Annotated in this window: 41 protein-coding genes and 1 pseudogene (2 of these 42 only partly in view); 6 read left to right on the top strand and 36 right to left on the bottom strand. The window is 44.2% G+C overall.

Annotation, left to right across the window (positions count from 1 at the left end; genetic code table 11):
* The 19 genes from pcrA to rfbA all read right to left on the bottom strand — a co-directional run.
* Positions 1–1480, bottom strand: the 5' portion of a protein-coding gene (gene pcrA / locus J2X75_RS24210) for a DNA helicase PcrA (protein WP_310340939.1). 875 nt of this gene lie to the left of the window's left edge; the window shows 1480 of its 2355 coding nt (coding positions 1–1480); the start codon lies at positions 1478–1480; its stop codon lies off the left edge, out of view.
* Positions 1481–1862: 382 nt separating this feature from the next.
* Positions 1863–2558 carry a heptaprenylglyceryl phosphate synthase gene (gene pcrB, locus J2X75_RS24205; protein WP_310340937.1) on the bottom strand — a complete coding sequence of 232 codons (696 nt, stop codon included), beginning with the start codon at positions 2556–2558 and terminating at the stop codon, positions 1863–1865.
* Between the two features lie 177 nt (positions 2559–2735).
* The gene (locus tag J2X75_RS24200; RefSeq protein WP_310340934.1) at positions 2736–3611 is read right to left on the bottom strand and encodes a phosphatidylinositol-specific phospholipase C/glycerophosphodiester phosphodiesterase family protein; all 876 of its coding nucleotides are present in this window, start codon (positions 3609–3611) and stop codon (positions 2736–2738) included.
* 125 nt (positions 3612–3736) lie between these two features.
* A complete protein-coding gene (locus tag J2X75_RS24195) occupies positions 3737–5137 on the bottom strand; it encodes an undecaprenyl-phosphate glucose phosphotransferase (RefSeq protein ID WP_310340933.1) in 1401 nt (466 codons plus the stop codon).
* A complete protein-coding gene (locus tag J2X75_RS24190; protein ID WP_310340930.1) occupies positions 5134–6123 on the bottom strand; it encodes a glycosyltransferase family 2 protein in 990 nt (329 codons plus the stop codon). The genes J2X75_RS24195 and J2X75_RS24190 overlap by 4 nt, the downstream gene beginning before the upstream one ends.
* A gap of 102 nt (positions 6124–6225) precedes the next feature.
* Positions 6226–7164, bottom strand: coding sequence for a glycosyltransferase family 2 protein (locus J2X75_RS24185; protein ID WP_310340928.1), 939 nt, complete (start codon positions 7162–7164; stop codon positions 6226–6228).
* A gap of 88 nt (positions 7165–7252) precedes the next feature.
* Positions 7253–8122, bottom strand: a complete 870-nt coding sequence (gene rfbD, locus J2X75_RS24180) for a dTDP-4-dehydrorhamnose reductase (protein WP_310340926.1) — start codon at positions 8120–8122, stop codon at positions 7253–7255.
* Positions 8122–9144: a dTDP-glucose 4,6-dehydratase gene (rfbB, locus tag J2X75_RS24175; protein WP_310340924.1), complete on the bottom strand. Its 1023-nt coding sequence runs from the start codon at positions 9142–9144 to the stop codon at positions 8122–8124. Before rfbB (J2X75_RS24175) ends, rfbD (J2X75_RS24180) begins: the two co-directional genes overlap by 1 nt.
* A 615-nt stretch (positions 9145–9759) precedes the next feature.
* Positions 9760–9996: a helix-turn-helix domain-containing protein gene (locus J2X75_RS30395; protein WP_397384203.1), complete on the bottom strand. Its 237-nt coding sequence runs from the start codon at positions 9994–9996 to the stop codon at positions 9760–9762.
* Positions 9997–10193: 197 nt separating this feature from the next.
* Positions 10194–11744: an alginate O-acetyltransferase AlgX-related protein gene (locus J2X75_RS24170; RefSeq protein WP_310340922.1), complete on the bottom strand. Its 1551-nt coding sequence runs from the start codon at positions 11742–11744 to the stop codon at positions 10194–10196.
* A 12-nt stretch (positions 11745–11756) separates the two neighbouring features.
* Positions 11757–13175, bottom strand: coding sequence for an MBOAT family O-acyltransferase (locus J2X75_RS24165; RefSeq protein ID WP_310340959.1), 1419 nt, complete (start codon positions 13173–13175; stop codon positions 11757–11759).
* A gap of 161 nt (positions 13176–13336) precedes the next feature.
* Positions 13337–15229 carry a rhamnan synthesis F family protein gene (locus J2X75_RS24160; protein ID WP_310340920.1) on the bottom strand — a complete coding sequence of 631 codons (1893 nt, stop codon included), beginning with the start codon at positions 15227–15229 and terminating at the stop codon, positions 13337–13339.
* A 364-nt stretch (positions 15230–15593) separates the two neighbouring features.
* Entirely contained in the window at positions 15594–16463 is an 870-nt protein-coding gene (locus J2X75_RS24155) for an NAD-dependent epimerase/dehydratase family protein (RefSeq protein WP_310340918.1), read from the bottom strand.
* Positions 16453–17220, bottom strand: coding sequence for an ABC transporter ATP-binding protein (locus J2X75_RS24150; protein WP_310340916.1), 768 nt, complete (start codon positions 17218–17220; stop codon positions 16453–16455). The genes J2X75_RS24155 and J2X75_RS24150 overlap by 11 nt, the downstream gene beginning before the upstream one ends.
* A gap of 22 nt (positions 17221–17242) precedes the next feature.
* Entirely contained in the window at positions 17243–18016 is a 774-nt protein-coding gene (locus tag J2X75_RS24145) for an ABC transporter permease (protein WP_310340915.1), read from the bottom strand.
* 26 nt (positions 18017–18042) lie between these two features.
* A complete protein-coding gene (rfbD, locus tag J2X75_RS24140) occupies positions 18043–18900 on the bottom strand; it encodes a dTDP-4-dehydrorhamnose reductase (RefSeq protein ID WP_310340914.1) in 858 nt (285 codons plus the stop codon).
* Between the two features lie 11 nt (positions 18901–18911).
* Entirely contained in the window at positions 18912–19979 is a 1068-nt protein-coding gene (rfbB, locus tag J2X75_RS24135) for a dTDP-glucose 4,6-dehydratase (RefSeq protein ID WP_310340912.1), read from the bottom strand.
* A gap of 41 nt (positions 19980–20020) precedes the next feature.
* On the bottom strand, positions 20021–20578 hold the full coding sequence (rfbC, locus tag J2X75_RS24130) for a dTDP-4-dehydrorhamnose 3,5-epimerase (RefSeq protein WP_310340910.1): 558 nt from the start codon (positions 20576–20578) through the stop codon (positions 20021–20023).
* A 29-nt stretch (positions 20579–20607) separates the two neighbouring features.
* Positions 20608–21480 carry a glucose-1-phosphate thymidylyltransferase RfbA gene (gene rfbA / locus J2X75_RS24125; protein WP_310340908.1) on the bottom strand — a complete coding sequence of 291 codons (873 nt, stop codon included), beginning with the start codon at positions 21478–21480 and terminating at the stop codon, positions 20608–20610.
* A 205-nt stretch (positions 21481–21685) separates the two neighbouring features.
* Between rfbA and J2X75_RS24120 the strand changes: the two genes are divergently transcribed.
* On the top strand, positions 21686–24151 hold the full coding sequence (locus J2X75_RS24120; protein WP_310340906.1) for an O-antigen ligase family protein: 2466 nt from the start codon (positions 21686–21688) through the stop codon (positions 24149–24151).
* 96 nt (positions 24152–24247) lie between these two features.
* On the opposite strand, the gene galU is transcribed toward J2X75_RS24120, so the two are convergent.
* From galU to uvrB, 8 genes are all read right to left on the bottom strand, one after another.
* Positions 24248–25126, bottom strand: a complete 879-nt coding sequence (galU, locus tag J2X75_RS24115; RefSeq protein ID WP_310340904.1) for a UTP--glucose-1-phosphate uridylyltransferase GalU — start codon at positions 25124–25126, stop codon at positions 24248–24250.
* Between the two features lie 75 nt (positions 25127–25201).
* Complete coding sequence (locus J2X75_RS24110) at positions 25202–28852, bottom strand: DEAD/DEAH box helicase (protein ID WP_310340902.1); 3651 nt, start codon at positions 28850–28852, stop codon at positions 25202–25204.
* A gap of 72 nt (positions 28853–28924) precedes the next feature.
* Entirely contained in the window at positions 28925–31438 is a 2514-nt protein-coding gene (locus J2X75_RS24105; RefSeq protein WP_017692029.1) for a U32 family peptidase, read from the bottom strand.
* 327 nt (positions 31439–31765) lie between these two features.
* A complete protein-coding gene (locus J2X75_RS24100; RefSeq protein WP_310340900.1) occupies positions 31766–33661 on the bottom strand; it encodes a stalk domain-containing protein in 1896 nt (631 codons plus the stop codon).
* Between the two features lie 43 nt (positions 33662–33704).
* Entirely contained in the window at positions 33705–34874 is a 1170-nt protein-coding gene (locus J2X75_RS24095; RefSeq protein ID WP_310340899.1) for a S1C family serine protease, read from the bottom strand.
* A 277-nt stretch (positions 34875–35151) separates the two neighbouring features.
* Positions 35152–35364 carry a hypothetical protein gene (locus J2X75_RS24090; RefSeq protein ID WP_017692026.1) on the bottom strand — a complete coding sequence of 71 codons (213 nt, stop codon included), beginning with the start codon at positions 35362–35364 and terminating at the stop codon, positions 35152–35154.
* Positions 35365–35702: 338 nt separating this feature from the next.
* Positions 35703–38561 carry an excinuclease ABC subunit UvrA gene (gene uvrA / locus J2X75_RS24085; protein ID WP_091036448.1) on the bottom strand — a complete coding sequence of 953 codons (2859 nt, stop codon included), beginning with the start codon at positions 38559–38561 and terminating at the stop codon, positions 35703–35705.
* Between the two features lie 738 nt (positions 38562–39299).
* Positions 39300–41291, bottom strand: coding sequence for an excinuclease ABC subunit UvrB (gene uvrB / locus J2X75_RS24080; protein WP_091013102.1), 1992 nt, complete (start codon positions 41289–41291; stop codon positions 39300–39302).
* Positions 41292–41460: 169 nt separating this feature from the next.
* On the opposite strand from uvrB, the gene J2X75_RS24075 reads away from it, so the two are divergent.
* Together J2X75_RS24075 and J2X75_RS24070 are read left to right on the top strand one after the other, a co-directional pair.
* The gene (locus J2X75_RS24075; protein ID WP_310340896.1) at positions 41461–42258 is read left to right on the top strand and encodes a flagellar motor protein; all 798 of its coding nucleotides are present in this window, start codon (positions 41461–41463) and stop codon (positions 42256–42258) included.
* Positions 42242–43054: a flagellar motor protein MotB gene (locus J2X75_RS24070; protein ID WP_310340894.1), complete on the top strand. Its 813-nt coding sequence runs from the start codon at positions 42242–42244 to the stop codon at positions 43052–43054. The genes J2X75_RS24075 and J2X75_RS24070 overlap by 17 nt, the downstream gene beginning before the upstream one ends.
* A 100-nt stretch (positions 43055–43154) precedes the next feature.
* On the opposite strand, the gene J2X75_RS24065 is transcribed toward J2X75_RS24070, so the two are convergent.
* The 3 genes from J2X75_RS24065 to J2X75_RS24055 are packed head-to-tail and all read right to left on the bottom strand — an operon-like array spanning position 43155 to position 46470.
* On the bottom strand, positions 43155–44333 hold the full coding sequence (locus tag J2X75_RS24065; protein WP_310340892.1) for an ABC transporter permease: 1179 nt from the start codon (positions 44331–44333) through the stop codon (positions 43155–43157).
* A complete protein-coding gene (locus J2X75_RS24060; RefSeq protein ID WP_310340890.1) occupies positions 44326–45522 on the bottom strand; it encodes an ABC transporter permease in 1197 nt (398 codons plus the stop codon). Before J2X75_RS24060 ends, J2X75_RS24065 begins: the two co-directional genes overlap by 8 nt.
* Positions 45523–45534: 12 nt before the next feature.
* Positions 45535–46470 carry an ABC transporter ATP-binding protein gene (locus J2X75_RS24055; protein WP_310340886.1) on the bottom strand — a complete coding sequence of 312 codons (936 nt, stop codon included), beginning with the start codon at positions 46468–46470 and terminating at the stop codon, positions 45535–45537.
* 211 nt (positions 46471–46681) lie between these two features.
* On the opposite strand from J2X75_RS24055, the gene J2X75_RS24050 reads away from it, so the two are divergent.
* A complete protein-coding gene (locus tag J2X75_RS24050) occupies positions 46682–47893 on the top strand; it encodes a sensor histidine kinase (RefSeq protein ID WP_310340884.1) in 1212 nt (403 codons plus the stop codon).
* Positions 47894–47914: 21 nt separating this feature from the next.
* Entirely contained in the window at positions 47915–48604 is a 690-nt protein-coding gene (locus J2X75_RS24045) for a response regulator transcription factor (RefSeq protein WP_192135088.1), read from the top strand.
* A 91-nt stretch (positions 48605–48695) separates the two neighbouring features.
* On the opposite strand, the gene J2X75_RS24040 is transcribed toward J2X75_RS24045, so the two are convergent.
* From J2X75_RS24040 to ftsE, 5 genes are all read right to left on the bottom strand, one after another.
* On the bottom strand, positions 48696–50024 hold the full coding sequence (locus tag J2X75_RS24040; protein ID WP_310340880.1) for a PDZ domain-containing protein: 1329 nt from the start codon (positions 50022–50024) through the stop codon (positions 48696–48698).
* A 64-nt stretch (positions 50025–50088) separates the two neighbouring features.
* Complete coding sequence (locus J2X75_RS24035) at positions 50089–51561, bottom strand: S41 family peptidase (RefSeq protein WP_074096593.1); 1473 nt, start codon at positions 51559–51561, stop codon at positions 50089–50091.
* Between the two features lie 135 nt (positions 51562–51696).
* Positions 51697–52977, bottom strand: a complete 1281-nt coding sequence (locus J2X75_RS24030; RefSeq protein ID WP_310340875.1) for a murein hydrolase activator EnvC family protein — start codon at positions 52975–52977, stop codon at positions 51697–51699.
* A 187-nt stretch (positions 52978–53164) separates the two neighbouring features.
* Positions 53165–54082 (bottom strand): permease-like cell division protein FtsX, encoded by a 918-nt coding sequence (gene ftsX, locus J2X75_RS24025; RefSeq protein WP_091013078.1) that lies wholly within the window; start codon positions 54080–54082, stop codon positions 53165–53167.
* Entirely contained in the window at positions 54072–54758 is a 687-nt protein-coding gene (ftsE, locus tag J2X75_RS24020; RefSeq protein ID WP_024631580.1) for a cell division ATP-binding protein FtsE, read from the bottom strand. Before ftsE ends, ftsX begins: the two co-directional genes overlap by 11 nt.
* A 254-nt stretch (positions 54759–55012) precedes the next feature.
* Here ftsE and J2X75_RS24015 point away from each other — a divergent pair, with 254 nt between their 5' ends.
* Positions 55013–56446 carry a VanW family protein gene (locus J2X75_RS24015; protein ID WP_310340866.1) on the top strand — a complete coding sequence of 478 codons (1434 nt, stop codon included), beginning with the start codon at positions 55013–55015 and terminating at the stop codon, positions 56444–56446.
* Positions 56447–56678: 232 nt separating this feature from the next.
* On the opposite strand, the pseudogene J2X75_RS24010 reads toward J2X75_RS24015, so the two are convergent.
* Positions 56679–57671, bottom strand: a pseudogene (locus J2X75_RS24010) (MDR family MFS transporter) (it continues 563 nt past the right edge of the window).

The raw sequence follows: 57671 nt of genomic DNA, 5'->3' as shown, positions 1-57671 counted from the left end.
ATTGGCTCATCTCAAGGATCTTCTCGGTCAGTTCAGTTACAGACAGATATTCTACCATCTGATGCAGAGCAGCGATCATGTCATAGAACTCCACCAGCGCATTACGCGTACGACCAGCAAAACCAAGATCATCCACGACCTGAAGTACTCGGAAAATGGAAATTCCACGCTCTCCTGCTGCAGCCGCCAGCTTCGCTACTGTTGTATCCCCGATGCTACGCTTCGGTACATTAATGATCCGGGTAAGACTGATATCATCGTCCGGGTTAGATAACAGGCGCAGATATGCCAGAATGTCCTTGATCTCTTTACGATCATAGAACTTGATGCCGCCGACAATCTGATACGGAATATCAGACTTGATCAGAATTTCCTCTATAACCCGGGACTGGGCATTGGTACGGTATAAAATCGCATGGTTCTGATAGGATTTGCCGTTCTTCACATTTTTACTAATCTCGGAGGTAACAAAATACCCCTCATCATGCTCGGAATCCGCACGGTACACCTTGATCTTCGAACCACCCTCTTTGTCCGTCCACAGTTTCTTCGGTTTACGCCCTGTATTCAGGCCGATCACTTCATTCGCTGCATTCAAGATATTGGAAGTAGAACGATAGTTCTGTTCCAGCAAAATCGTATTTGCTTCAGGGTAATCTTTCTCAAAGTTCAGGATATTACTGATATCTGCCCCGCGCCAGCGATAGATCGACTGGTCACTATCCCCTACAACGCAGATGCGGTGGTGGCTGTCAGCGAGCATGCGGCACAGCATGTACTGCGCACGGTTCGTATCCTGATACTCGTCCACGTGAATATACTGGAATTTCTTTTGATAAAAGTCGAGGACTTCAGGCACTTCCTTGAACAGTTGAATAGTCTGCATAATGAGATCGTCGAAATCAAGTGAGTTGTTGGCTCTTAAGCGTTTCTGGTACATCTTATATATCTTCGCTACAATACCCTCGAAATAATCTCCTGCCTGCTTCTCATATTGCTCCGGACTAATCAGTTCATTCTTGGCCGTGCTCATCATCGATTGAACTGCTTTGGGTTCGAATTTCTTCGTGTCGATATTCTGGTCTTTCATACAGCTACGAATTACAGATAATTGGTCCGATGAGTCCAAAATACTGAAGTTGGAAGTAAAACCGATACGTTCAATATCACGGCGCAAAATACGCACACACATGGAGTGGAATGTGGATACCCAAATGTCGCGGCCCTGGGAGCCACCTACGAGTTGGGAAACCCGGTCTTGCATCTCACGAGCGGCTTTGTTCGTAAAGGTAATCGCTAAAATGCCCCACGGGGGCGCCTTCCGTGTTGCAATGAGGTAGGCAATCCGGTGTGTCAGCACCCGGGTCTTGCCGGAGCCCGCTCCGGCCATAATCAGCAGCGGGCCATCCGTCGCCTCGACGGCTTGCCGTTGAGGGGTGTTAAGCCGTGCAACGGCATCATGTATATTTACAGGTTGCATGCATGCATGCTCCTTTCATTAGTTGGTCTATAAAGCAAAATTAATAGGTTACACTCGCCACTCCGATGACAGAATAATCTTCCGATCGCCGTTATTCCCAGATTTTTTAATTTACTTTTTCAAAGGTGAAAATCCGGTAATAAATGCGAGCACTTCGTTTCTCCAGCTTATTTCTGTCCTCTACGTTATCGTGTAAAAATTAGTTTAGCTTAAATTTAAGGGCAGTAAAAATACAAGAGAGAACACTTTTTTTCAGATTGCTTCTGCACTCTCCGTTTTTGTGTAAACATAGTACCTGTAATCGAATCACTTAATTAGTAAGGGCAAAGTTCTATTTTAACAGATCATAAGGGGAAAATGGGGGATTGGTAAACTAAACCGATTAAATGGTTCCTTTCACGGCCAACACCGTCTCAAGTGCTTTGTTCAGATCACTGTACACAATGTTACCTACCACGACGGTATCTGCCACCTTGGCAGCTTGCATGGCTTTCTCCGGATCATCAATTCCGCCGCCGTAGATGAGGTGTGCCCGCTCCAATTGTCTGTGTGTCTCACCAACAAGTTCCATATCTCCGAACGTTCCGCTGTACTCCATGTATACGATTGGAAGATTGAGCAGACGCTCCGCTGCCTGCGCATATGCCACCGCAGCTCCTGTCGTCAGATCCGTATCTGCACCAGTCAACTGCGCTACCGTAGAGTTTGCATTAAGCACAATATAACCCTCGGCAATCAGCAGATCCCAAGGGATAAGATAACCGTAACGCTCTATGGCCTGCTGGTGGTGCCCAATCATCCATTTGCTGTCCGTTGCATTCAGGACCATCGGGATCAGATATCCGTCAAATCCGGGAACAACGGCCTCCAGATCGGATACTTCAAGCACACAGGGCAATTCATAACGACGCACACGGGACATCAGGTCTACCGTGTTATCATAAGTAATTCCTGAAGATCCACCGACGATAATTGCATCGGTCCCCGACATGCAGACCAGATCGAGTTCTTCGTCTGTAATCTCCCGGTCCGGGTCAAGCTTAAATACATGTCTCCACTGCTTAATCATGTCTATCAACGAACATTCCTCCAGAGGTTCTTCTGCATCCTAGAAAGCTTGTAAACTAAGTCTAAGTCAGCAGCCAGTGAGTGTCAATGTTCGTATAAAAAGGGGAACAGAAAATCACAGACATTTCCCGGTCCTGGTAGGGAAAAGCCTGTGATTTGGATTTTTTAATAATTATAATTACGACTTTTACGGTTTCCAGGCAAACCGTGTATTCATCTCATCCAGTTCCTGCTCCGTCAGCACGTCCGAGTACACCCCGTGTACGCCCCACTTCTCATAGTTAGCCACCTGTTCAGTGTCATTGATGGTATGCACGTAGGTAACTGAGCCTGCACTATTCAGCTTGGCGACGAAATTCTGGTTTACTTTATATTCCGGCATAGTCACGGCATCAATATCATTTTTTTGCACAAAATCAACAACCTGATCTTCTGTATCCTGTGTGGCATATAACGTATAGATAATGGAAGGGAATGCATAGACTTCTTTCACCGTTTCAAGCATGGGTTCGTTATAGATCTGTACAACCACGCGATCGAGCACGGAGGGATCATGTTCTTTGGCAGCATCCACGAGGGATCTTAACACCTGCTGTATATCTTCATCCTTCTGTTCCTTAGTGTCGGTTACGATATACATATCCGGGTATTTAGACAGTACATCTATAATGCCATCGGCATCCATGGGTTGGTACATACCCAAAATAGGCGTATTCATAAACTCATCATGTGTCAGCGCCCCGGCCTGTTTATCCTCCGAAAGTTCTTCGTCTTGTCCTAGCATTTTGCTCATATTTGCGGTCCACTCATGTCTGGCTACGGCTTTGCGATCTGATGTCAGCATAAAGTCGATCTCAAATACACGTGTACCTTTCTCGTAATTGGCAATCATCGCTTCATAGGCGTTAGTATATGGCTGATCCCGAATGCTGCCCATCGCATGGGCAATTAATCTATAGGCGGTAAATCCGTCCCGTTGTTCCTCACTCTCGCTTTCATAGGCGAAAAAGAGTGTGCCCACGGTAACGATCAGTAGTATTAACACGGCGGCAATGCGTTTCATATAGCATTCACATCCTCAGTACCTTTTTGTTAGCTAACTACCCGAATTGATGAGTTGTAAAACAAAATAGCCGCCCGGAGGCGGCTGTTAAATGGTGGGTGCAGGATTTAAATGAATTGTGAATCTCAATAAGCATTTTTAAGGCCTTTGCGAATAGTTTCCCATATAATTTTAATATCGAATAATAAAGACCAGTTTTCAATGTAAAAGATATCTTGTTCAATTCGATCCTCAATTGAGGTATCTCCTCGTAGTCCTTTGCTCTGTGCTAATCCTGTTATTCCCGGTCGGACGTGGTGTTTGATCATATATTTAGGAATTTCATCCCGGAATTGATTCACGTAGTATGGACGTTCTGGCCTTGGGCCAACTACACTCATATGACCAAGCAAAACGTTGAAAAATTGAGGTAACTCATCTAGGCTTGTGCGTCGAATAAAAGTGCCAAAAGCAGTTCGTCGCGGATCATTCTTGGTGGACCACCCTGTGTCCATTGTGCCCTCAGGAATGACTCTCATCGAGCGGAATTTGAACATCATGAAGTTGCGTCGGTTAAGTCCTACTCGCTCTTGTTTGAAGATGACGGGCCCAGAAGAACTAAGTCGTACTCCTACCGCGACAACGAGCATTACCGGAGAAGTTAAGAGGATCGCAGTGAGAGAGAAAAGAATATCGAAAGTTCTCTTCATCAGACGATTAAAAGCAATGTCGAGCGGAATGTCGCGAACGTTAATCATCGGCATACCTGCAAAATTATCAAAATACGGCCGTGCTGGCAAGTAATCAAAGAAATCAGGAATAATTAGTGTCCGAACCCCTGCCTTCTCACACACATTGATAATATGCGAATACTTATCGTGAGCATCCAGAGGTAATGCCAGAATGACTTCATCAATAAGATGCGTAGATAAGAATTCTTCCAATTCGTCGATTCTTCCAAGAATGGGTTTGTATCTTTTCTTTTCACTCTGATCCCAGTGACGATAATCATCCAGGAATCCAGTCACTTCATATCCAAGTTCAGGATAATTTCTAAGGTTGTCATAGAAACGCTTACCCAGTGATCCAGCACCAAGGATGAGCACAAACTGACGGTTGAAGCCTTTTTTGCGCAAGCGTTTCAGTTGCACCTTCACTATATAACGATAAAACAGTGTGAATGATGCATTGCCAATCATATACATGGCGAGATATGCACGAGAGATGTTTACTTCCTTGAAAAAGAACATCAGGCTCAGCAGCATGAAGAAGGCTATGCCATGAGATTGGAGGATTCTCCAAAGTTCGTCTACAAATCGTTTTTTTCGCTTGGCTATATACAGAGAGGAGATCAGTCCTGTGATGATAGCAAGAGCTGCGTAAACCAAGCTCCACATCATATATTTCTCTATAGGTAGTGGATTTTGGTTCGTTAACAGGTCACTCTCAAATTTCAGCCACCAGGCCAACAAAAATGAAAGCTGGATTACGCCAAAATCAGCCGCAATATACAATTGGGTTAGAAATCGTTGATTACGCCGAATCATGGGTTCACCTCGGAAGACGCTTCATTCTCCGCTCTCATGCGGGCTGCAGTCTGCCCTTGACGGGAAGGAGGAGACAACTTGCTGCGTAGTAAAGATAGCGTAAACTTGAGTGAAATCCCCATCCACACAGCTGTATTCATGAGTAGATTGTAATTCTTCGCGTAGTGTTTGCGGTGGAACACCCACATCGCTCTATGAAACTCATACGTTATTTTCAAAGGTTTACGACGAGCACTGCCACCCTTGTAGTGCACAATATATGTACGCGGATAATAAAAAATGCCCCATCCCGCTTCTTTGATGCGGTAACACCAATCAATATCTTCTCCATACATAAAGAACGTCTCATCCAACCCGCCCACCTGGTCAATTGTCTCTCGACGTACAAGCATGAATGCACCGACTAGACAGTCTACGGGATATTCATCATCAGGACTAAGATGTCCCAGTTGGTATTGATTGAATTTAGGCCGATCCGGGAAAAGACGAGAAATACCGAATGCATAATAAAATGAAGCCGATGGTGTAGGAAATCCACGCTTGCATGCTTTGTCCAGCGAGCCATCCGGCAGAATGACTTTGCAGCCTGAAGCCCCCATCTCCGGGTGGCAGTCCATGAATCCGACCATAGTTTGCAGCGTATCTGGCTGAACGACCGTGTCCGAATTGAGTAGCAGGATATATCGTCCATTTGCTACTTTCATTCCCTGATTGTTGGCAACGGCAAAGCCTGTGTTATCCTTGTTAGCTATCAAATGCACTTGAGGATACACCTTTCTGATCGCTTGCACAGAATCATCATGCGAGGCGTTGTCCACGACGATGACCTCGTAGCTGTATGAGGTATTGAAGGCATAGACAGAGTCCAGACAGTCCAGTGTAAGTTGACGGGTGTTGTAGTTGACGATGATGATGCTGGCGTCAAGGCCATTCGTATTATCATTTTTTGATCTCCCTTGTGAGGAAGCATCAGTTGTTCGGACCATTTTGTAAAACTCCTGACTTTAATGCTGTGTTTAACTATTGAAAGTATAACATAATATGGCCAAAAAGATCGAAGCAAGTATATCTCGGATTGCTTCATTCAACTAAACTTTCTTTAGAACATATATGAGTTTGAGAACAAGATTATCAAGATAGTTATGACGGTAAAAAGGCATTTTGAAAGCATAAATGGCGCGTTGAATCCATAAACGTTCCAATTGTTTTATGAATAGCTGTATATCCGAATGTTGCTCAGCAGTTAATTGTTCTCCATACAATTGAAGGAACAGCGAAGCTTGTTTACTTAATATAAAATGATTCTTACCATTTGCAAAGCGATGCCACCTATTTTTCCATTTCACTAACCAATCCTCGGTGCTTCCACCTAGGACGTTCCCCTGATGTTGTCGATACAAAATCGTTGGCTCTTCATCAAAGACCACTTCTCCAAATGCACTGACAAAAAGGTAGATCCACCAATCATGCATTATAACCTGCGATTGATCAGAGGGAATAGTCGCCGTAACCCGCTCAAATGTGATTGAATTTATGACCATTGTACAACCAACACAACAATTTTCGACCAGAGCGTTATAAACGCTTAACGGGTTTGGAGGCAGTTTTGGCCAAACATTCAGATTATTTAAATATTGATCTACCATTTGTGTAGAAGAACAATACATAAGTGGTAAGTCCGATTGCCTTAATTGTAACTCAGCCACAGCTCTACTAAGCTTGTCTGCCTTCCACACATCATCCTGATCACAAAAAGCGTAAAAGTCGTATACAGGCTCTGTTTGGCGCATAAGTTCAAAAAAACTTCCAATCACGCCCATATTTTCCCCTTCAATTACACGAATTTTATCAGGAAATGACATCGCATACTCGCTGACCTTTTGAACAGTTCTGTCAGAAGAACCATCATCCCTGATGTTAATCCAGACTTCTACACCACTTTGTGCCAAAAGACTTTCAATCTGTTCATCAATATACTTTGCTCCGTTATATGTAGAAAGCATGATACACACTTTAGATTTCTTCACGTTTCACCTCTAAGTTAAATTTCCTCCATTATATACGAAAACTCTCGTCCACATTGTAGTAGAGCGAGAGTTTTATATAATACCATGATTATTTCCTTCTTGATGATGCTCTAACAAAGTCACGCAGCCCCTCACGCCATGGGCGTAGATCTGTGAATCCGTTGGTTCTAATGGACATATGATCCATCACCGAATTCCGCGGTCGTGGAGCCGTTCTGGGAAACTGTTCGGTTGTACAAGGCTCCAATTTTGCTTGGATAGGCAACCCTCCAAGGGTTTGTGCTTCCTCAAAAATGGCCTGAGTAAATTCATACCAAGTACAAGTACCGCTGTTAGAAGCATGATATACCCCATACATTTCTGTTACCATAAGCTCTAGAAGGAACCCTGCCAAATCTGACGTATACGTAGGCGAACCTTTTTGGTCATTTACTACCTGTAACTTTGGTTTTTCCTGTCCCAGCTTCAGCATCGTTTTCACAAAATTATTTCCATAAAGACCGTATACCCAAGAAGTCCGCACAATAAACCATCTGCTTGACAATGACTGTACCAACAATTCTCCGGCACGTTTAGACTTACCGTATACACTTTGCGGATTCATTTCATCGTATTCCTGATAGGGAATAACTGAGTTACCATCAAAAACATAGTCTGTACTTATATAAATAAGCTTGGCACCGATTTTTTCTGTAGCGACAGCAACGTTGCGTGTACCCACCGCGTTCACCTTATATGCGCCATCAATATTCGTTTCTGCTGCATCTACGGCGGTATAAGCCGCGCAATGAATGACTACTTCAGGAAGATATGAAGAAATGGCGACATTACATTCTTCTTGACTCGTAATATCCATCTGCTCTCGATCACTAGCAATTACAGAATGTCCTTCCTTTTTTAAAAGAAGAGCCACATCCCGTCCAAGTTGTCCGTTTGCTCCCGTAACCAAAACCTTCATTACTTCACATCTCCCAATCGAGATCCATATTGCTTTGCATAGTACTCCTGATATACTCCAGACTGAATGCGGGTCCACCATTCCTTGTTATCTAGGTACCATTGAATGGTCTCTTGGATCCCAGTCTCAAACGTATGCTTTGGCTTCCAGCCGAGTTCAGACATTGTTTTTGTCGGATCGATGCCATATCTACGATCATGTCCAGGACGATCTTGTACATATTTGATTAGAGACTCCGATTTACCTAACTGCTCCAAAATCGTTTTGACGATGTGAATGTTGGTTCGCTCGTTGTTACCACCAATATTGTAAACTTCGCCGTTACGACCCTGATGAATTACCAGATCGATTGCACTACAATGGTCCTCAACATAGAGCCAATCTCTTATATTCAGGCCATCTCCATATACAGGCAATGACTCTTCCGCAAGAGCACAGGAAATCATCAAAGGGATCAATTTTTCGGGAAACTGATAAGGGCCATAATTGTTGGAACAGCGCGTGATATTCATCGGCAGACCATAGGTTTCATGATACGCACGCACCAGCAGATCTCCCCCCGCTTTGGATGCGGAATAAGGGCTGTTAGGCTGCAATGGAGTGTCTTCCTTGAATAGCCCCTTTGGGCCAAGAGAGCCATATACCTCATCGGTCGATACTTGAATGAACTTAGTAATATTATGTTTTTTAGCAGCTTCCAGCAATACTTGGGTACCGTTCACGTTAGTCCGAACGAACACATCTGGTTCCTGGATGCTTCGATCCACATGAGTCTCTGCCGCAAAGTTAACGACAACGTCCACATCTTGAGCAACGAGGCTATCCATTTCCGCGGCATTAGTAATATCTGCTTTAACAAAAATATGCCGTTTATTCCCTTCAAGCGACTTCAAGTTTTCCAAATTACCCGCATACGTCAGTGCATCCACATTAATGATTTCGTAAAGAGGATGCTGCTGAAGCATGTATATCACAAAATTGCTTCCAATAAAACCGGCCCCGCCGGTAACGAGTAGTTTCATGTTATCCCTATCCTTTAGTCATAATTGATCTTTTTTGTTTCTTTTAAAGGCAGGCGTACAATCTACAAAAACAAAACAATTTCATACAATTCAATCATTTTAAAAATGTATTAGTCCATAATGTACTCCTATCGTGCACAGATGAAATATCCGTTACATTTGATTGATTTAATCTCCTCCTTTTTTCTGCATCAATACATTCATACTGTATATGTATATGCTGGCTATAGATTATGTGATCTTCATTGATCTATTTATTGATGTGTTTAAGTTACAACAGGACCAGTGAACCTCTCTAAACGACTTGAATGTTGTACTATCTTCCGATGGCTTTAATGCCAAGTAAGGTAACACACTCACCTATCAAAAATATTTCTATATCTGAAGATGTATTTAAGATGACAGATTGTCAAATCAAGTGTGACAGTTCCTCTGTGAAAGATTCATAAGCAGTTCTAACCAAAACATTTTAGTGGCCTGTGATTCAACCGAAGAACCTATAATACGCCTCGAATTAAGCGCCCCACGTAGATCCAGGGATAGATAGTTTTGAAGGAAACTGTACTCCAGCCTTCGCAGAAACGTTCAGTGCTTTGTTCCGAAGACCACGTTGCCTTAAGCTTTTCCTCCAGTGAAGCTGCCAAGGCATCTGATCTGATCAATGGCCTGGAGAGACGAAACCTTACGATGCTCCTCATAAGCATTTTTATTTTGATCTGCCTGATAGGGAGGGGATGCGGGAAGGCGATCTAACTCACGACAAATCGCCGACGCGTGCCTACCCCGTTCTCTGGCAATGGGTCTCGCGCTCTGACCTTGTCTGTGGAGGATTTCGAGCGTGCTGCGTTCCATTATGCTAAGATGTCTGTATCACATGATGGATTCTGCTTGTGTGAACGGTTTTGTAGTGGATTCATTCTATACAGATCTGGCCATGGGCTCTTTTTTATTTATTTCCAATAGGTGTTACACTTCTTATAACAATCCGTCAAATAAAAAAAGAACAAACCTTCGATAGGAATGTTCTACGTGAGTCGTACTATAAGGAATTATTTCGGACTTATTTTATATTCATTAGTAACATATTTGTAGGTTTTATCTTTAGAAATAATCTCAAAATTAAACTTACCAGCACTAAGCAACTCCTTAGTACTAATATCAAATGTAAAGCCAGAATTAATCAAGTTATTATTTTGGAAATAGTTTGAAACGCTCTCTCTAACCGTTCCGTAATTTCCAGAGTAATACTTATTGCCTACTTTCAAATAAATATTATTTGCTGTTGTACCAGCTTGCGGATCTAGTGCCCAGCCGATAAGGTGAGCTATCGGTTCATCTGAATTTATACTAACTATATTTTCTACATTAGCAACCTCATTGTTAATTGAATCAAGCCACATCAAATCCTTGCTAGGCTTCTTTGTTACAGGTAATGTCCTAAAATCCTTAGCAGAGTCAAAGTAACCTTCATTATAATTTATATTTTTTACATAATCGTCCAGAGCCGGTTCTAAAAACTCAAGAATAAATACATCAGGTTGAAAAGCGCTAATATAGTTTTTTATTTGATCCATATTATTCCAGTGTATAAATGTCAACTCCGAAAAGCTCTCTGAAAGAAAGGGTAACATAGACATATATATATAGCTATCTCCAAGGATCAATGCTTTTGGCAAATCGTTGTCAGAATTATTTACATACCTAAACACATTGTTATTTTTGCTAAAGTCCATGGAAGATACTGTTTTTGTATCTTCTGTAGCACTATATTCTTTTTTGTAATTATAAATATAGTCTGTTTCATTAAAAGGAATGGCACCGTATAACATGGATTCTCTATTAGTCATCTCAATATCAAAATCTTTTTCTTTTAAAATTTTCACATCGGGATAATATGCTTTCACATGATTCATTAATTCAGTGTAACCTATGAAAGAACCTTTACTATTCCAATGAGTTAAATCATAATTTTGAGAATAAACAACTCCGTTTTCTTTTCCTTTAACAAGGGCACTTTTTGGATTAAATATATCTATATTAAGTTCTCTCCTAAGAATCTCAATTACTTTGTCTGTTCGTGGTGGATTGTTTGTTTTCACAATTGAATCGGGCATATATTCAGGATAAATTGTTTCTTTGTTTGGGTTAATCATAGTAATAAAAGGTATATTCTCTTCGTTTAAATAACCTTTAAGTTGCGAAAATCTAATTTTATATAACTCAGAATCGGTTTGAGTTAATAAATCTAAGTTTTGATAAGCTTTGACCATATTGGGATACATAAGGTAAAGCCAATTATTTTTTCCCAATATTACATTATCACGAGTGATTTCACCAAACATATTATACTGGATTTTGGTATTAGCAATAACTAACTTATCTCTTAGACCGAGATTATCACTGAACCAGTTCTCAAATTGAGAAATAAATTGAGTATTCAGTCCACCATTTAACGTAAAGCTAGGAAAACTTGCCAGAACTCTATTTTCCGAGCTTGATATCTCCCCCCCTGTTTTATTAACTGCCAGCAAGGGAATAGAAATTATAATAATAAAAGCAATCAATAAGCATACATTAATAAATCTATAACGTTGTTTCATCAAGTTAACTCCTTAAAATCGGAAGTAGATAAACGGATTATAAGTTGAGGTGGCAAGGAACATCATGCATACTACAAGAACAATGATCGCGTACGCATTTTGAAAAAATAAGCTAAAACCACTGTGTTCATCGTAATCACCAATTTTATTTCTGAAGTACTTGGTAATCGGAATTGTACAAATACATGCAAGACCTAACATAGTTAAAACCATAGGATTAACGTAATACCATAAAGTAAATCCTATTTGATCTGATTTATCTATTCCGAACATAATTTTAAGATAGTTGGATGCATATTCTAAATTAGGTGACCGGAACAAAACCCAACCAATTATCACCACAATCATCGAATACACCCAAAGAAAAACACTCGGAAGCTTCATCTTAAACCTTGATTTCTTAAAAAGCCTCTCAATTATAATAAACATCCCGTGCCATAATCCCCAAACAACAAAATTCCAAGCGGCTCCATGCCATAAACCAGTAACCAAAAATACAATAAGTAAATTCAGATAGACATTCCCTTTTCTGTTTCCACCTAAAGGAATGTATAGATAATCTCTAAACCAAGAAGATAGAGAAATGTGCCATCTTCTCCAAAATTCCGTTATGCTTCTTGAGACATAAGGGAAGTCAAAGTTCTCTTTGAACTTAAATCCAAACATTCGTGCAAGACCAATTGCCATGTCCGAATAACCTGAAAAGTCATAGTAAATTTGAAACGTATAACATATCGCCCCTAGCCACGCAATACTTAATGAATTTTGATCCGCTGGAAGCATAAATATGTTGTCGGCAACTTGCCCCAACGTATTTGCGATAATAACTTTTTTTCCCAAACCCAAAATAAATCTTCTGACACCATATGCAAAACTGTCTACTGTACTTTCTCTCTTTTCAATTTGCTGATGAACATCTACATATCTGACAATAGGTCCAGCAATTAACTGTGGAAAAAAAGATTTAAATAAAGCAAAATTTAAAAGGTTTTTTTGCACAGGCGTTCTATTGAAATAAATATCAATAATGTAGGATAGACCTTGAAAGGTAAAGAAGGAAATACCAATTGGCAGTATAATCTCTTTCAAAGAAATGTTGGTTCCCGCTGCCCAATTGACACTGGAAATAAAAAAGTCAAAATACTTGAAATAAAATAAGAGGGCACAGTTTGCTGAAATACCTAACAACATCAAAATCTTACTTAGAGTTTTGTGGTCATAATTCCGAGCCCAAGATATAATGTATCCGAAGCCGTAATTAATTAAAATGGATAAAATAATTACAAAAACAAATTTGGGTTCTCCCCATGCGTAAAAGAGCAAACTACTCACAAGAAGAAATAAATTTCTGTACTCGATCCTAATAAGATAGTAACCTAAGAGTACAAGAGGTAAAAAACAAAACAAAAAAATGTTTGAACTAAATACCATCAATAGTTTCCTCTCTTACCAAGTAATCGTTCAATTCTTTCTAACAGCTTAACGGCTACCTGAGGTAATTCACTCTTCAATTCATTTAAACAACCTACATGCAAATACACGCTGGCGTCTATTCTTCTACCGGTTCAACTGTAATATTGAATACCCGATTTTCACTTTCTAATTTTCCAATATACTTTTTTCAATAAGTTAAAAGCAAATTTAGGAAGTACACGTTTGAGAATACCTTTCATCTTCTGCTTAATTAAAAATTTTAAGCTTCTACTCCAAATAGTATGAACCAATTGAACATGACTATAATGATGTCCTACTGTTCCGAATAGACTTAGGTTAAGCTCTCTTAACATAAAATGTGAATTTGTTAGCTCTAATCGAGCAAACGAATCTGACATTACCCAACTTGGATAATAACCTTCATGTTGAGCTACGAATCCATATAATCTCTCTATAGCATGCAGAATTGTACCATCATTATCGTTTGGTTCTTCCGGAAAATCTTCATAATTCCAATCAATTGATAATAAAGTTTTCAATGCATCCGGCCTGAACCAAAACATTGTTCCTAAAGGTGAAATAGGCTCCTTGTGATTGTCTATATTAACATTAATTTTTAATCTTTCCGCTAATTCTTTTGTGTTTTCAAAGTTTGCTCCCCATTCTGTTCCCAATACACCATAAAACGCTGCATGATTAGGTGGTGGTGGTGTTAATAACCCTAATCTAGGATTCTCCCTAAATTGTTGTAATATATTGTAAACATAATCACTAGATCCTAATATATTCTCAAAACATTTATAAGAAAAAGACTCTCCTATAGTATATGGCTCAAACTGCTTTGTCTTTTTATCATGGGCAAAACAAACATAATCGTAGTTAAAAATAATATCTTTTGCACCAACCAATAAAGAACTCACATCTCTTCCTCTATTTTCAATTAAAATAGCTTTAACTTTTCTAACCTTAAGTTCAGCAAATTTGTGTTCTATTAATTCTTTAGTTTTTTCTGAACTGGTAGTTATATAAACATCGGCTTCTGGAGGCATTGATTTAGCATATTCAAAGCACTTTTCAATCAAATCCTCATAATATACATGCATAACTAATGCAATTTTTTCATCCTCTAAAATATTATTATTCTTACTGAAGTTATCAGGTAGCACAACGTTTAGATGCATACGATTTTTTATGTCTGCCATATTTTCGACCCGAAGTAAATTTTCCCATATCAGATCCAAGTCGTAAGACAAGTTTTTTTGAATGAAATTGTACAATTCAACTGCAGGCTCACCCGTTGTAGATGTCATAAATTCATTATATTCGCCGAAGAAACATTTTCTCTTTATAACAGGACATCTTCTGTTTTTAACTAATTCTAAAGGCATTAACATTAGTGGGTAGTATGTATGTTTTTTTAAATCACTAGTATCAACATAAACTTCCCATTTATATCCAAATTCACTAAAACTCTTTGTAAATATGGCCTCGTGAAACCCTACTGCTTCCCCATAAGAGTTAACATTCGGCATCTTATCCCAGTAGTTTTGAAATTCGAAACTTCTGAGCATTTCATTCCTAACACATATAAAGCTAGATTGTATATGCTCAGGAATATAACCATATTTGATAGTGCCAAAGGGATCAAAGTCATATCCGTGATGAGTAGTAATCCCCCAAAAGTCTAAGTCTCTTAAATTCATCTCATCAAACATTTCTTTAAATGGATACAAGGGTCCATACATTGTGAAGTTAACCAATACTAATTCATCATAGTTACATATTTTATCCCATCCAAAGTATTCCATACCCTCTTTATATGCCCAGACGTCGAATCCTTTATTTTCTCGCACAATTACTTTATCTGTTATGCTTGAGAGTTTCATTCTACCCTCAGGAGTTAACTTCCCATTGCAAATCACAAGTAAATCATCTAAATTTTTCATCAGATCTTGTAGGAAGTAAATGTTATAATCATCCACCACTCCATCTTTATCGTAGAAAAAATAAATTCCTAACCTTTTAATCTGTAGTAAATTAGTAAATTTCATGTTAAATTAATTCCCCTAATACTTATATTTTCTTGTATCTTCTAACAATAAAATGAGACTCAAAGGTTATACACTCAGTGTTGGAACCCTAATGAGCGGGAAGAACACCTAAAATCGGGTTAAGTTATTTCTTTAAAATTTTTAGTGGGTGGGCAGCTCCTGACGAAATTCAACATTTAGTTCCCACAAAAAAACTAAACCTAAACCTCTTAAACACTTCAAACCTACCTATACTAAGAATTTGCAACCTAATTCATGAGAAAACATGTAGATATTAGTTGCTTAGGATTATTGGAAGGGAGTTATAAACGGACAAAATTACCCAAGTTAAAGATTTACCCTGAATTCACATTACTCGACTAATTTATAAAGTTAAAGAAGATCTGCTGTTATATTCATTAACTATCTTGTTGATTTTTTTATTACTTCCCCATATAGCTGGGGAATCATAAGGCCGATTAGGAAAAGCACCATAATTCAATCCGATGTTAAAGTTGTTGATTTTTATAAATTCCTCAACTTTATCCCTCAAAGAAATCGGTTCCCCGGAACAACAATTTATAATCCCTGTCACATCATCTTGCAGTGCCGAAAGAGCAATCTGATGTGCCAATCTATCGACGGTAATAAAGTCATATTTATTTTCACCAGTAGTAAAAGGGAACATTTCTTTCCCTTCATTTTCAGCCTGCATTAATTTTGCGAAAATAGATTTATTTCTATTATCATCTCCATAAATATAAAATGCCCTTAACCATTGAAAAACAACGTCTTTACCACTCAGAAAAACTTCAAGTGATTGGCGCAAGGCATTTTTAGCTACACCATACATGGAGTACGGATTGGCGGGGGTATATTCGTCAACTTCCCCTTCATGATAACCAATCTCATGCATCGTTCCCATCACCACCAGATGTTTAAGGCCACCGTCAATTAAGTTCTGAAGAAAGTTAATATGAGAATATAAATGTTTCATATGAGTAGGGGAGTTATGGATAAATCCATCCCTCCAAGCCAGATGAATTACAACGTCTGGTTCTTCTAAATCCTTAAATATATTTTTGTTCTCCTCAAAAATATCCATTTCAAATATACGTGCTCTCGAATCAATATTCGATACATTCCGAGCTAGTGCTGATACATTAATACCCATATCCAAAAGTTCTTTTACAACATAGCTACCTACATATCCCCCTGCACCAGTTACAAGAATTGTTTTGACATCATGGTTCATTGGTGTCACTCCCTAAATGATAAACATTATCCGCATATAAATTGCACACTTGCTCTGCACTACCTATAGCCATTATATTTCCTTTGTTAAGCCACACGGCATTATCACAAACTTTTCGTACCTGCTCAATTGAATGAGACACCAATATCAGAGTTGCACCATTACTTGTCATCTCACTCATCCTTTTTTCACACTTTTCTTGAAAGGATTGATCACCTACACTTAGAATTTCATCCACAATTAGTATCTCAGGAGTTACCAATGTTGCAATTGAAAATCCCAATCTTGCAACCATCCCTGACGAAAAATTTTTCAGTGGCACATCCACAAAATCATTTATCTCGGCAAAATCAATAATCTCCTCAAATTTACTCATCATAAATTTTTTAGAGTATCCTAGTACCGCCCCGTTTAAATAAACATTTTCTTTTGCTGTTAGCTCCATATCAAAGCCAGTTCCTAATTCAATTAATGGAGCTATAGTTCCATTAACTATAACTTTGCCTTTAGTAGGTGAATAGATTCCAGAAATAATTTTTAATAAAGTACTTTTCCCTGAACCGTTGCCACCCACGATTGCAAAAGAATCTCCTTTAGTGATATCAAATGATACATCATTCAACGCGCAAAAATTATTGTATTCTGTTGTTTTTTTTTTGAGCAGATTTATAATGTACTCCTTAAAACTTGTTGTTTGCTCTCTTTCAAGATTGAAATTCATAGAAACTTTTTCAATTTTCACTGCAATTTCAGACATTTCTCTCATTCTCCTATTACCATTAGATATGCATTACAAACTTCCGTTGATTTTTATAGAAAATCACTAATCCAATAACTAAAGCGCTAAATGAGAAAATAATACACATGAAATGAGTATGAAAACTAGGGAATCTGTTGTAAAGGATAATATCTCGAAAAGCTTCAACATAATAATACATAGGATTTGCATAAATAATAGATTTAACATAATCTGGAACTACCGAAACTGGGTAAAAAATAGGCGTTAAGTACGTCCAGGCAGATAACAAAACAGTGTACAAATGCAAAACATCCCTAAAATAAACAGCCATAACAGATAATATCAGTCCTATACCCAAAGAAAATATAAATACATAGATCAAAGGTATCGGGAATAACAAGAACATAAAAGTAACTTTAACTTTTGTAACTAGAATCACGATTAAAATAGCCAAAAGCGAAAATAACAAAGTAATAAATGAAGAAACAACTCTAGATACTGGGAAAATATACTTAGGAACATAGACTTTTTTTATTAATCCACCCGATCCAATGATTGAATTCATTGAATTTGTAGTTGCTTCAGAGAAAAAACCAAATATAATCTGTCCAGACAGCAGGTATATAGGAAAATTTGGTATATCGAATTTAAATAAATTTGAAAACACGGCAGACAAAACTACCATCATTAACAAGGGATTTAACAAACTCCACAAATATCCTAAAAATGAACGTCGATATTTAATTTTCAAGTCTCTTATTACAAATTCCCATAAGAGACCTTTGTAGCGCCAAAAATTTTTAAAGTACGTCATATTCTATCTTTCCCTATAATTCAATTTTATAAGTAGCCCTTAGTTTTTAGTTCCTTAAGATAGCGATTAAGCGCGTCTTGCCAAGTAGGTAATCTTGAAAATCCCGACTCATCGAGACGAGTTTTGGATAGACGGGAATTTCGAGGTCTAGTAGCTAATGTTGGAAAATCACTTGCATGAATAGGATCAACTTTCGTAGCATAACCAGCCCCATTAAATATTGCTTCAGCCAACTCTGCCCAACTACAGTATCCTTCATTTGTCACATGGTAAACACCGTACTTATCAGTCTTTATCATCTCTATAACTAAAGAGGCTAAATCCTTTGTATACGTAGGGGAACCAAACTGATCCTTAACTACATTTACAACTGATTTCGATTGACCAAGCCGTAACATTGTTTTCACAAAATTGTTCCCATTTAAGCCATAGGACCAAGAAGTTCTTATTATATAATATTTTTCCAATATATCCAGAACTTCTCTCTCTCCAGCTAATTTTGTACGACCATATACAGATAAAGGTTCTGTGGCACTCTCCACTTCATGAGGTTTGTCACCCTCACCAGAGAAAACATAATCTGTGCTAAAATAAACCATTTTGGCATCAATTTCACGACAAGCGTCTGCAATATTTGCAGTCGCTTCTGCATTGATTAATCGACAAAAGTCTTCTTTTTCCTCTGCAAGATCTACATTTGTGTAAGCAGCACAATGAATAACTATATCAGGGCGGAGCTTCACAATATAGTCTTTAACCTTAACGAACTCTGTAAGATCAAGTCTTGATTTGTCTACACCATAGATGTCCGTATGCTCACTCTGTAAAGAATTAAAAATATCGTAACCAAGTTGTCCGCCGATACCAGTAACCAAGACTTTCATTACCAATTCTCCTAATTGTCTATTATTAATTTCGAAGGATATATCTGATAGTCTTTAGTTACAATATTTTTCAACCAGTCTGAATTTTCAAGATACCACTTAATGGTTGTTCTAATACCTTCATCAAACATTACTGTCGGTTCCCAGCCTATTTCGCGCTTTATCTTCTCAGCATCAATTGCATATCTTTTATCATGACCAAGACGATCTTCAACATATTTAATTAAAGATTTAGGTTTTCCTAGTTCCTCCAGAATAATATTAACTATTTCGATATTATTCTTTTCATTATGTCCCCCAACATTATAGACTTCCCCGTCTTTACCATTATGAAGAACCATATCAATAGCGCTACAATGATCTTCTACATAAAGCCAATCTCGCACATTCAATCCATCTCCATAAACCGGAAGATCATTTTCACTAAGAGCATTGGATATTATTAAAGGAATAAGTTTCTCGGGGAATTGAAAAGGACCATAATTATTTGAACAACGTGTAATATTTGTCTTCAATCCGTATGTCTCATGATAAGCTCTCACAAAAAAATCTGCTGAAGCCTTACTGGCTGAGTATGGGCTGTTTGGAGACAACGGAGTATCTTCGGTGAAATATCCTGTTTCGCCCAAGCTTCCATAAACCTCATCAGTAGATACTTGGAGATATTTATGATTATGCTTATATTTCGAATTTTCTGAAAGCCAATATCTTTTACATGAATCTAATAAAACCTGAGTTCCTTCAATATTAGTTTTCAAAAAAACCTGAGGATTTTCGATACTTCTATCTACGTGTGATTCTGCTGCAAAATTAACTACATAAGAAGGATCATAGGTTTGAAAAAGGGTGTCGATTAATTTCTCATCTGTTATATCGCCTTTAACAAAGATATGATTAGGATGACATTCAACACTTTTCAAATTTTCCAAATTCCCCGCATACGTTAGGCAATCCACGTTAATAATCTTATAACCGGGATATTTATTCAACATATAAATTACAAAGTTACTACCAATAAAACCTGCTCCCCCAGTTACCAAAATCACTTTACTATACTCAACTGTAGAACCATTTTCCAATTTTTCTTCCTCCTTAAAATTGCTTCCAAAATATTCGGTTACTAAAAATCCAGTTTTTGGTCTCTAAGTGATTTTAAACTTTTATCTTTCTCAGACAACAATAATTCAGTAACTCCTTGCAATGGCCACTCTACCCCTATTTCCGGATCGTTCCACATGATCCCACCATCGAATTCAGGATGGTAAAGATTCGTGCACTTATAAACAAACTCAGCTTCATCTGACAGAACCAAAAATCCATGGGCAAAACCTTCAGGGATGTAGAATTGTTTTTTATTTTCACCTGAAAGCATCACACCGTACCATTGTTTATATGTTGGGGATTTTTTCCTCAAGTCTACAGCAACATCAAAAACCTCTCCAGATAATACTCGAACAAGCTTTCCTTGAGGAAGCATAGTTTGAAAGTGGAGCCCTCTCAAAACACCTTTTTTTGATTTGGAGTGATTATCTTGTACAAAGGTCATGCTAAGGCCGCCTTCTTTAAACTCGTGCTCATTATATGTTTCCATAAAATAGCCCCTATGATCTCCATAAACTTTAGGTTCAATAATCACCAAATCTTGAATAGGTGTTTCGATAAAATTAAAATTGCCCACCGAAATCACTTCCTTAATTATAAATATTTTTAATATAAACCTTCTGCAACATGCATGAGGTATTGCCCATAATCTGTTTTTAAAAGTGGTTGAGCCAACATTATTAATTCTTCTTTATTAATGTAGCCCATCTTGTAAGATATTTCTTCAATACATGCTATATATAATCCTTGACGTTTTTGCATGGCTTCAACATAATTGCTTGCTTCTAACATTCCATCATGTGTACCAGTATCCATCCATGCCATGCCTCTGCCTAATAACTTGACATTCAACGCTCCTCTTTGGAGATATACATTGTTCACTTCCGTTATTTCAAGTTCTCCACGTTCAGAAGGCTTAATGCTCTTAGCTATTTCAATTACACTGTTATCATAAAAATATAAACCAGGTACTGCAAAATTAGATTTTGGATACTTTGGCTTTTCCTCAATTGAAAGAACTTTTCCATCATTGTTATGTTCAATCACTCCGTAAGATTCAGGGTTTTTCACAAAATATCCAAAAATAACTGCTCCGTCTTTAACTTTGGCTGCTTCCATTAAGATTCTTCCAAAACTTTGTCCGAAAAAAATATTGTCTCCAAGTATGAGTGCAATCGAATCGTCCCCAATAAAAGATTCTCCGATGATAAACGCTTCTGCTAGCCCATTCGGCTTATCTTGAACTGCATAAGTTAAACTCAAACCTAAAAAGGAGCCATCTCCGAATAGTTCTTCAAATACTTTCACATCTCTAGGGGTTGATATGATTAATATCTCTTTTATACCTGCTAACATTAAAACAGATAGCGGATAATAAATCATCGGTTTATCATATACCGGTATGATTTGTTTAGAAATGGCCTTGGTAATAGGATAAAGTCTTGTTCCAGACCCCCCTGCTAAAATAATACCTTTCATTGTTTCTCCTTTCAGTGTCTAAATTATTTCTCTCTCAGAGATTTATACTAAATGGTCCATTAGTTGGAGCTAACGAAGACCATAGGGAAGATATTCGTTTTAGAAATATGATATTTCTCAACAAATATTTTGCAAGTAAAATAGTACATTCTAGTCAGTATATGCTAAAATATTGTCGTATCTATAAACAAAGGAGACTCAAACCTTGTCGAATCCAGTATACGGGAAACAAAGGAAGACGTCGAGCGAAGTCAGAACTAGCTCAACTTCGCCTCTACTATGGACCCTCACCATAGGACTTATCTTATTTCTACTCTGGTCCTCTTTCCAAGTTGCATTATTTAACGGACAATTGCTCCAATTTGAAGGACCCATTTACTGGGCAGTTACCATTACAGCCCTCCTATTCATTATTTGGGTTGCTGTTTACTTCAAACAGATTAAGTTAGAGACTCACCAAGACTGGCTAAAGATCGTGGTTATATTACTGCCACTTACCTACGTTCTATCACTTTTAAGTGCAGTTTCTGATTATTTGTCAGTCAACATGATCCTCATTCAATGTATTTATGCCATGATCTTTGTGATGACTATGTACCTGCTCAAAAACAACAAAATCAATCATATCATACAATCTTCCTTAATAGGAATTGCATATGTAATTGTCGGATTTGGTTTGTTAAACTGGCTTGGGGCCTCCAATTTGGCAGGTAAGCTAGTTGGATGGTTCTCTTCAGGTGTTGTTAACGGGATATATAATCAAACGATTTGGAACGACGCCAATGGTCCACGACTTGCTTCGGTGTTTCAATACCCTAATACATACGCAGCATTCCTGATGGCATTTTTATTTATTGCTATTTTCAGCATGATCCGCTCCAAAAAAGTGTACACACAGCTACTGCATGGATTCATGCTTGTACCTATCTTGCTGTCCCTGTTACTTACACTGTCGCGGACAGGACTTGTAATGATGCCAATTGTGTTCGTTATTATCCTATTGTTGCTTAAACCAGCAAAACAAATCTTATGGTTCATGTATCTTGCCATTTCGGGAATAGGAACAATAGCGATCTTGAATCCGGTCAATACTGCTGGACTTGAATTGCAACAAAAGTTCAATGCTGGACTTGCAGCAAAAGGTTGGATCTACCTGATTGCAGCATCCATAGTTGTCGCAATCATCATCTGGGCTATTCAACGTTGGTTCGCTCCCAAGCTGGAAACAAAGCTTCAACCCTGGGGTCAACGCAAAGGTGCAAGCCTCTGGATCCCGCTTGGTTCCGCGCTGCTCGCCATTATAGCAGCAGTGCTGCTGTTAGCTACCAGTGTTCGCAACATTTTGCCTGATAGCATCAGTACGCGTCTGGAAAACATCAACTTCCAGCAACACAGTGTTCTGGAAAGACTCACTTTCTACAAAGATGCAGCCAAGGTCATTGCAGATTACCCACTGATCGGTGCTGGTGGTGGGGCTTGGACTGCGCTATACGAGAAGTATCAGAACAATCCATATGTTAGCGCACAGGCGCATAACTTCTTCATGCAGTACTTAGTTGAAGTCGGAATTATTGGATTTATCATTTTCATGTCATTTATTCTGTATATCTTCTATAAATATGTTCGCAGCTACTGGCGAAGAGACGAAAACGAAAGAGAGTCACATTTTGTATTTTTCATTTTGTCCATGACTATTCTGGTATTGAGTCTTCTCGATTTCAATATGAGTTACGTCTTCATCGGCATGCTGGTGTTTATCGGGTTTGGAGGCATGGCTGCAGCGATTGACCCACGGCCAGTTCAGCGTTTCAAAGTAAGCTCATCTGCCGCCCGTGGAATCTATATCTCAATTGCCGGAGTATCGATCATTGTACTGTTGATTGTATCCGTGCGCTTTTTGCAAGCAAATCATTATGCGTATGCAGCGAAGGAAGTTGCAGAAATCAGCCAATCTTTTGAGGAAATCAAAGCTCCACTGGATAAGGACCTTGCCATTCGCAGTGCACATTCTGATTCCCTGCTGACGCTTTCTTCTCTATACCAACAAGGTTTTCAACAAACACAAGATGATCAGTTCTACAATGCTGGCGTAGATCTGCTTCGAAAAGGGCTAAAGGCAGAACCATACAACAAAGGTATGGTTAAACAGTTGATCCAACTCTATGAACTTAAAGGTGATAATGAACAAGCCTATACTCTTCAAAAAGAATATGCCAACAACTATATCTGGGATATGGAGTGGTATGAAAAGCTAATTAGCCGTTCGTTCGATCTAGGATATCAGGCACTCGGACAAGGTGATACAGCTAAGAAGGAATCTTACTTCACTTCAGGTCTGGAAGCCTTTCAGCATGTTGTTGATGGAGTAGAGCATCTAAAGACCCTCCCTGAAGGACAACTTCAAGGACAGCCGTTCGAGCTGACTCCAACAATGATTCTGAACGCGGGGAAAATAAAATATATGTTAAATGATTCAGCTGGAGCTGCTACTATTCTTAAGGGTGGGATTGCAGACGATCTTAACGATGCTACCAACCGTGAAATTGCTCGTTGGTACCTTGCGGCCCTAACTAAAGATGGGCAACAAGATCAAGCTATATATGATAAGCTTATCGCTGTCGCACCAAACGAAGCAGACGAGATTAAACAGATAGCAGAACTGAATTTCTAATAAAATGCACTACTAGTCCTCTATAACTCCATACAAAAAAGGTTTGCCCTCTTCAAAGGGCAAACCTTTTTTGTGATCTTATTCATTAGAAATAAATTAGTTAGACGCCACTATCTTCTTCAGGTACGCCAACAAATCCTCCCGCAAATCCGGGCGCTGCAATGCGTAGTGAATCGACGTTTCAATAAAGCCCAACTTCTCACCAACATCATGACGCAGTCCATCAAAATGATATGCGATAATCTGCCGCTGTTCATTCAATCGGGACAAGGCATCCGTGAGCTGAATTTCGCCCCCAACGCCAGCAGATTGCTGACCTAGTATTTCGAAAATATCCGGTGTAAGAATGTAACGCCCCATAATAGCCAGGTTGGAGGGAGAGTCTTCGGTCTTTGGTTTCTCAATTAAACGACGTGCACGAAAGACGCGATCATCCGTAGGGGTCAGCAACTCTCCGTCCACAATTCCGTAGCGGGATACCTCGCTCCAATCAACTGGCTGTACACCAACAATCGGAGATTGCAGTTCATCATAGACATCGATCATCTGCTTCAGGCAGGGATGTTCCGCTTCTACAATATCGTCCCCTAACAGGACGGCAAAAGGCTCGTTGCCGATAAACTTGCGGGCACACCAGATGGCGTGACCAAGTCCCTTCGGTTCCTTTTGACGGATATAATGGATATCTGCCATCTCGGAGGGTTTGCGTACTTCGTTAAGCAAGTCCCACTTCTGTTTGTCCGCCAGATTCTGCTCCAGCTCAAAAGAATAATCGAAGTGATCTTCAATGGCCCGCTTCCCTTTACCTGTCACAATAATGATATCTTCAATGCCTGAAGCTACGGCTTCTTCAATAATGTACTGGATCGTTGGCTTGTCCACGATGGGCAGCATTTCCTTAGGCATCGCCTTGGTGGCAGGCAAAAACCGGGTACCCAGCCCTGCAGCTGGAATAATCGCTTTGCGAATACGCATACGAACCCACTCCTTTTGCTAGAAACATATTTTCATATATTTAATGATTCTTATTGCTACGATGCTTGGACTCCATTATACCATCAACAATTCGCGGATATCCTGTTCGGATAAGGTCGTCGACCCGCCATCTCCCGGTTCGATCACTTCGGCAATCAAATCCTTCTTCCGCTGCTGGAGTTCCAAAATCTTCTCTTCGATCGTACCTTCGGTAACTAAGCGGATGACTTGCACCACTTGTTTCTGTCCCATACGATGGGCACGGCCAATCGCCTGTTCTTCCACCGCGGGATTCCACCATAGATCATATAATATAACGGTATCTGCCCCCGTTAAATTTAGTCCGGTCCCGCCAGCTTTCAGGGAGATTAAGAACAGTTCAGCTTCACCTTCGTTAAATCTGTGGCACATCTCGACCCGGCTCTGTGCAGGGGTCTGACCATCGAGGTAAAACAGGTTTCTTCCCTTTGCCGCAAGGGTCTGACGAATCAGGTTCAACATGCTCGCAAATTGGGAGAAGATGAGAATTCGTTTGCCTGCAGCCAAACAATCCTCGACCGTTTCAAGCAACTGTTCCATTTTCCCGGAATCGCCTTGATATCCTTCGACAAAGAGGGCCGGATGACAACACAACTGACGCAAACGGGTGATGCCAGCCAGAATTTTGATACGGTTCTTCTGGAATCCGTTATCCTCCATGTCCTTCGATGCTTCATCCTGAAGCTGGGAAAGGTATGCGGCGTACAGTTTCTTCTGTTCAACCGTAAGCTCTGACCGCTGTACCGTTTCAATTCGATCAGGCAATTCTTCCAGCACATCCTTCTTCAGGCGGCGCAGAATAAACGGACGTACCATCCGCGAGATCCGTTCCGGAGAAAGGTCACGGAATCTTCTGTAACTTGGAAACAGCCCTGGGAATACGGCTTCAAAAATGGACCACAATTCATCCAGCGAGTTCTCTACAGGCGTTCCTGTGAGTGCAAAACGACGCGGGGCCTGAATTTGTTTCACTGCCTGCGCGGTCTGGGAGGAAGCATTTTTGATTGCCTGAGCTTCATCCAGAATGAGCGTATGGAAGGTTCGGCCCAGGTAGGTGTCCAAATCCCGGCGTAACAGAGGATACGACGTCACAATTACATCTGCCTCATCCATACCTGAAAGCATATTGGCTCGCTCTTCTTTCTGACCTGCGGCGATCAGGACGTTCAGATGCGGGGCGAACCGTGCAAACTCATTAGCCCAGTTGTAGGTCAGCGAAGCAGGGGCCACGACAAGTACCGGAGGATGAATGACCTTCGTTCGGACCGTCAATCCATCCTGCTGCATCGTGGACCATGAACCATCCCTATTCTCTGAAGCCATCTTATCCAATGGGAGTCCAGTTTCGGGATCGATGCCAGCAGTCACCAACGTTTCACCGCCCCATAATGATCCGCTCTCCCGATACTTATCATCACCCGTATGGTCAATGTTGTGCTCAGGCTTCTCCTGAAGTACTGCTGTGATATAGGCGATGCTTTGCAACGTTTTGCCAAGTCCCATATCATCCGCCAGAATGCCGCCAAAACGATAATAAGCAAGGGTACGCAGCCACTGGTATCCGCTGTTCTGATAATCCCGCAGGATGGGGGTCAATGCTTTTGGTAATGCAAAATCCATCCGTTCAGGATCTCGGAGATCGTCGAGGAAACGTTTCAGAGAACCTCCCCACTTCACATGACCGGAGACTTCATCCCTGCCCGGCAATTGTAACGCCCGAACAGCTGGCAGCCGGATATGGCTGCTCTTGATGTCATCTGCTCCCAGTCCCAGTGAATCGGCCATATGAGCGAAACTGTCTGCACCTTCATTTTCAAGCGAGAGAAAGACTCCGCTCTTGAGACGGAAATATGGTTTCTTTTCCACAATGCGGCGCATGAGTTCCTGAAGTTCCTGTTCGTCCACACCTTCCATCTCGAAAGAAATCTCCAGCCAGTCCAATCCTCTTCCCAAATCTGCTCGTACTTTCGGCGGTGTTGGATAGGATTGCACCATCGCCTTCACGGCGTTTGGCATATAAATATCTACCTGTTTCTCAAGCTCAGGCAACAGATGATACATGACATCATAGATGGCATCTTCGCGTTCGCTCGCCCAGACACTACCATCCCTTTCGAGAAAGGATCGATCAAGCCGTTCAATCAAGTTTCGCTCTTTATATCGATCACGCACCAAAATAACCTTTTTCTCTTCTTCATCTATCAAATACTCTGCAAGCGGATTAATAACCATGACCTCATAGTCGAATTCCAGACGTGCTGTAATACGCTCACGATAGAAGTCGATGTACAACTTGGGTGAAAGTTCCGGTTCCGCGATCTGCTCACGCACCTGTGAATCAATAGACAGATGGCCGAGCGTACGCAATTCTGGCACGACATGCTGTACAAACTCATCCACCTGCTGGGTCGAAATATCAATGCTTTCCTTGATCCCATACGATGTGAGCGCCCCACTCAAGTCCTCCAGACTTCGCATCTGCATCGGCTCCAACATGTGCAACTGCCCTTCCACCACAGCGGCATCATAAGCAGGAAGAAGAATCAGCTCACGCAGTCCCGAAATTTCAAGCTGATATCCTTCATTCGCTCCCTGGGCAATCCGGTAAAATAAAGGAAGTACCCCCTCACCCAGTGTGAGTGGTCCATTGGCGAATCCCGTGCCCTCCATCCGGCTGTCAGCCTGTAGCAGCAATTCCAGCAATGGCTTCCATACGAGCGGAGCAATCAATATATCCCGTCCATCCGAAGCTCCCAGATAACCGGAGATGGATTGGCGATAGGCCTCCTCACTCTGTCTCATTCGAATAAGCATCGAGAGAATCGCCTGATCCTGCGGAGTGAAAACATGCATCAATGGATCATAGTGGAACAGCTTGGTAAATGACATTGGTTCGCCCTTCTCGATGCAGTTCAGGAATTGCTTTACTTTCTGCACCACATACAGACGTTTGTTACCCACTTTCAATTCAAGAGCAAGTTTCCCACCACCCTTGTGAACCTGTGTCAGCTTGCAAATAAACTGGACCTGCAATTCTTCCCGCAGGGAGGAACGGCTGACAGGGGCAGTGTATTTACGATCATTTCCATGTAGCGGTCTCCGATCCTTGGCAAACATGGACAGAATCTGATCCGCCGTACGGTAAGAAGGTTTATCTGCCGAGCGACCCCACCCCGAAGCTGAGCTTGGACGACCTGCTTGGGCAAAGTGAACAGGCGGACGCTCTGGAGCATCATTCAGTTGCTCTCGTTGTGAAGCAGACTGTGGTCGCTCCCACATGCTCTCTTCGACTAGCGTCCCAACTCTGGACTTGGAACCTGTGCTGGAACTGGTATTGACTCCTTGGCTTGTAGAAGACTGAGAAGTCTTCCCGGAATCACGTGTGGCATTACGCTCCTGCTGCTCACCCCATTCGTGAATAGCCAAGAGGACGGCAGCCACATGTTTGCAATAGTCATAATGTCTGCCGTCACCCGGACAACTGCAGCCTGCCACAATCTCTCCCGCTCCATCCACATCCACCGTCACCTGGTAGCGTTCCGTTCCACGTACCTGTGCTTCATAATGAAGCTGATCCTCACTGACCACCAGATTAGTCACCCGGCCAGACTGGTTATAATCTTCTCCACGCTTGAATGCCGTGACTCCGCACAGCAATTTGATATCCATGATTGTGAATGGCGTCACGCTTCTTCGCCTCCTGTGCCATGATGTAAAAAAACCCCAAGAGCTCCTTAAAGCAGAGTTTGGGGTTGCTGTTTATTTCACCAATTGACCACGTGTAACGCCCAGTTGGTTCGTTGCCTTTAGAGTTTTCCACACTTGTGTACCACTGATCTCGCCGCGCAGTGCACGGTTGTACAGATCAATTACTTCGCGTACCTGCTCCGGTGTCTCTTCCAGGAATTCCACACGGTAACGGGATACACCCAGATCCATAAAGTTGGTCAGATACTCGGCACCCGACTGCTCCACTGCGTTGTATACCGTATTACGACAGCCTTCATCCACACGTACCGGGTGGGACATGCCGATCCGGTCTTGCAGGGATGCACGCTGTTCCTCACAAGGACGGCCACAGTTCGTGAAATCCGTTCCTTCACTCATAAACGTACAATACACACAGTGCTCGGTGTGGAACATCGGCAGATGCTGATGGATAACCACTTCAGTCTGACTTGTACGGGAGTGACCCAGCAAATCAACCATTTGTTGAATGTTCAGGTCATAGGATGGGGTAATCCAGTCACATCCGGCTTCCAGGAACAATTCTACTGCTTTGTGATTGGCGATGTTCAATGAGAAGTCGCCGATCAGTTCCGGGTGCTTCGCATCCGGGTTTTCCATCCGGTGGCGAAGGTAGAAGTACAGTGCGCCTGTATTACGCACCAATACCGCATCCGGCTTCAGACGCAGGATGTTATTATGATATCCGTTCTCCCCAGGCATGTGAATACGCGGTGTTGCCAGCGCGATCTTGCGACCAGCGGCATGTACAGCTTCCACGGCTGCTGGGAACTGCTTGATAAACTCGAAGTCGGCATAGATCATGCCGATCCCCGCTTCAATCGCTGCCTCCACTTGTGGCAGGCTGCGACAGAGCGCGGTCAGCTCTGCTTGACCGCGAGCGACTGGCGATGCCGGTTTAACCGAATCGCCGTATACATCTACCGCCCGTTTCACATATACGGGTGGTTTAGGACGTTCGCCCGCGAGTTGTTCTACTGCCTGACGGCGAATGTTATTCAACTCGCGCATCGGGATGATGACGTCACCGTGCAGATTGACGTCCATTCCTTCCAACTGGAACACGGTGCCTCCCAGACGTCCGAACTGCTCTTCGAGCAATTCATGTGTCATTGGACGCTTCTGGGCGATGTCCAGTTCCATCTCGGAATCAATACGGACGGTCGTGCCTTTCTGCACGTCTGTCCACCACGTGCTGAGCGGTTGCCCCGGGCTGCCGATAACTTTTACTTTTACCGGGAATACGCGGTAAGGCTTCTCGGTCTCGAAGCTTTGACGCAGACGTTTGTCCAACGCCGGGTCATTTGTTTTCCAGACTTTGTCGCCAACTTTCACGCGGCGCAGATCCACGTCACTGCGGCCTGGCACAACGTCAACGATCCAGCCCTCTTCGGCTTCGCCTTCGAGTTTTACGCCTTTGCGACGTACATCGTATACCCGTCCGCCTTCTTCCTTCTGAGTCGGGTCTCCAGCGTCAAATACAATCCCGTCTCCACGTTTCACAGGTGCATCCAGCTTCAGGACCACACCATCACGCAACACTTGATCTACACGACCAAGATAGACACCACGGCTTTTCGGGAATGTTCCATCCACCAATTCTTTGTTGTTTGTACCACTGAGGAAACCATGCGTGAATCCACGGGAGAAGCTTTGCTGCAATTCGCGAACTTCTTCCTTGCTTGGCGGTGTGTTATCTCCATCAAAATAACGGTCAATCGCTTTACGATATTTGCTTACTACGTTTGCTACGTATTCTGGCGTTTTGAGACGTCCTTCAATTTTGAAAGAAGTTACTCCTGCTTCGATCAGTTCCGGCATCAGATCAATCGCTGCCAGATCCTTCGGAGACAACAGATAAGCTACATCACCCATCGGTTTGTGCACCCCATCCACCATCAGATCGTATGGAAGACGACAAGCTTGTGCGCACTCCCCGCGGTTCGCGGAACGCCCTCCCCACATTTCGGAAGTCAGACATTGCCCCGAGTAGGATACACACAGCGCACCATGAACGAATACTTCCATTGGAAGCTTCGCCTGTTCACCGATCTTTTGGATCTGCTTCAAGTTGTTCTCCCGTCCCAGAACGACACGTTCCATATCAAACGGCTTCGTAAACTCAACCGCTTCCGGTGACGTAATCGTCATCTGTGTTGAACCGTGAATCGGGAAATCCGGTGAGATCTCGCGGATCATCTTCACCAAACCCAAATCTTGAACAATTACAGCGTCCACACCTGCATCGACACAAGCGTCAATCAGTTCTTTTGCATCCGTCAATTCATTTTCAAAAATCAATATATTAAAGGTCAAAAAACCTTTTACGCCATAGCTGTGCAAAAACGCCATAATCTCCGGCAGCTCGTCCATGCGGAAGTTGTTCGCCCGTGCTCGTGCATTAAACTTTTCGACTCCGAAGAAAATTGCATCTGCGCCATTGGCTACCGCCGAACGCATACAATCCCAGTCACCAGCGGGTGCCAGAAGTTCAACGTCTTCTCTTCGTATTGTTGCTGTTTTCATGTAGATCCTCCCCATAACCGGCTATCCGCCGGATTTCATCCCTATATCCTTAAACGCCTGAACATACCAAGCCTAAGACTGCACCTTATCGGGTACACCTGCATTGTCACGGTATTACAATATCTATCTATTATGTCTGTATTGCCTGAACTCCAAGCTTACAGTCATTCATATTCATCAGATCAGCAGTCATAACTCCTGAACTAGTATAGTGTACCACTTCTGCACCGACTCTTCTACGTTTTCCTGAAAAAACCGTTTACCATTTTCATTTCCAGCACAACGAAAAAACCGAAAGGTCTTTTGACCCTCCGGCATCTATCACTTTCATTTAATAAAAGTAAATGAGTTCACTGCTTTTTCCAAGGCTGCCGCCTGAACTTCTGTCTTGTTGGCATCATTCAGCCCACTTGTAATCGTATAGGTTGTTCCGTCCTTTTCAAACACGATCTGGCGACCCGCATATGGCACGCCTTTGTCCAGTTCATGATACGTAAATGAAAATGCAGGCACACCCGCAAACGTTAGCTCCTCACTGCCAAGCAACTTGAAGTTCTTACGAGTTTTGGTGGCTTCTGCATAAGCTTCTCTAAGTTGGCTGACCGTCATCTCGATTGACTTGTCTTCGCTCGCCGCAATGGAGAATTCTCCCCCAGTGAAGGTGTACACCACAGGTGAATATTCGAATCGATCACTGTAGGGTGTCCAGTAACGCGGAATATCTACACTGTATTTATAACGTTTGGACGTACGTGTAAGTGTCTTCGTTTTGTCTGTCAAATAAGGATCTTCATCCAGCTGACCGAAATTATCGGCAACCGTATCAAAATCAATCTCCACACTCTTCATAATCCGTTCAAACCATGCCCGATCTGCACTTTGCTCCTCAGGGAACGTATACTCTGCATAATATCGATACCCATTCTTCTGCAAAAGAACATCAAACTCGGTCTGCCAGCCCCCGCCAAAGTTATAACGGAATTCATTCACCTCGGCAGTCTCTCCCGAGATATCCATCGTATATGAACCAATTGGCTCGTAACTCTCTGGTGTAAATGTCTCGCGCATCCACTTATCCAGTTGGCCGCTCCAGTCTTTTACCGTTGTACCTGCCTTCGCCGAAGTGACACGCCATTGCAGATACGCACCATCCTTGGATTCATAGATCATCTGATTGTTATCCATCGACCAGCCGGCAGGAATCTTCAACTCAATACCATAATCATCGTTCCAAGCGGAGCGCATGCCATTATCTACGGTGGATAGATCCTTGATCGTTCGATCCGATTCCGCATAGGTTGGCTGGAATGAATTGAGTAGCGCTGCACGTTTGCCCAGATCTTTATAGTTCAAGGCTTCGTAATCCGCGAGATACACATCATATTGACGACCTTCGCTCAGATACTGACGCATCTCCCATAACATGCCGTCTACATCCTTCACGATAATCCGTGCATAAGGCGTTTTGCCTTTCGACACCGCTTCACGATCCAGCACCGTATCTCCCGATTGTTTGGCTTCCTGGACGAGTTGCTGCAACAAATCATCCGCATCCAGAGCCACATCCTGATCGCTGACATACACTTCAAGATAATAACTGTTGTCCGCAGCGCCGAAAGTTATCATGCGCTCCTGCTCACCGGTCTGGAAAACCATAAGGTCTGCCGGGTAGTTAATGGACCAACCGTAAAAACTGTTGCCAATTCTGGTTTTGCCTTCATCCGGATGAATACCATCCTCATCATCCACCGAATCATCGGTTTGCAACAGACGAATGACCATTTCTCCGGAACTGGTTGGAGCTAGCGTCGCTCCGATACCGGCAGCAACCGCACGAAGTGGAACCATAAGTACGCCATTCACCATCTTGGGGGCGGCACCCATTTCATGTTTTACACCATCCACCCAAGCAATCGAACTGCCAATCGTTAGGGTAACCGTGTGTGAACCTTCCTTGATTTTGACAACATCATTTTTCTCCAGCCGGATTTCACTGCCAAATGCTTTCTTGAACACTCCAACAGGCACCATCGTAACACCCTTGAACTTGTAAGGTTTGGCTATGGCCTGCTTATCGCCGTTAATGTAGGCGCTCGTGCTCCCTGCTTTGACTCGTAGTTCACTTGTCGTCAGATCAGATGCCCATACAGGTAATGCCGCGCCAATGGTCAGCATCCCGGTTAATACACCTGTGCTTAGCACACGTATCCATGACTTTTTCATTCCGTTCTTTCGTCCTCTCTCCATCCAGGCTGATCGCCGGGCTTTATTGTTCTTCATCTGCAAGGAACGCTTCATCTTCCTCGTCTACGATGTCTGCGCGATCAGCAAGCACCAACGTGCGGGTGACGATATCGCCATCCGTTTGCATCAACAGCTTTACCTTTTGTCCAGGCAGATACTTTTTGAGCAACTCATTGATATCCACCACTGAAGAGACACGTGTGCCCGCGACACTGTAAAGGACATCACCCTCTTTGATTTTGGCTTTCTTGGCTTCAGGAGACAGTACGCCCGTAATCGTTAAGGGATCATCTGTAGGCAGGCCCACAATCGCAGACCAGCTTTCTTCCAACTGTAGTCCCAGACTTGCACGTTTTATTTTGCCATATTTAAAAAACTGATCGATGATATATTGAACGGTATCCACTGGAATCGAAAACCCCAAACTTTCTACGCCGACCGCAGAAAATTTCATGGAATTGATACCAACCACTTCACCCTTCAGGTTGACCAGCGGTCCTCCGCTATTTCCTGGGTTAATCGCCGTGTCGGTCTGAATCAACCGGTAGGTCGCCTCAACACCACGATTCAAGCCGCTAATTACCCCTACGGTTGCCGAGTTGCGCAAAGAAAAGGAAATCGGCGTACCCAAGGCGATCACCGTTTCTCCAACAGTAGTTTGTGAAGCTTTGGCGAAGCTCGCCGGTTTGAGTGATTTGGCATTGATTTTGATTAGCGCCAGATCACTTAGTGCATCGCTGTATGTTTTCGTAATTTTGTATGTATTGCCATCCGTTGTAACGACCACCGGGTTTATTAATCCATCCACCACGTGAGCATTTGTTACGATCCATCCATTGGACCGGATAATGACACCTGTACCATGTGCAAGATTATAGCGGTCGTCTGATGTTGTACCGTCCTGCACTTCGGTAGATTTCCCAATAATGCCTACAACCGAAGGAGATACCTTTTCGATCACTTTGGGAATGGCTTCACTTCCCTTGTACGTGTACGTTCCCGATTTGGCATCATATTGTCCACTTCCACCAACTGCCTTGAGCAGATCCTGGGTGTTCACATAGACTTGACCGTCTACCACTTTCGCTTGCATCGCCGCTTTGGATTCAGCTGCACCGGCCGTTGCCGCTACACTAATCGAGAGTACAGCAGCCATCAGTATGGCTATCCCCTTTTTACCCAACACGCTCATATTCTCACCTGACCCTCTCTATACATCCTTCTTGCGCGACTCGACATCGGATTCATCGCTGAATCTATTCTCTCTTTCTCTCATCTGCAATTCCGGTATCCCTCAATGTATCATACAGAATCTGGATATACAATTGTTTTAAGTCCTATTTTAGTAGAGAAGGTAGAATCTTGTTCAATCGTTTCAGTATAAATGAAAAAAACACCCTCCATGTCTCTCTGGAGAGTGTTCGTCTGTACCTCTTTTGGCTTAAATTCCATTCACTTCAGTGGCATTCCTACTGAGCAAACCAACCCGTTATCATCGCATAGTCTGTCATCAGAAATACCAGTAGGCTGACTACTGCAAATCCGATCGCAAACAGATTCTTCTTCGGTGCCCGAAGAAGCCGAACAACTCCGATGAAAATCAGGATCGTAAATAAGATGACAAAAATATCAAATGCATTAAAATTCGATGTACTCGCCGTGGCAGCTTCTGCAAACAGCATGGATAGACAGACCTCCTTACCATAGTTGAACAGCTAACGCATACCCTAATATCTTCCTCTATGTTATCTGTACCCTGCTTGTAATGCAAGCCCTATCATCCATAAAAATGAAAAAAAGCCAATTTGGCTGAATATTCCTGTAATGCTCGTCATCATGCATATGTAAACACTTTCACGAAATAACCTTAGTCCGACGGAAACACTGTGCATAATTCATAATGAAAAGCCCTTCTTCTCGGAAGCAGAGCACATCAGATCGTAATCCAACGTCTCAACCTTTTCGAAAAGAAGGGCCACTACTGCCACTTCATATTGATATAACTACTGGTTAGAGGACCTTAGTCTACTAATTGTAGTGCCTTGCTCCGCTCGGTATCCCGCTCCAGAACCGGCTTCAAGTACTTGCCGGTATAGGAAGCTTCCACTTTGATGATATCCTCAGGTGTTCCAGTTGCAACAATGGTTCCTCCACCGCTACCACCTTCCGGACCCAGGTCAACAACATAGTCTGCCGTTTTGATCACATCCAGGTTATGCTCAATCACCAACACCGATTCCCCGGAATCAACCAGACGGTGCAATACGTTCAGCAAACGGTCGATATCATCGACATGCAAACCCGTAGTCGGCTCATCGAGGATGTAGATGGTTTTCCCCGTACTGCGGCGATACAGCTCGGAAGCAAGCTTCACACGCTGGGCTTCACCACCAGACAATGTGGTTGCAGGTTGTCCCAGATTGATATAACCCAGACCCACATCCATCAGTGTCTGCATTTTACGATGGATCTTCGGAATGTTCTCGAAAAATTGGGTTGCATCTTCAACCGTCATTTCCAGCACATCGGAAATATTTCTGTTTTTATATTTCACTTCAAGCGTTTCCCGGTTGTATCGTTTGCCTTTGCAGACTTCACAAGGGACATAAACGTCCGGTAAGAAGTGCATCTCGATTTTGATAATGCCGTCTCCACGGCAGGCTTCACAACGTCCACCTTTGATATTAAAGCTGAACCGGCCTTTCTTGTATCCACGTACTTTGGCTTCATTCGTCTGAGCGAACAGATCCCGAATATCATCAAAGACACCGGTGTACGTAGCCGGGTTGGAACGTGGTGTCCGCCCGATCGGCGATTGGTCAATATCGATGACTTTATCGATATGCTCCAGACCACGAATTTCTTTATGCTGACCCGGACGTACCCGTGCACGGTTCAGATCACGTGCCAGTGTTTTGTACAGGATCTCATTGATCAATGTGGATTTACCAGATCCAGATACGCCCGTTACCGCGGTAAATACACCTACAGGAATCTTCACATTCAGATTCTTCAGGTTATTTTCTTTGGCTCCACGTACTTCCAACCAGCGGTCTCCTACACTTCTACGTTCTGTACGAATCGGAATGAATTTGCGACCACTCAGATATTGACCAGTTAATGAGTTCTCATCGTTCATGATCTCTTCCGGCGTACCCTGTGACATGATAGTACCTCCGTGGATACCTGCACCAGGACCAATATCAATAATATAGTCGGCAGCCATCATCGTATCCTCATCATGTTCAACCACGATCAGAGTATTACCAATGTCTCGCATGTGCGCAAGCGTTGAGATCAGTCGGTCATTATCCCGTTGATGCAGACCGATACTCGGCTCATCCAGAATGTAGAGTACACCCATCAGGCTGGAACCAATCTGTGTGGCCAGTCTGATACGCTGCGCTTCTCCACCCGATAATGTTCCGGCAGCACGACTCAGTGTGAGGTAATCCAGACCTACGTTCACCAGGAAGCCAAGACGGCTGTTGATTTCTTTCAAAATCAGTTTGGCAATCGTCTGCTCTTTCTCCGTCAATTCCAATGTATCGAAGAATCGGCCAGCTTCCCCAATGGACAGACTAGTCACATACGCCATGTTGTGATCATTGATCGTAACCGCAAGACTCTCGCGTTTCAGACGCTGACCTTTACATGTACCACAAGGCTTCGCACTCATGTAACCCTCAATAAATTCACGGATACCTTCAGATGCTGTATCACGATAACGACGCTCCAGGTTATTCACGATACCTTCAAAGGTAACCAGTGCTTCCTTCCGTTGTCCAAAATCATTCTCATAGCGGAAACGGATTTTCTCCGTACCTGTACCCTGCAACAACTTGTTCATCTGCTCAGCTGGCAGATCTTCGACAGGTACATTTTGCGGAATGTTGAAGTGCTCACATACTGACTTCAGGAACTGCGGATAATAGGTGGATGTGCCACCTGTCCAGGCATCAAAAGCTCCATCTTCGATGGTCTTAGTCCGATCCGGTACAAGCAGATCAGGGTCAACGATCATTTTGACACCTAACCCATCACAATCCGGGCAAGCGCCGAAGGGACTGTTAAATGAGAACATCCGTGGTGCAAGCTCTTCAATACTGAATCCACACACCGGGCAGGCAAAGTTGGAACTGAATCGCAGCTCTTCTTCACCCATAATGTCCACCAGGAGTTGTCCACCGGACAAATTAAGTGCTGTTTCAATAGAGTCGGCCAGACGCGCCTGTACATCATCCTTAACAACGATCCGGTCAACAACGACTTCAATCGTATGCTTTTTATTTTTCTCCAATTGAATATCTTCTGAGAGGTCACGAAGTTCCCCGTTCACCCGTACACGGACAAAGCCCTGCTTGGACACATCAGCAAACACACTCTTGTGCTCACCCTTACGGCCCGAGATAATGGGTGCCAAAATCTGCAACCGGGTACGCTCTGGATATTGCATAATGCGGTCAACCATTTGTTCTACGGTCTGGGAACTGATCTCTACGCCGTGGTCTGGACAATGTGGATGACCCACACGTGCAAATAACAGACGCAGATAATCATAGATTTCGGTCACAGTTCCAACCGTGGAACGCGGGTTACGACTTGTTGTTTTCTGATCTATTGAAATGGCAGGAGATAATCCTTCGATGGAATCAACGTCCGGTTTCTCCATCTGTCCCAGAAACTGCCTTGCGTAAGCTGACAATGATTCTACATAACGCCGCTGTCCTTCGGCATAGATCGTGTCAAAAGCCAGCGAGGACTTGCCTGAGCCACTCAGGCCGGTCAATACAACAAAGCGGTCACGCGGGATGGTAATGTCGATATTTTTCAGGTTATGCGCTCGTGCGCCTTTAATGACAATGTTATCGCTCGCCAATAGTATTCATCCTCTCAGTGTGTTAATCCAAACCTTTTAAAGGCTTTTCGATCCCTCCCAAACCCTCCCTTCCAAGGGAGGGCCCCAGAGGGCGCAGCCCTCTGGACACCCGAAACAAGCGGTGAAGCGGTGAGGGGTCGGGTCTTGCTATGTGAAGGGTGGTCGTGTGCCCGCGGTTTCTGATAAGGTTCCAGCCTATTGCCGGAACCTTATCAGACCGCTCTACTGCGAGGGTGCGCTCTCGGCTTCGCCTTGATCGCGACAGGGTCGCCATTGCCTTTAGCTCGGCTCCAAGGTCAAGAGCGGGACGCTCTCGGCTTCGCCTTGATCGCGACAGGTCGCCATTGCCTTTGGCTCGGCTCCAAATTCAACACCAGGGCGCTCTCGGCTCCGCCTTGATCGCGTCAGGTCGCCATTGCCTTTGGCTCGGCTCCAAGGTCAACACCGGGACGCTCTCAGCTTCGCCTTGGTCGCGACAGGTCGCCATTGCCTTTGGCTCGGCTCCGAGGTCAACACCGGAGCGTTCTCGACTCCCAGAGGGACACGACTCCCGATTGCTTTCCTATAAACCTTTTAACCAATTTCAACATTTCTATCAGTATAGACCTGATTTCAAGATTTCAACATCTCTTATTATCGGTAGATATCAACGATTTCCTTACTCAACAAGAGAACGGCCAATTGGCCGTTCTCTTGTTACAGATCCATCTTTATTGGAGCATATGAATGAGCTGTATCTTATTCAGCGCGAAGTTCCAGCAACGCATCGCGAAGCTCGGCAGCACGCTCAAACTGCAGGTTTTTGGCTGCATCTTTCATCTCTACCTCTAGGCGCTGAATAAGCGCCTGGCGATCTTTCTTCGACATCTTCTCGGCTGCGCCTGTGAGATAGTCTTTCTTGGATTCGGCAACTTTGGTTGCCTCAATTACATCACGCACTTTTTTGCGAATCGTCTGTGGTGTAATGCCATGCTTCTCGTTGTACTCGATCTGAATTGCACGGCGACGCTCGGTTTCCTTTATCGCCTTATCCATTGAATCGGTCACTTTGTCACCATATAGAATAACGCGACCCTCGCTGTTCCGTGCTGCACGACCAATCGTTTGGATCAGTGAGCGTTCGGAACGCAGGAATCCTTCCTTATCAGCATCCAATATAGCGACGAGGGAAACTTCGGGCAGATCGAGACCTTCCCGCAGCAAGTTGATTCCGATCAGGACATGGAAAACGCCCAACCTTAAATCACGTAAAATCGCCATCCGTTCCAATGTTTTGATCTCGGAGTGCAGATAACGAACCTTGATTCCAACTTCCTTCAGATAATCCGTCAGGTCCTCGGACATCTTCTTCGTTAATGTTGTAATCAACACACGCTCATCTTTGGCAATCCGGTCGTTAATCTCACCAATCAAGTCATCGATCTGTCCCTTTGTTGGACGCAGTTCGATAATTGGATCAAGCAGACCGGTTGGACGAATAATCTGTTGCACCATCGTATCGGTATGCTCGATCTCATACGGGCCTGGTGTTGCTGATACATAAATAATCTGATCCATCTTGCCTTCGAACTCTTCGAATTTGAGCGGACGATTATCCAGCGCTGACGGTAGACGGAAACCATGTTCAACCAATACCGTCTTCCGCGCTTGGTCACCATTATACATCGCACGGATCTGTGGCAGAGTCACGTGAGACTCATCCACCACGATCAACATATCATCCGGGAAGTAATCCATCAGTGTATATGGGGTATCGCCGCGTTCACGGAAAGTCAATGGACCGGAATAGTTCTCAATACCCGAACAGAATCCAACTTCCTTCATCATCTCGATATCATACCGTGTGCGCTGCTCCAGTCGCTGAGCCTCCAGCAGTTTTCCCTGTTCACGCAACACTTCAAGACGCTCCTCCAGTTCACGCTCAATGTTCACCAGCGCAACCTTCATCGTCTCTTCTTGTGTTACGAAGTGAGACGCCGGGAAGATGGCAATATGTTCACGTTCGCCAATCAGTTCTCCGGTTAACACATCAATCTCCGTAATTTTCTCGATCTCATCACCGAACAATTCAACCCGAATTGCATGTTCACCCTTGGAGGCAGGGAAAATCTCAACAACATCCCCACGAACACGGAACGTACCCCGCACAAAGTTAATATCGTTCCGCTGATACTGGATCTCTACCAGACGGGACAAAATCTGATTCCGCGGTTTCTCCATGCCTACCCGAAGTGACAGCAACATGCTTGAATACGAGTGCGGTGAACCCAAACCATAAATGCAGGAAACACTCGCTACAATGATGACGTCCCTGCGCTCAAACAACGAACTTGTCGCTGCGTGCCGCAGTTTGTCGATCTCTTCATTAATACTTGAATCCTTCTCGATATACGTATCGGAGGACGGGATATATGCTTCTGGCTGAAAATAATCGTAATAACTGACGAAATACTCAACCATGTTATTCGGAAAAAAATCTTTGAACTCACTTGCAAGCTGCGCTGCCAACGTTTTATTGTGTGCAATAATCAGCGTTGGACGTTGCAGTTGGGCTATCGTCTGGGCTATCGTAAACGTCTTACCCGTACCCGTTGCACCCAGCAGTGTCTGGTATCTCTTCCCCTCCTGAACACCCTTCACCAATTCTTTAATGGCTGCCGGCTGATCACCTTGGGGAGAAAACTCTGACTCGATTTCGAACGTTTTGTCGCTCATTATAATATCGCTCATTGCCGTATCTCACCCTATCGTCTAAAATAATAGTCACTATATATTGTCGAAGTTCCCCGAATTTTCATATGGGAAAACTTATAGTAATAGGAATATTTGTTCCCGTTTAATTATACCTCGTTCGTTTTAGTGATGCAAACGTGAAATGAAGATAGGAGTGGGTTAATTTATGGATATTGCGACACTTATCGGTATTATTGCCGGAATTGCCGCAGTCATTAGCGGTTTTTTGTGGGAAGGCGGCCAATTGTCTGGTCTCCTGCAAAAAACGGCTGCTTTAATTGTATTCGGTGGAACGATTGCTGCTGTGGTTACCAGTTTCCCGGCGCATCGCCTTCGTACGATTCCAGCTGCCCTGCGTATGGCTTTTGGACGTAACAATAATGATTCAGGTTTGTGGGTTGAAGAACTGGTGGAGATGTCTTCAATCGCACGCCGCTCAGGTGTACTTGCATTGGAACGCAAGGTTATGGATCATCCGCATCCATTTTTGCAAGACGGTATTCAGATGGTTGTTGATGGTACCGATCAGGATGTGGTTCGCCAGATCCTGGAGATGGAGATCGACTCGATTGAACAAAAACATGAGGGCTACGCCAAAATATTCGAATCTGCTGGTGGTTACGCCCCAACCATGGGCATCATCGGAACCGTAATGGGACTTATTCAGGTCCTTGGCAGTTTGACCGATCCAACCGGACTCGGACCTGCCATTGCTGTTGCCTTTACCGCAACCCTGTATGGGGTCGCCAGTGCCAATCTTATCTTTTTGCCCATTGCTTCCAAGATCAAATCCAGAGGTGCCGATGAAGTGCAGACCATGGAAATGCTTCTCGAAGGTGTACTTGCCATTCAGAACGGTGAGAATCCCCAGCTTGTACGCAAAAGACTGGAGTCCTTCACCCTTACGCATCGTCAGCATATACGCCCCCTAGCAAAGGAGGGATTGGATGAGTCGGCGCAGTAAACGGCGCGGAAAACGTGAAACAATCGATCATCGGGATCGCTGGATGATTACTTATGCCGATCTCATAACGCTGCTTCTGATCTTTTTTGTCATCATGTACGCCATGAGCAATCTGGATTCCGGTAAATATGATGTCGTTACTCAATCGTTACAAAATACATTCAATGCGTCCGACTCTGTCCTTGAGCTTGGTGAGGGACTCGGTGAGAAACCCGGTCAAACGATTACAGAGACTCCACCATCCGAGGTGCAGGGTGAAGACTCCGGGACTGTAACACCAGATGATGACAACAAGCCCCTCACAGAACGGGAAGAACAGTTCAGATCGCAGGAGCAGGAATTGCAAAATCTGTTCAATGTGATTACCCAATATATCGAGGATAATAAACTGGAAAATCAGATTTTTGTTGCGGACAAGCCACAGGGCCTATCCATTACACTTAGTGACCGCTTCCTGTTTGACCAGGGACAGGCCGCTCTAAAGGACGGTGCAGCGCCGACGCTCAGTAAACTTGCCAGCCTGTTCCGTGATCTAAATACCGTTGTCAGCATTGAGGGTCATACCGATAACATTCCTGTGGGAGCAAACTCCGCCTATACCGATAACTGGCAGCTTTCCGGAGAACGCGCACTGTCTGTATTACGATTTTTTCTGGATACAGAGAAGCTTAACCCGGACGGCTTCCAGTATGCCGGATATGCAGATACTCGCCCAACGGGTGACAACACCACAGCGGCCGGAAGACAAAAGAACCGTAGGGTTGAAATAACTGTCCTGCGTCAACTCCAACCTTAATCATCAATATCTCGCATAATGCATCATTACTTATGCAAAGAAAGCACGCTCTAACTGAATTCAATTCAGCAGAGCGTGCTTTCTTTTATGTCGTATAACCTTATGCCTCTACTCCTGGCTGGCTAGGGCGTAGAATCGCAGAGCCTACAGTCAGCAAAATGGCAGCCATGCCAAACAAAATCAATAGTGGCAATGTGATATCCGACAATGTACCACCAGCAGAGATCGTTTCCACTGCCTGAATCGCCCATTTCTGCGGAACAAAGTTGGCGAGCTTTTGCATATAATCCGGCATCAACGAGATCGGCCAGAAACAACCACCTATCATGCAGGTAGGCATAATGACAAGTGAATTCAGCATGTTCGCATTTTTGGGATTACGAATCAATCCTGCCACGGTACTTGCGATCCCCATGGAGACCAGCATGAATGCCGCCAATATCATGAAATGAATGCCAAAAGGAATACCGGCATCATATTGCAGCAGCCATCTGCTGACTCCCAGAACCATCACAATCTGAATCATACCAATGAAAAAGCTACCCAGGAAATTACCAAGCGCAATCTCATATGCACGGACGGGTGCCGTATATACCCTGGCCATCGTACGTTTCCTGCGATCTTCCATGATCACAGCCACTGCACTGGTCAGCAGCCCCATCATAAACATGATTGTAAATCCAGTCACATTGTTCAGGCCTGGCTTGGGATAGATCTGCAGATCGGTGACTTCACCAGCAACCTGATGCTTTCCTATCTCCTGTAAAAGCTGTTCAAAGGGCTTCTGTATACTCGATAGTATGTCAGTCTCACTTGAGACAGGACCTGCCGCCACCTTAACAGCTGAAGCAGATTGTAACAATCCGCTCGTCAAACCTTCAACTGCTGCTCGTAGCGTATAGGAATCTTCGCTTATACGTAGTTCCACCAGTTGGATCTCAGTTGGCTTTCCTTGTAACAGATCCTCCGTATAATGTGTCGGAATGATGATGCCAGAACTTCCTTTTTGCTGAGCGATGGATTCCTTCACTTCTGCTACGTTTGTCATCGGCTTGAGCAGATACTCCTCTTTGCCAGCAAGTTCATGAATCATCCATGTCCCTGCCACCCCTCCATCCTCATTGACATAGGGAATAACAGTACGTGTACTCTGCTCGCTTCCAAATAGAGCAACCGCTCCTGTAACCACCAGGCAAGGCAGAAGCAGAAACGTAATGAACCCCATTTTACGGCCAAGTGTACGTCTAATCATCAACCAGGCGATGTGTAGACTATTCATATCGGTATCCTGCCTTTCTATAGATCATTCCTGAGATGAACAGTAATACAGCGCATACTACGCCTAACATTAAAATGTTATACACAATCTCTGCTACAGGTGCATCCAGCATCATTCTCAGAAAACTTTGGAGCGCCCAGTGGTTAACCGTAAATTGGCTAAGCCGTTGTACAAACTCAATCGGAATGGGCATGAACCCACCACTGATGAATGTCATGGCAACGATGATACCTTGTAAGGTTGCACTGGCTGATGCTGTGCTTTTGCATACCAGTGCGACGATAACACCAAGGGTCATAGAGGCCAATGTGATGCATACACAAGTCAGCACAATATACCAAGGATGGGTTCCCCAATCCACACCGTAGAGCCAATATGTCATAAGGATAATCGTTGTTGCTTGTAAGAAAGCGAGCAGACTATTACCTGCAATTTTGCCAGCGAAAATGACTCCGTTACCTATCGGCGCAGCCTGAAGGCGGATTAACGTTCGGTTATCCCGTTCTCCGAAAAGGCTGGTGCTGGTTGTCATACCTGAGTACAACATGAACATCGCCAGCATGGAAGCTGCATAGTATTGGGAGGCACTATACGCCGTACCTGTCTTACCGGGATTAGTGACAGCAATGGAGGTGGAATTCGCCGTACCAGACTTCGAAGCAGAGGCCATGGCAGCAATTACTTCCGGACCGAGCACTTTGGTAATCGCCATCTGTCGGTTCCATTCATCCGTAAAATGTGTGAACAAAGTTTCACCCAAGGTATTAAGTGTATTGTCCTTTCCTCGTATCCACTGTAACCTGGCCTCTTTCCCCATCATCACGTTTTGCTCAAAATCCGAAGGAATCATTACAGCAAAGTCCAGCTTGCCGGTACGCAGCGAATGAACGGCCTCTTCTTCAGTCGTAAAGTTCTGCACCTTGACCATCTCAGCCACTTCCGGGGATGCAACGAATGTATCCAGCGCTTGATTAACCGTACTTGATCCTCCGCCTGAATCAGTGCTCAAATGGATGATTCCCACACGTACAGTATCCGGAATAACATCCTCCGCCGTACCCATCGTACTGGAAAGTGCCGTGCCCAATATGAAAATCAGTAACAACGGCAGAATGAACAGGTTCAACACTACAGATCGAATCTTAAGAATACGCCTTAATTCAAAGATGCAAATATGCCATATATTCATCTCTTGTTCCCCCTAGTCCCGAAGCGTACGCCCGGTCAGATTGAGGAACAACGTTTCCAGATCCGGCTCTTCGACCTTGAGCGACTGAATGGATACTTCATGTTTGCTGCAAATGAAGAGCAGATCCTGAAGATCCTGCTGTGCCGAAGGCAGCGCAATGGTCAGTGTATTCTCTGAAACGTCTACCATCCGCACGCGGGGGTGAAGTTTCAGTTCTTCCACGACGTCGGGACCGATACCGGAAGTGGAGAGCACTACTTTTTCCTCCGATGCTACCCGTTCTCTCAGCTCTGCTTCAGTCCCACAGGCAATAATTCGCCCCTGATCCATAATCGCAACCCGGTGACTAATCGCCGCCACTTCCTCCATGTAATGACTTGTATATATGATTGTTGAACCCATCTTGTTGAGTGTCCGTACCGATTCAAGAATATGATTCCGAGATTGCGGATCAATGCCAACTGTCGGTTCATCCATGATAATTAGATCCGGGCGATGTGTAATCGCACATGCGATGTTTAACCTGCGTTTCATACCGCCAGAGAAGGTCGAGGGGGCATCCTTTGCTTTATCCTGCAACCCTACAAATTCAAGAGACTCCTGCACTCTTTCCTTAAGCAATTTTCCACGCAGTCCATACAGTCTGGCAAAAAAGGTCACATTCTCCGCAGCAGACATGGTTTCGTATAAAGCCAGATCCTGCGGAACGAGTCCGATCTTGCGCTTTACTTCAAGCGGTCGCTCCTTGACCGATATACCATCTAATCTGATTTCACCCTGATCCATATTCAGGAGCCCTGCAATCATGCTGATGGTGGTACTTTTTCCTGCTCCATTGGGACCAAGCAATCCAAAAATTTCGCCTTTGCCAACACTAAGGTTCAAATGATCCACGGACAGCTTGCTACCGTATCGTTTTACTACATGATCCACTTCAAGTATGCCCATCCCTTTTACGCCCCTTCTCCGTTTTGGCCTTCGCCGCTGGATTTCATAATTTTATTGTAACGGATCGCACTCTGTAGCGAAGGTACAAAAAGTCATGAATCGAAGGTGACTTAAGTCATCTCCTGATTCGAATGCTGCTTATGGTATAATCAAGGGCGCATTACCAAGAGATTTTCTACTCCACTTTTTATATAAAGGATGTCATTTACATATGCCGATGCGGTTTCTGCAATACGGATTAATTATCGTTCCAGCAGTGCTGTACCTGTTGATGCTGCCCTTGGAAAATGAAGCCGTCTACACCTTGTATGTCATCATTGCGCTTGGACTCTCCGTGTGGAAAGATTTCAACCGTTCAAGTACACAGCAATGGCTGTTTCTTCTGGCCGAAATACTCTGGAGCTGCTGGCTGATTGCTTCGTATGGACCGTTTCTGCTGTTCCTCTCTCTATCCGTGCTCTACGTGTATATATACAGACTGGAGGGAAGTCGGAGATGGTTGATGTTTGCAATTCAGCTTGTCGCTAACAATGTCGCTTTGCATTGGCATTATTCTGACCGACAGGCACCGCAGCCAGGGTTGACCACACTAAATACAACCGCCACTACATTACTCTCCGCAGAGACAACTGCGATGGTTCTTGGCAACCTGCTTCTGCTCATCACAGCGGCTCTGTCCTGGCAGGGATCAAGAACGGCGAGCAGCCGCGGACAACTGGAACAAGTCTATGACGAACTTCGCAGCAAACATTACGAACTACAAGAAGCGCGTGCGCAGCTGCTGTTATTTACAAAGCAACTTGAAGGAGTGGCTCAGGCAGAGGAACGTACCCGTATCTCAAGACAGCTTCATGACGATATCGGGCATCGACTAATTCGCACCAAAATGATGTCGGAAGCCGCCCTGCTGACCCTCCCCCTCGATATGGAACAAGGAACGGAAATGGTGAGACAGATTCGCGATCAATTGGCCGATAGTATGGATGATATGCGCAGCACACTGCACAAACTGCAACCTAATTCCTATGCATCCGAGGCCTACGCGCTGGATCGTCTCCTAGAGGAAGTGGGCAGAGATACCGGCGTGAAGACAAATTATGAAGTTCATGGCCCATCCCATGTGCTGTATCCCAGCATACAAATCGTTCTGTTCAAAAATGCCAAAGAAGCCTTGACCAATGCCCTGCGACACGGAAATGCTTCTTCGATCACTGTGGAGTTGGTATTCGGGGATCAGGAAGTCTGTATGAGTGTAAGTAATGATGGCAAAATCAATCCCCATTCTTCCAAGCGAAATGGCATAGGACAGGAAGGCATGCTTCTGCGCACACAAATGGTGGGAGGAGTCCTGGAGATTCAATCTGCTTATCCGTATACAGTGATTACACGCATTCCATTAACGAACCAGATGGATATACTCTGAAAAAAGGAAGTGAATGTTCTCATGTCCGAACGTAATGATGTGAACAACAAGAATGATTCAGGCCAGCTCCCACTTATTCGGCTGATTCTCGCAGACGATGATTACTTCATTCGTGAGAGCCTGAAAGTGCTGCTCGGACTGGACTCCGGCATTCGCGTTACAGGTACAGCCTCAAATGGACAGGAAGCGTTGGAATTGCTTGAAGCAGGGACGCCTGCGGATGTGGTTTTAATGGATATTCGGATGCCGGAATGTGATGGAGTTGAAGGTACCAAACGCATCAAGTCACGTTTTCCTGAAATCCAGGTGCTCATGCTGACTACGTTTGACGACGATGAGTATATTATTCAGGCATTACAGGATGGAGCAAGCGGTTATTTGCTCAAAAATGTTCCACCCGAGCGGATCATTCAAGGCATCAAGACCGTACATAATGGTGATATGTTAATTCATCCGGATATTGCTCGCAAGCTAACAGGACTTCTTCGTCCTGCTACGACTCCCCTGACACAGAATCCAATCGAAGCCTATGGACTGACACGTATGGAGCTGGCGGTTGCCGAAGCCATATCGGAGGGGCTATCCAATAAGGAAATTGCCGCCAAACTGTTCCTCAGTGAAGGCACGATCAAGAACTATGTCACGGATATTCTCGGTAAGCTGAGCTTGCGTGATCGGACTCAAATCGCCATCTTTATGCTAAAACAATAACAAAAAAGGTATTTCCCTTGCCAGTGACGGCGCTCGGAAATACCTTTTTCATTGCTTGATGTATGCAACATACTTCATCACGTATGCTTAGTTACATCTCTATGGATCCTTTATCACTGGCCACAGGGGCTGGCGGTAACGCCAATGGGGCTTCGTCCCTTTGTGGTTTTTTCAGACGGGCAAACAATTTGAGATTAATGACATGGAACAGTGTCAGTGGACGTAACCGAATCGCCCAAACCTCGTGATTGTCCGGTGCCATAATGACCCCAAGCTGATGATGCTCCCCTTCATAGATCGCTCGTTGCATGAACTTGCTTTCTCCTTGGTGATTGCGAACCTCAAGTTTGCAAAAAGCCGGGTTCATCCGCAAGGCACGATGTAACTCTTCTGGTGAATGAACCAACTTACCATTCACCTTGTACAATGTCTCTCCTGCTTCAATCCCCAAATCTGCAGCAGGACTCTCCGGAATAACAGCCAATACCTTCAGCCCATGCTGCGGATGGACAAATACCGGACTGCGGTTTTGCTCTTCAAACGCGCTGTACCATACCAGAAATTCATGTCCAATAAAAGCGATCATTGCAGCAACCACCATGAGTGGAGACCACCATGCAGCAAGCAAGCTGAACACAAGCAAAGTTGCCCCGTATATCATCAACCGCTTTGATGAGATCTGCACCTTTTGTCCCGGAAGCATACTCTGCGTTATCTCACCAAATCCGAGCATAATCGGCAATGCAACCAGCATATAACTATGACCTGCATTCATCAGTGGATTCCAAGCCAGTTCCGCGCCACTGCCTGTGACAGGGACAAGAATCAGTAGAGGAATGGCCCAGAACTGTTGCAGTTGATATCCACCAACCAGTTTCCCGCGTTTTCCCTCGAAGAGAAGTGGTGATGCCATCGATACCCCCTGCATGCGTACCAACAGGGCTTCACCCATATGTAGAAGCGCCGCCAGGACAAGCAGTGCAGGCATATCCAGGGTACGTAGTGCCTCCGTGATACTGCCCATCCAACCCGATGGCTGCCAGCCTGAAACCAGATTTAAACCAAATTGCAGCACACCCAGTAACCCGGCTGCATAAGCAAAACACAGATACCGGATGCGGAACAAAGATAGAACTAGCGTTGCAGCCCATATGCATATCAGACTTCCCAGTGTAAGATGTGCACCGAGGAATAGGGACACAATCGAGACGATGGTACCAATGAGTATGCCTCCGAGCACGGCACGAATCGTCTGTGTTATCGAGCTTTGCAAACGGACATGAAACAATTTACGCTCCTGCAGTAACTGACGATGATAGATCAGCGCAATCAGGATCACCGCAATATAATAAAACGGCTGAATAAACAACTGCAACAAAGCTTCCCCTAATGTAGTTAACCACGGCCATACCCATTCCATTGTGGTCGGTCACCCCTCTCTTTCAGCCGGTTCAGAAAAAAAGAAGGCTGAAAATCAGCCTTCTTTATGGCTTCGACACAGCGGACGAAATATCCTTTGAGACATTTTCGATCGCGCGTTTCAGCTGTGCATCATATTGAGGATTGGCAATACGTTCAATCAGAGCCGCTTCCAGTGATTCAGCGGTTTTCTCATCAATCTGGCCTGTGGCCTGAATGCCCTTTTGCTTCTGGAATGCCTTGACCGCTTCTTCCGTCTTCTGGTCGTAGTATCCATCCACACGATCCGGTTTGAAATCGAGTCCTCTCAGCATCGTCTGCGCACTTTTCACATCCGTGCTATTGCTGTCATATTTCAGTGGTAACTTCTCTTTGTTAATCGGTGCCACCGAGAAATAATCCGGCTGGTCTACCGCAATATCCGGTTTGATTCCTTTTTCATGAATCCAGTCTCCGTTCGGAGTGAGCCACTTGGCAATGGTGATCTTCAGCAAGCTGCCGTCACCCATTTGCTTGTCATAACTCGTCTGCACGGTTCCTTTACCAAAGGAGTTTTCACCAATCAACTTCGCACCTGCTGACTGTTGTAATGCACCGGCCAAAATCTCCGAAGCACTCGCACTGCCTTTGTTCATTAGGACTGTGACTGGATAAGCTTTGGCTGATCCATTGGACTTGCTTTGTTCCTTTTTGCCGTTCTTGTCTTCAACTTGCACAATAACCTTGCCTTTAGGAACAAACTGTTCAGCAATATCAATAACAACTTGCAATACACCGCCTGGGTCATTCCGTACGTCGATGACCAGACCCTTCATGTTCTGCTTCTCAAGCTTCGCCAACTCTTCCTTGAAGCGATCGCCTGTATTCAAAGAGAATTGAGTAATGGCAATAACGCCAATTCCACCATCCTCCATGTGAGCATATACGGTCTCCAGATCAATGTCATCCCGTACAATCACAAATTCAATCAGCTCGGAAGATCCGGCACGTTTGACCTGTACCTTCGCTTCACTGCCCTTGGGACCTCTGATTTTGTTGACAGCCTTGTTCAGTTCCAAACCTTGCAGGGATTCGCCGTTGACTGACATAATCATGTCTTTGGCACGAATACCCGCTTTCTCGGCAGGTGATCCTTTGATCGGGGAAACAACAACAACGTTTCCATCCTGTGAGGATACCTCTGCGCCAATACCGGTAAATGAACCTTCGATCGACTCTTCAAACTGAGCAGCCGTTTCCTGCCCCATATAGTTGGAGTACGGATCACCAAGCGATTCCATCATGCCGTTGATCGCACCGTCAATCAATTTGGTCTGATCCACGTCTTTATAATAGTTGCTTGAGATCAAATCCATCGCAGTTTCAATCTTTTTCAAATCGTTCTTCTGCTGTGTATTGCCGGTTACACTAGCCAGCAAACCTTCGCCAGCTGTGGTTTGGTTTGCTATTCCCGGGTAAGTCATTAGTACCAGGGTTAGCAAACTACCACCCAGGAGACCCACAATGACAAGCAGTAGCGCCGATCTTTTCTTCATCATCCGTTTGTCACCGCCTTTAGTTTTGAAGCGTGTCCGATTCCATTGTTGCCAGAATCCATTCCCTGAACATGCCAGCTTATTATATGTCTAGCTTGTACGGAATATGTTTTTTCCATTCGAACGATGGAGCAATAATTACAAATAGTTCATCGGATTTACAGCGGTACCGTTATCTCTCACTTCAAAGTGCAAGTGAGGTCCAGTAGAGTTCCCTGTATTTCCTGACTCAGCAATGGTATCCCCTTTGCTTACTGTGTCTCCCTTGCTGACTTTGAATCCACCTTCGCGCAAGTGACCATATAACGTCCATAGTCCACCGCCGTGGTCCACAATAACTGTATAGCCATAACCGCTATACCATTCAGCCATGATCACGATTCCGCCAGAAGCAGCGTGAACCGAAGTTCCTTGAGGAACAGCAAAATCGACACCTGCATGCATCTTACCTACTACGCCCGTAATTGGATGGGTACGGGGGCCGAATGGAGAAGAAATACGTCCTCCAGATACCGGTCTTGAAAAGATACCATTACCGGATGAATACGTGACCTCACTGCTACTATCCGAACTCACTCTGGTTGGCGCCTTGGCTGCAGCTTTCGCCCGAGCCGCTGCTGCGGCTTTTGCTTTGGCTGCGGCGGCTGCCTGCTGTTCACGCAATTTATTTTTCTGTTGAAGAAGCGCCGAACGTTTGCTGGCAATCTGCATTAATACATCTTCCTGCTCTTGTGTCAGCTCTTCTGACTCTTCAATTTTAGCATCATATGAAGCGAGAAGCACTTGCTTTTCCGCTTCTTTTTCATTCAATTGGGACTTGCGCTGTTTCTTCTGTGCATACAGGCTCTTGGCTTCCGCATATTGCACATCCAATTCTGCCTTTTTGTCCACGACCAGTTGCTTGTCCGCTTTGTGCTCATCCAGCAGATGCTGATCCTGATCCACAATCGTTTTGAGTGAATCCGCACGGGTCAGGAAGTCAGTGAAGCTAGTAGAGGACAACAATACATCCAGATAGGATACAGCACCGTCCGTATACATCAGGCGCACGCGTGACTCCAACAATTTTTCCCTTGCAACAATGCGTTCTTCTGCCGCTTGCAGATCTTTTTTCGTTGTACGGAGATCTTCCTCCGTGTTCTCGATCTGCAAGGATACACTCGCCAGTTCATCACTAACGACATTGATCTGTTCCATGACAACCTTCAGATAAGCGTTGGTTTTGTTCTTGTAATGCTGTGCTTCCTTTTTGTTGGAAGCCGCTTTTTTTTGCTCCTGCTTGGCAGAAGCCGCCTTGCTCTCCAGTTGCTGAATCTGTTGGTCAATATCGCTGATGCTACTCTTGGCATATCCGTCAGAAGGTTGAAGCGTCAAACTGGCCAATAACGTAAAGGCCAGCAGCGAAGCGGTTTTTTTCAAAATGATGATCCCCCATCCTATGATTTCACAAGAAAGCAACCTGCACAGGTGGTGAACAGCATGTTCTTTGCTTTCTTCAATCTTAAAAGACTCCGTCTTTCCTACATATCGTCAAACAGCGTCCATTAATGAACCTGCTTTACCATTCTTTTCGACATATTCTGCAATTCGACCGTTGAAAACAAAATTAAACGTTGAGTGATTTCCGAATGGACAGTGTACTTCCCAAAATACCTACCAGCACACCGAGTCCAATCAACAGTGTTCCAAACAGCAACCAGATTTCGCCGAGCGGAATCAAGTTAAGCATCTGCATGAAGACATCCTGACCAATCGTCTTCATCAACTGGCTGTATCCAACAAACAGCACACCAACCGTAATGACCGAGCCAATAAATCCAATGAGTGCACCTTCAATAAAGAAAGGCCAGCGAATAAAGGTATTGGTTGCGCCAACCAGCTTCATAATTCCGATCTCCCGGCGACGTGCCAGAATCGTTACGCGAATCGTATTAGAGATCAGGAACATGGACATGAGACCCAGTCCCCCGACAAAAATAAATCCGATGTTACGAACAAGTTTCGTAAATTTAAACAACACTTCCACCGTTTCCTTGCCGTAGTTCACTTTCATGATCGGCTTCTCCGGGTGTTTTTCGTTCAAAGCTTCGATTTTTTGCGCCACAAAAGTGACGGTTTCCGGTTCAATGACCTCAACTTCAATGGTCTCCGGCAGTGGGTTGTTGTCCACATCGAAACCGCTAAGCACGTTATCTGCACTCTCTCCAAGACGCTCACGGAACTCCTTGAGTCCTTCTTCCTTGGAAACAAAACGAATCTCACTTACTTCAGGCATCGCGCTGATTTCTTGCTCCAGTGTGTTACGCAGGTTCTCGTCCACATTCAGTTCGAGGAACGTGCTGATCTCCACCTGGCTATCAACCTGATTCGCCATGGAGTTCACATTAAGCACCAGCAACATAAACACACCAAGAATCAATAGCGATACAATGATGGACATGATGGAGGCCACAGACATCCAGCCGTTGCGGAATACGTTTTTGAATCCCTCCCGCAGATGGCGCAAGAGAGTACTAAAATTCATAACCGTATTCCCCTCTCATCTGATCCCGTACAATCTGTCCACGTTCAATGGCGATTACCCGTTTACGCATCGTGTTTACGATATCTTTGTTGTGGGTCGCCATAACAATGGTTGTCCCCCGGAAATTAATCTCATCCAGCAGTTGCATAATCCCCCATGACGTCTCCGGATCGAGGTTCCCTGTAGGCTCGTCCGCGATAATAACCGACGGGTTATTGACGATAGCCCGTGCAATGGCAATACGTTGCTGTTCTCCACCCGAGAGCTGTGAAGGTTCGCGATTTGCCTTACTCCGCAGTCCCACCAAGTCGAGCACTTCCATCACCCGTTTTTTGATATGACGCTTCGGCGCTTCAATAACTTCCATCGCAAATGCCACATTCTCAAATGCTGTCATCCGTGGCAGCAGACGAAAATCCTGGAACACAACGCCGATGTTACGACGCACATAAGGAATCTTTCTTGGCTTCAACTTACCAATATTAAATCCGTTAATGGATATTTGTCCTTTGGTCGGAACTTCTTCTCTGTACATCAATTTCATAAATGTCGATTTACCTGCGCCGGACGGACCGACGATATAGACAAATTCATTGCGGTCGATCTTCACCGACACCCCTTGTAATGCGTGGGTCCCATTGGCGTAGGTCTTCCACACGTCCTGCATTTCTATCACATCATCACTTCCTGCTCGCATAGTTAGCCATTATCATTTCGACACAATCCCGGCATTTCCTTTAAAAAGACCTGAATTTCATCAGGGAAAAATCCACTTCGTTCCTGTTTCAATGGTGAAGCATGGATTCATATGAAGTTTATTGTAACAAATTTGTTACCTATTGAGTACCCGAAAGTTTTCCTGCATTGGATCATATATATAGAAAGTGTTACAAAGTCGGGAACAACAGAAGTATAAAGGAGCGTACGGTTATGAAAAAAATACATTTAACGGTCATTGTTCTATTCTCCATCCTCTTGATCGGCTCCGCGTCTTATGGATTGCTGTACATGTACGTGAATCAACCTGCCCTGCCCAAAGATGTTCATGTTGGCGGCATGCTGGTGGAGGGGAAGAATCGCAAAAACGTATTGCATGAATTGCATGAACAGATCCAAAAGTTGAAGGACTGGCCTGTCACCTTTGAAGTGACTGAACCCAACCCCCAGACGATGTCGTATACCGCAGCTCAGGTGGGGGTGAGCTACAACGTTAAAAGCTTTGAATCCGCGATACAGCAGCTAGAGAAAGGTAACCTGTGGGAACGCGCTTACGCACGTTATCATTTTCCGAAAGAGTTCTCTCTCGATATGAGTTTCGACTTACAACCACTTCACGAACATCTCAGCCTTGCTTGGGAAAAAGAAACCTTCGGTACACCCGCGAACGCTGTTCGACGCATTACCGCAAGTGACAAAGTGCAGTATATCCCGGAAAAGGGTGTCCGCCGGATTGGTTGGGATACACTCACAAATCTCATTCAGACGAAGCTGCACAGGGATTTCAGTGTACTCAACCCGGATGAGAAACCTGCCCCACTGCTGATCCAGGTACCACTGTATACGCTGAAGCCTGAAGTAACCCTTGATTCGCTACGCAAAGAAGGCATTGACCGAAAGATCATCCAGTTCTCCACGGGTCTGGGCAATAGTAGTGAAGGCCGGATACATAATGTCAGCGCAGCGGCGGAAGCGATTAACGGCATGATTTTACCACCGGATGCCACATTCGATTATGAGAAGGTCGTCCGTAAAGCTGAAAAGGAGTATGGGTTTCGTGAAGCTCCGGTCATTGTCAATGGAAGACTAACCCCCGGAATTGGCGGGGGGATCTGCCAAGTATCTAGTACAGTGTATAACGCAGCGCTATTGACGGGTCTTGATATTATTGAGCGTCGCAACCACTCCCTACCGGTCAAGTATTTACCGAAAGGACTGGATGCCACCTTTGCCTCTGGAGCCATCAACTTTCGTTTCAAGAACAATACTGGAAAATCCTTACTCATTCATGCAGAGGTAAAGAACCACCAATTGATGGTGAAATTTTTCGGCACATTCCCGGAGAATGTCAGCTATGCACTTGAATCTCGCACCATTGAAACATTAAGTGTTCCGGTAAAGTATGTGTCCAGTGCGGTACTGCCTGATGGTGCTCAGCAGGTGCTGCAAGACGGACAGCCTGGTTATATTGTCGAGACGGTAAGAACCAAGAGGCTGGACGGCAAAGTGGTCGAATCCAAAACGATTACACGAGACACGTACAAAGCCCAGAATCGTCTGATTGCTCGCTCAGGTCATAGCAGCCTGCCCGATCCACAAGAACCTTCTGTTGTTGAGGACGGGATCAGCGATACGAAACAGCCTTAATTTTTTTTTCAAAGCAACCGACAACTTACAGATCACGGAATGGTACAAACAAGGTCCTGCCGTAATTCATAGATAAGCATAAGCTGATCACACGAAAACAAAAAGACACACTTCACGTCCCTTTTGAGGATAAGCGAGAAGTGTGTCTCTACATTTTCAAGATAAGTTATTCGAGTTTTACCAAGCTAAGATTAGCTTTACTACTGTAACTTACGGTTTACTGCATAACGGCTTAGTGACCGCCAGTGTATTCGCCTTGCTCTTCGCCTACAACCATCTTCTCTTTTCCCATGAAGAAGGAAGCGACCAACGCGAGTGCAGCCGGAATCACAGCCCAGGCAAATAACTGCACGATGGAAGAGGACAGGGCATGCGTGATGCTATCCAGCACCTGAGGCGGAATCGCCTGTCTGAGTTCTGGTGAGAGCAACGCATGTGGATCGGTCAGATCCACTCCCTGAGGCACGCCACCGGCTGAAGCACCGCCTGCTTCCGCAGCTGAACCAGCGAGAGCATCGTTCATTTTACGCGTAAATACCTGGCTCTGTACGATACCAAAGATGGTAATGCCCATCGTCATGCCGAGGGACCGCAAAAAGTTAAGTGTGGAACTCGCCGCACCGCGTCTTTGCGGTTCAAACGCATTCATGGCTGCATTGCTAAGTACGGAGAACGAAGCACCGACACCCAGACCAACCATCACCATGTAGATACGTATCGTCCAGAGGGAAGAATTCTCATCCAGCGTAGTTAGCAATCCAAGCCCAATGACAAGCAAGGCTAACGTAGGAATCATGATATTGCGATATTTGATTTTGGTCATCAACACCCCGCCCAGGGACGCCGTCACAACGGACCCAAGCATCATGGGCAGTAGCACAAGACCTGAGTTGGTCGCTTTGCCACCAAGTACCCCCTGTATGAAGATCGGAATGTACACGGATGCTGTAATGAACGCTGCACCACTGAACATCCCAATAACGTTACTGGACCAGTAGACCCGGTTGCGGAACATGCCGAAGGAGATGATGGGTTCCTTCGCTCTTGTTTCTGCAAAAAGGAAAAGTAGCGCTAGTGCTACAAATCCGGCAAACAAGCCAAGAATCTGCCACGAACCCCAGGCAAACGTTTTGCCGCCCAGTTCCAGACCAAAGATCAGGCACACAACAGCACCGATCAGCGTTACAGCACCCAGCCAGTCGATCTGTTGGGATTGATGCTGATG

This window comes from Paenibacillus sp. 2003, from assembly GCF_031455635.1.
In the GTDB taxonomy this organism is placed as follows: Bacteria; Bacillota; Bacilli; order Paenibacillales; family Paenibacillaceae; genus Paenibacillus; species Paenibacillus amylolyticus_B.
Note: the sequence above shows the minus strand (reverse complement) of the source record. Positions and strands in the feature narration are given on the sequence as shown.

Excerpts from the sequence above, each read along its gene's own strand:
- J2X75_RS24200 (WP_310340934.1), bottom strand. The coding sequence starts at position 3,611 with ATGAAACGCATTGCCGCCGTGTTAATACTACTGATCGTTACCGTGGGC.
- J2X75_RS24195 (WP_310340933.1), bottom strand. The coding sequence starts at position 5,137 with ATGATTCGGCGTAATCAACGATTTCTAACCCAATTGTATATTGCGGCT.
- J2X75_RS24190 (WP_310340930.1), bottom strand. The coding sequence starts at position 6,123 with ATGGTCCGAACAACTGATGCTTCCTCACAAGGGAGATCAAAAAATGAT.
- rfbD (WP_310340926.1), bottom strand. The coding sequence starts at position 8,122 with ATGAAGGTTTTGGTTACGGGAGCAAACGGACAACTTGGACGGGATGTG.
- rfbB (WP_310340924.1), bottom strand. The coding sequence starts at position 9,144 with ATGAAACTACTCGTTACCGGCGGGGCCGGTTTTATTGGAAGCAATTTT.
- J2X75_RS30395 (WP_397384203.1), bottom strand. The coding sequence starts at position 9,996 with ATGGAACGCAGCACGCTCGAAATCCTCCACAGACAAGGTCAGAGCGCG.
- J2X75_RS24170 (WP_310340922.1), bottom strand. The coding sequence starts at position 11,744 with ATGAAACAACGTTATAGATTTATTAATGTATGCTTATTGATTGCTTTT.
- J2X75_RS24165 (WP_310340959.1), bottom strand. The coding sequence starts at position 13,175 with ATGGTATTTAGTTCAAACATTTTTTTGTTTTGTTTTTTACCTCTTGTA.
- J2X75_RS24160 (WP_310340920.1), bottom strand. The coding sequence starts at position 15,229 with ATGAAATTTACTAATTTACTACAGATTAAAAGGTTAGGAATTTATTTT.
- J2X75_RS24155 (WP_310340918.1), bottom strand. The coding sequence starts at position 16,463 with ATGAACCATGATGTCAAAACAATTCTTGTAACTGGTGCAGGGGGATAT.
- J2X75_RS24150 (WP_310340916.1), bottom strand. The coding sequence starts at position 17,220 with ATGTCTGAAATTGCAGTGAAAATTGAAAAAGTTTCTATGAATTTCAAT.
- J2X75_RS24145 (WP_310340915.1), bottom strand. The coding sequence starts at position 18,016 with ATGACGTACTTTAAAAATTTTTGGCGCTACAAAGGTCTCTTATGGGAA.
- rfbD (WP_310340914.1), bottom strand. The coding sequence starts at position 18,900 with ATGAAAGTCTTGGTTACTGGTATCGGCGGACAACTTGGTTACGATATT.
- rfbA (WP_310340908.1), bottom strand. The coding sequence starts at position 21,480 with ATGAAAGGTATTATTTTAGCAGGGGGGTCTGGAACAAGACTTTATCCT.
- galU (WP_310340904.1), bottom strand. The coding sequence starts at position 25,126 with ATGCGTATTCGCAAAGCGATTATTCCAGCTGCAGGGCTGGGTACCCGG.
- J2X75_RS24105 (WP_017692029.1), bottom strand. The coding sequence starts at position 31,438 with ATGAAAACAGCAACAATACGAAGAGAAGACGTTGAACTTCTGGCACCC.
- J2X75_RS24100 (WP_310340900.1), bottom strand. The coding sequence starts at position 33,661 with ATGAAAAAGTCATGGATACGTGTGCTAAGCACAGGTGTATTAACCGGG.
- J2X75_RS24095 (WP_310340899.1), bottom strand. The coding sequence starts at position 34,874 with ATGAGCGTGTTGGGTAAAAAGGGGATAGCCATACTGATGGCTGCTGTA.
- J2X75_RS24090 (WP_017692026.1), bottom strand. The coding sequence starts at position 35,364 with ATGCTGTTTGCAGAAGCTGCCACGGCGAGTACATCGAATTTTAATGCA.
- uvrB (WP_091013102.1), bottom strand. The coding sequence starts at position 41,291 with ATGAGCGATATTATAATGAGCGACAAAACGTTCGAAATCGAGTCAGAG.
- J2X75_RS24075 (WP_310340896.1), top strand. The coding sequence starts at position 41,461 with ATGGATATTGCGACACTTATCGGTATTATTGCCGGAATTGCCGCAGTC.
- J2X75_RS24070 (WP_310340894.1), top strand. The coding sequence starts at position 42,242 with ATGAGTCGGCGCAGTAAACGGCGCGGAAAACGTGAAACAATCGATCAT.
- J2X75_RS24065 (WP_310340892.1), bottom strand. The coding sequence starts at position 44,333 with ATGAATAGTCTACACATCGCCTGGTTGATGATTAGACGTACACTTGGC.
- J2X75_RS24060 (WP_310340890.1), bottom strand. The coding sequence starts at position 45,522 with ATGAATATATGGCATATTTGCATCTTTGAATTAAGGCGTATTCTTAAG.
- J2X75_RS24055 (WP_310340886.1), bottom strand. The coding sequence starts at position 46,470 with ATGGGCATACTTGAAGTGGATCATGTAGTAAAACGATACGGTAGCAAG.
- J2X75_RS24050 (WP_310340884.1), top strand. The coding sequence starts at position 46,682 with ATGCCGATGCGGTTTCTGCAATACGGATTAATTATCGTTCCAGCAGTG.
- J2X75_RS24045 (WP_192135088.1), top strand. The coding sequence starts at position 47,915 with ATGTCCGAACGTAATGATGTGAACAACAAGAATGATTCAGGCCAGCTC.
- J2X75_RS24040 (WP_310340880.1), bottom strand. The coding sequence starts at position 50,024 with ATGGAATGGGTATGGCCGTGGTTAACTACATTAGGGGAAGCTTTGTTG.
- J2X75_RS24035 (WP_074096593.1), bottom strand. The coding sequence starts at position 51,561 with ATGATGAAGAAAAGATCGGCGCTACTGCTTGTCATTGTGGGTCTCCTG.
- ftsX (WP_091013078.1), bottom strand. The coding sequence starts at position 54,082 with ATGAATTTTAGTACTCTCTTGCGCCATCTGCGGGAGGGATTCAAAAAC.
- J2X75_RS24015 (WP_310340866.1), top strand. The coding sequence starts at position 55,013 with ATGAAAAAAATACATTTAACGGTCATTGTTCTATTCTCCATCCTCTTG.